Source organism: Streptomyces sp. WG7, from assembly GCF_049975785.1.
Taxonomy (GTDB): domain Bacteria; phylum Actinomycetota; class Actinomycetes; order Streptomycetales; family Streptomycetaceae; genus Streptomyces.
This window is the reverse complement of record NZ_JBNGGE010000036.1, coordinates 1-57,671: the sequence shown is the minus strand read 5'-3', so window position 1 is coordinate 57,671 and position 57,671 is coordinate 1. Positions and strand designations below refer to the sequence as shown.

At 72.1% G+C, this 57,671-nt stretch carries 36 protein-coding genes and 1 tRNA gene (1 of these 37 running past the window's edge); 27 read left to right on the top strand and 10 right to left on the bottom strand.

Annotated elements, in window-relative coordinates:
• On the bottom strand, positions 1-208 hold the 5' end (the start) of the coding sequence (locus tag ACP4J0_RS28415; protein ID WP_426601576.1) for a MarR family winged helix-turn-helix transcriptional regulator. Its footprint begins 287 nt before the window's first position; 208 of the gene's 495 nt are visible here — the first part of the coding sequence; it begins with the start codon at positions 206-208; its stop codon lies off the left edge, out of view.
• Between the two features lie 103 nt (positions 209-311).
• Here ACP4J0_RS28415 and ACP4J0_RS28410 point away from each other — a divergent pair, with 103 nt between their 5' ends.
• Both ACP4J0_RS28410 and ACP4J0_RS28405 read left to right on the top strand, forming a co-directional pair.
• Positions 312-1,412, top strand: coding sequence for a hypothetical protein (locus ACP4J0_RS28410; protein ID WP_426601575.1), 1,101 nt, complete (start codon positions 312-314; stop codon positions 1,410-1,412).
• Between the two features lie 172 nt (positions 1,413-1,584).
• Positions 1,585-2,406, top strand: a complete 822-nt coding sequence (locus tag ACP4J0_RS28405) for a putative protein N(5)-glutamine methyltransferase (RefSeq protein WP_426601574.1) — start codon at positions 1,585-1,587, stop codon at positions 2,404-2,406.
• A gap of 71 nt (positions 2,407-2,477) precedes the next feature.
• On the opposite strand, the gene ACP4J0_RS28400 is transcribed toward ACP4J0_RS28405, so the two are convergent.
• On the bottom strand, positions 2,478-4,586 hold the full coding sequence (locus tag ACP4J0_RS28400) for a SpoIIE family protein phosphatase (RefSeq protein ID WP_426601573.1): 2,109 nt from the start codon (positions 4,584-4,586) through the stop codon (positions 2,478-2,480).
• Between the two features lie 238 nt (positions 4,587-4,824).
• Between ACP4J0_RS28400 and ACP4J0_RS28395 the strand changes: the two genes are divergently transcribed.
• The 4 genes from ACP4J0_RS28395 to ACP4J0_RS28380 all read left to right on the top strand — a co-directional run bounded on the left by ACP4J0_RS28395 (position 4,825) and on the right by ACP4J0_RS28380 (position 9,023).
• The gene (locus tag ACP4J0_RS28395; protein WP_426601572.1) at positions 4,825-5,718 is read left to right on the top strand and encodes a hypothetical protein; all 894 of its coding nucleotides are present in this window, start codon (positions 4,825-4,827) and stop codon (positions 5,716-5,718) included.
• 163 nt (positions 5,719-5,881) lie between these two features.
• Positions 5,882-6,250, top strand: a complete 369-nt coding sequence (locus ACP4J0_RS28390; RefSeq protein WP_426601571.1) for a hypothetical protein — start codon at positions 5,882-5,884, stop codon at positions 6,248-6,250.
• Between the two features lie 116 nt (positions 6,251-6,366).
• The gene (locus ACP4J0_RS28385) at positions 6,367-8,382 is read left to right on the top strand and encodes an FAD-dependent oxidoreductase (protein ID WP_426601570.1); all 2,016 of its coding nucleotides are present in this window, start codon (positions 6,367-6,369) and stop codon (positions 8,380-8,382) included.
• Between the two features lie 89 nt (positions 8,383-8,471).
• A complete protein-coding gene (locus ACP4J0_RS28380; RefSeq protein ID WP_426601569.1) occupies positions 8,472-9,023 on the top strand; it encodes a PadR family transcriptional regulator in 552 nt (183 codons plus the stop codon).
• Positions 9,024-9,043: 20 nt separating this feature from the next.
• Here the strand turns inward: ACP4J0_RS28380 and ACP4J0_RS28375 are convergent, their stop codons facing one another.
• Together ACP4J0_RS28375 and ACP4J0_RS28370 are read right to left on the bottom strand one after the other, a co-directional pair.
• The gene (locus ACP4J0_RS28375; protein ID WP_426601568.1) at positions 9,044-9,595 is read right to left on the bottom strand and encodes a hypothetical protein; all 552 of its coding nucleotides are present in this window, start codon (positions 9,593-9,595) and stop codon (positions 9,044-9,046) included.
• Between the two features lie 169 nt (positions 9,596-9,764).
• Positions 9,765-10,793, bottom strand: a complete 1,029-nt coding sequence (locus tag ACP4J0_RS28370; RefSeq protein WP_426601567.1) for a fibronectin type III domain-containing protein — start codon at positions 10,791-10,793, stop codon at positions 9,765-9,767.
• A 403-nt stretch (positions 10,794-11,196) separates the two neighbouring features.
• Here ACP4J0_RS28370 and ACP4J0_RS28365 point away from each other — a divergent pair, with 403 nt between their 5' ends.
• Both ACP4J0_RS28365 and ACP4J0_RS28360 read left to right on the top strand, forming a co-directional pair.
• Entirely contained in the window at positions 11,197-12,036 is an 840-nt protein-coding gene (locus tag ACP4J0_RS28365) for a glycoside hydrolase family 75 protein (RefSeq protein ID WP_426601566.1), read from the top strand.
• Positions 12,037-13,107: 1,071 nt separating this feature from the next.
• Positions 13,108-13,181, top strand: a tRNA-Pro gene (locus ACP4J0_RS28360).
• Positions 13,182-13,183: 2 nt separating this feature from the next.
• On the opposite strand, the gene ACP4J0_RS28355 is transcribed toward ACP4J0_RS28360, so the two are convergent.
• A complete protein-coding gene (locus ACP4J0_RS28355; protein ID WP_426601565.1) occupies positions 13,184-13,543 on the bottom strand; it encodes a hypothetical protein in 360 nt (119 codons plus the stop codon).
• 302 nt (positions 13,544-13,845) lie between these two features.
• Between ACP4J0_RS28355 and ACP4J0_RS28350 the strand changes: the two genes are divergently transcribed.
• Positions 13,846-14,175, top strand: coding sequence for a trypco2 family protein (locus ACP4J0_RS28350; protein WP_426601564.1), 330 nt, complete (start codon positions 13,846-13,848; stop codon positions 14,173-14,175).
• A gap of 45 nt (positions 14,176-14,220) precedes the next feature.
• On the top strand, positions 14,221-18,906 hold the full coding sequence (locus ACP4J0_RS28345) for a tetratricopeptide repeat protein (RefSeq protein WP_426601563.1): 4,686 nt from the start codon (positions 14,221-14,223) through the stop codon (positions 18,904-18,906).
• A gap of 195 nt (positions 18,907-19,101) precedes the next feature.
• On the opposite strand, the gene ACP4J0_RS28340 is transcribed toward ACP4J0_RS28345, so the two are convergent.
• The 3 genes from ACP4J0_RS28340 to ACP4J0_RS28330 all read right to left on the bottom strand — a co-directional run bounded on the left by ACP4J0_RS28340 (position 19,102) and on the right by ACP4J0_RS28330 (position 22,633).
• On the bottom strand, positions 19,102-20,748 hold the full coding sequence (locus tag ACP4J0_RS28340) for a pyruvate, phosphate dikinase (RefSeq protein ID WP_426601562.1): 1,647 nt from the start codon (positions 20,746-20,748) through the stop codon (positions 19,102-19,104).
• A gap of 77 nt (positions 20,749-20,825) precedes the next feature.
• On the bottom strand, positions 20,826-21,458 hold the full coding sequence (locus ACP4J0_RS28335; RefSeq protein ID WP_426601561.1) for a transcriptional regulator: 633 nt from the start codon (positions 21,456-21,458) through the stop codon (positions 20,826-20,828).
• Complete coding sequence (locus tag ACP4J0_RS28330) at positions 21,455-22,633, bottom strand: TetR family transcriptional regulator (RefSeq protein WP_426601560.1); 1,179 nt, start codon at positions 22,631-22,633, stop codon at positions 21,455-21,457. Before ACP4J0_RS28330 ends, ACP4J0_RS28335 begins: the two co-directional genes overlap by 4 nt.
• A gap of 301 nt (positions 22,634-22,934) precedes the next feature.
• On the opposite strand from ACP4J0_RS28330, the gene ACP4J0_RS28325 reads away from it, so the two are divergent.
• Entirely contained in the window at positions 22,935-23,222 is a 288-nt protein-coding gene (locus ACP4J0_RS28325) for a hypothetical protein (RefSeq protein ID WP_426601559.1), read from the top strand.
• Positions 23,223-23,954: 732 nt separating this feature from the next.
• A complete protein-coding gene (locus ACP4J0_RS28320; protein ID WP_426601558.1) occupies positions 23,955-24,887 on the top strand; it encodes a streptomycin biosynthesis protein in 933 nt (310 codons plus the stop codon).
• A gap of 144 nt (positions 24,888-25,031) precedes the next feature.
• On the opposite strand, the gene ACP4J0_RS28315 is transcribed toward ACP4J0_RS28320, so the two are convergent.
• Positions 25,032-25,835 carry an alpha/beta fold hydrolase gene (locus tag ACP4J0_RS28315; RefSeq protein ID WP_426601557.1) on the bottom strand — a complete coding sequence of 268 codons (804 nt, stop codon included), beginning with the start codon at positions 25,833-25,835 and terminating at the stop codon, positions 25,032-25,034.
• 270 nt (positions 25,836-26,105) lie between these two features.
• On the opposite strand from ACP4J0_RS28315, the gene ACP4J0_RS28310 reads away from it, so the two are divergent.
• From ACP4J0_RS28310 to ACP4J0_RS28250, 13 genes are all read left to right on the top strand, one after another.
• The gene (locus ACP4J0_RS28310; protein ID WP_426601556.1) at positions 26,106-27,173 is read left to right on the top strand and encodes a cytochrome P450; all 1,068 of its coding nucleotides are present in this window, start codon (positions 26,106-26,108) and stop codon (positions 27,171-27,173) included.
• Positions 27,174-27,295: 122 nt separating this feature from the next.
• On the top strand, positions 27,296-41,608 hold the full coding sequence (locus ACP4J0_RS28305) for an SDR family NAD(P)-dependent oxidoreductase (RefSeq protein WP_426601602.1): 14,313 nt from the start codon (positions 27,296-27,298) through the stop codon (positions 41,606-41,608).
• On the top strand, positions 41,598-42,356 hold the full coding sequence (locus ACP4J0_RS28300) for a thioesterase II family protein (RefSeq protein ID WP_426601555.1): 759 nt from the start codon (positions 41,598-41,600) through the stop codon (positions 42,354-42,356). Before ACP4J0_RS28305 ends, ACP4J0_RS28300 begins: the two co-directional genes overlap by 11 nt.
• 52 nt (positions 42,357-42,408) lie before the next feature.
• A complete protein-coding gene (locus ACP4J0_RS28295) occupies positions 42,409-42,645 on the top strand; it encodes an MbtH family protein (RefSeq protein WP_426601554.1) in 237 nt (78 codons plus the stop codon).
• Entirely contained in the window at positions 42,642-43,787 is a 1,146-nt protein-coding gene (locus ACP4J0_RS28290; RefSeq protein ID WP_426601553.1) for a histidinol-phosphate transaminase, read from the top strand. Before ACP4J0_RS28295 ends, ACP4J0_RS28290 begins: the two co-directional genes overlap by 4 nt.
• 133 nt (positions 43,788-43,920) lie before the next feature.
• Positions 43,921-44,406 (top strand): DNA-binding protein, encoded by a 486-nt coding sequence (locus tag ACP4J0_RS28285; protein ID WP_426601552.1) that lies wholly within the window; start codon positions 43,921-43,923, stop codon positions 44,404-44,406.
• Entirely contained in the window at positions 44,396-45,406 is a 1,011-nt protein-coding gene (locus ACP4J0_RS28280; protein ID WP_426601551.1) for an ATP-binding cassette domain-containing protein, read from the top strand. Before ACP4J0_RS28285 ends, ACP4J0_RS28280 begins: the two co-directional genes overlap by 11 nt.
• Positions 45,403-46,236, top strand: coding sequence for an ABC transporter permease (locus ACP4J0_RS28275; RefSeq protein ID WP_426601550.1), 834 nt, complete (start codon positions 45,403-45,405; stop codon positions 46,234-46,236). The genes ACP4J0_RS28280 and ACP4J0_RS28275 overlap by 4 nt, the downstream gene beginning before the upstream one ends.
• A 258-nt stretch (positions 46,237-46,494) precedes the next feature.
• Positions 46,495-47,583, top strand: a complete 1,089-nt coding sequence (locus tag ACP4J0_RS28270) for a cytochrome P450 (protein WP_426601549.1) — start codon at positions 46,495-46,497, stop codon at positions 47,581-47,583.
• Positions 47,584-47,922: 339 nt separating this feature from the next.
• Positions 47,923-49,164, top strand: a complete 1,242-nt coding sequence (locus ACP4J0_RS28265) for a nitric oxide synthase oxygenase (RefSeq protein WP_426601548.1) — start codon at positions 47,923-47,925, stop codon at positions 49,162-49,164.
• Entirely contained in the window at positions 49,142-50,326 is a 1,185-nt protein-coding gene (locus ACP4J0_RS28260) for a cytochrome P450 (RefSeq protein WP_426601547.1), read from the top strand. Before ACP4J0_RS28265 ends, ACP4J0_RS28260 begins: the two co-directional genes overlap by 23 nt.
• A gap of 21 nt (positions 50,327-50,347) precedes the next feature.
• Positions 50,348-51,469, top strand: a complete 1,122-nt coding sequence (locus ACP4J0_RS28255; protein WP_426601546.1) for a tryptophan dimethylallyltransferase family protein — start codon at positions 50,348-50,350, stop codon at positions 51,467-51,469.
• A 192-nt stretch (positions 51,470-51,661) separates the two neighbouring features.
• Entirely contained in the window at positions 51,662-52,036 is a 375-nt protein-coding gene (locus tag ACP4J0_RS28250; protein ID WP_426601545.1) for a hypothetical protein, read from the top strand.
• Positions 52,037-52,092: 56 nt separating this feature from the next.
• Here the strand turns inward: ACP4J0_RS28250 and ACP4J0_RS28245 are convergent, their stop codons facing one another.
• Complete coding sequence (locus tag ACP4J0_RS28245; RefSeq protein WP_426601544.1) at positions 52,093-52,983, bottom strand: TIGR03621 family F420-dependent LLM class oxidoreductase; 891 nt, start codon at positions 52,981-52,983, stop codon at positions 52,093-52,095.
• Positions 52,984-53,164: 181 nt separating this feature from the next.
• Between ACP4J0_RS28245 and ACP4J0_RS28240 the strand changes: the two genes are divergently transcribed.
• Positions 53,165-54,397, top strand: coding sequence for a cytochrome P450 (locus tag ACP4J0_RS28240; RefSeq protein WP_426601543.1), 1,233 nt, complete (start codon positions 53,165-53,167; stop codon positions 54,395-54,397).
• A gap of 110 nt (positions 54,398-54,507) precedes the next feature.
• The coding region (locus tag ACP4J0_RS28235) for an amino acid adenylation domain-containing protein (protein WP_426601542.1) at positions 54,508-57,671 on the top strand (3,164 nt) is incomplete at its 3' end.

Here is a 57,671-nt window from a genome sequence, read left to right as displayed (position 1 = left end):
GGTCGGTGGCCCGGCAGCCGTCCCGCTCCTCCAGATGGCCGAGCAGCGTGTACGACACCAGGGACAGCTCCGGGTGCATGCGGCCCGCCGAGGCGCGGGCGCGGCGGGCGAAGGCCGTCATCTCCCGCTGGATGACCTCCACGGCCGCGTCCGCCGGGCGGTCGCCGGGCGTGACGGTCGTCTCATCGGGTGTCTCCGCTGTCGTCACAGGTCCTCCTCCACATTGCTAGTTGTATAGTACAACTTGAAGAGGGAGTTGTATAAGCCAACTATTCGCTCCTGTCGAACCGAACCATTGGAGGATGTGAGCGATGAGGTCGCCCGCCCTGCGCCACGTGCTCACGCACCTGATCACCCCGCTGCTGATGTGCGTCGGCATGGGGCTCGCGTACATGGGGGCCTTCGTCACCCCCGAGCCGAACCACCTGCCGGTCGCCGTCGTCGGCTCCGGGCCCGACGCGAAGGTGCTCGCCCAGTCCGTCAAGGACAAGGCCGGCGACGACCTCGACGTGCGGACCGTCGCGACCCGCGCCGACGCCGTCGACCTGCTGAAGGCGCGCGACATCACCGGCGCCTACGTGCCGGGCGGCACGGCACCCGAGGTCGTGGTGGCCACGGCCGCCTCCGACATGGGTGCCATGGCCGCGGAGAAGGTCTTCGCGCCCCTCGCCGAGCAGCGGGGCGTTCCGTTGAAGGTGACCGACGTGGTCACCCCGGCCGACGACGACCCCACCGGCCAGGGCCTGTTCTTCCTGCTGATCGCGGTCAGTATCGGTTCCTACGCCTCCGTGGCCGCCCTGGGCGCCGCCGGCGCCGCCCTGCCGATGCGTGTCCGGGCCCTGCTCACCCTCGGCGTCTCCGTCGTCGTCAGCGGTGTCGGCGCCCTGCTCGCCGGGCCGGTGTTCCACCTCGCCCACCACGACCTCGCCGGTGTGTGGGGGATGGCCTGGCTCTACGCCGCGGGAATCCTGTTCATCGGGGTCGGTCTGCACACCTTCCTCAAGCGCTGGACCACGCTCGCCATGATGGTGCTGTTCGTGATGCTCAACTTCACCAGCTCCGGCGGGCTGTTCCGGCCCGAGCTGCAGAACGGCTTCTTCGGCACCCTGCACGCCTTCTGGAACGGCGCCGGGTTCGTGGAGGGCGCCCGCAGCCTGCTGTACTTCGACGGCGACGGACTGGGCCGCAGCGTCTGGACGCTGGCCGCCTGGCTGCTGCTCGGCCTCCTGGTGACGGCCCTCGCCGCCCTCCGGGAGCGGAGCACCACGGCACCCGCTCCGGCCACCGCCCCGAAGCACGCGAGGCCGGACGGGAGGAAGACCGTGTCCGCGGCCGGCGAGGAAGCGGAGGACGCGGAGGAGGAGTCCGAGGAGGAAGCGGAGGAAGAGGCCGAGGAGACCGTCGGCGTCTGATCGTTGGGGTAGTGTGACCGTCGGCCGCGGACAGTCCCGGCCGACGGACGCCTGGGAGGTGAGACCCATTACCGCTGTGTCGGCCCGGGTGCTCTCACCTCACGGCAGTGCGGTCCCCGCCAACGGGTGACCGTGAGAGCGCCCTTCGGTTCTCGAAAGGCTCTCGGCTTCCATGCCCCCACTGTTCTCCGCGTCCCCCTTTCCCGTCCCCTTCTCCGCCTCGTTCCCAACCGGTGACTCCGTCGTGGCAGCGCTCCGCGCCGCGGGCTGCGTCTTCGCGGAGGACGAGGCGGAGTTGCTTCTCGCCGCGGCCCGCACCGCCGAGGAGCTGACCGCCCTGGTGGACCGCCGCGTCGCCGGCCTGCCCCTCGAACTCGTCCTCGGCTGGGCCGAGTTCCGCGGCCTGCGCATCGCCGTCGCCCCCGGCGTCTTCGTCCCCCGCCGCCGTACCGAGTTCCTGGTGACCGAGGCCCTCGCCCACGCGCCGGACGCGGCCGTCGTCGTGGACCTGTGCTGCGGCTCCGGCGCCGTCGCCGCCGCACTGGCCGCCGCGCTGGAGGCGCCCGAGGTGCACGCCGCCGACGTCGATCCGGCCGCGGTGCGCTGCGCCCGCGGGAACCTCGCGGCCGCCGGCGGCCGGGTGTACGCGGGTGACCTGTTCGACGCGCTGCCCGACACGGTGCGCGGCCGGGTGGACATACTCGCTGCCAACGTGCCGTACGTCCCCACCGGCGAGGTCTGCCTGCTGCCCGCCGAGGCCCGTGACCACGAGCCGCTGGTCGCCCTCGACGGCGGCACCGACGGCCTCGACGTGCTGCGCAGGGTCGCCGCCGAGGCGCCCCGCTGGCTCGCGCCCGGCGGCTGCCTGCTGGTCGAGACGAGCGAGCGGCAGGCACCGGCGGCCGTCGACACCTTCACCCGCGCCGGTCTGACCACCCGCCTGGCGGTCTCCGAGGAGCTGTACGCCCATGTGGTGATCGGCGTCAGGGAGTGAGGGCGCCCTCCCGTTCGAAGGCGTCCGGCGTCAGGGAGTGACGGCGCCCTCCCGTTCGAAGATGTCCGGCGTCAGGGAGTGAGGGCCCCCTCCCGCTCGAACGTGTCCGGCGGCGTGGCCCGGGCGATCAGCAGGGCCACGTCGTCGGAGTTCCCCGGCTCGTGCAGGGTGCGCAGGAGCAGGTCGCAGACCTCCTCCAGAGGGCGGTCCGGGCCCTCCAGCGTGGCGAGGAGCGCGTCCAGCCTCTCGTCCAGCGGATGCCGGCGCGTCTCGACGAGCCCGTCCGTGTAGAACACCAGCCGGTCACCCGGCTCCAGGTCGACGGCGGTGGTCGCGAAGGCGACGCCGCCCACCCCGAGCGGCACCCCGGTGGGCAGGTCCAGCAGTTCCGGCGGGCGGCCGGCGCGCAGACGGACCGGCGGCAGGTGCCCGGCGTTGGCGATCAGGCACCGCCGCCGGTGCGGGTCGTGGACCGCGTAGAGGCAGGTGGCGATGGCCTGGTCCAGGCCGGCCGTGGTCCGGTCGAGGTGTTCGAGCAGGAACGCCGGATCGAGGTCGAGGGCGGCCAGGGTGTTCGTCGCGGTGCGCAGCCGCCCCATGGAGGCCGCCGCCGCGATGCCGCTGCCCATCACGTCGCCCACCACGAGCGCGGTCTTGCAGCCCGCCAGCTCGATCACGTCGAACCAGTCGCCGCCGACCTCGCTGGTCGCCTCGGCCGGCTGGTAGCGGGAGGCGACCTCCAGCCCGCCCGTCACCGACGGATGGCTCGGCAGCAGGCTGCGCTGGAGGGTGAGGGCGGCGTCGCGGGCGTTCTGGTACCAGCGGGCGTTGTCGATCTGTACCGCCGCGCGGACGGCCAGCTCCCGGGCCAGCAGCAGATCGTCCTCGTCGAACGGCAGCGGGTTGCCGACCCGTTTGAGGTCCAGGGCGCCGAGCACCTCGCCCCGCGCGATCAGCGGCACCGCCAGACAGGAGTGCGCACCCGCCCGGCGCAGCAACTCGGCCGCCTCCGGTGAACGGGCGATCCGCGGCAGGTCCTCCTCCGTCACCCGCTCCACCAGCACCGGCCGGCCGGTGCGCACGCACTCGGTGACCAGCCGCTCCGGCCCGTACCGGACGACCTCGCCGGGCGGATCGGCCTCCCGCAGCGCCTGAGCGCAGTCCTCCGCCTGGACGGCCAGGGTCCGTAGCATCGCCGGCTCGGCGGGGCCCAGGGTGCTGCGCCGGCCCTTCACCACGGCCTCCAGCAGATCCACCGCCGCGATGTCGGCGAGGTCCGGCACGGCCACGTCGGCCAGCTCGTGCGCGGTACGGTCCAGCTCCAGCGTGGTGCCGATCCGTGCGGAGGCGTCCGCCACAGCGGCCAGCCGGCGCCGGGCGGCCTCGGCCTCGACGCCCGCCCGGTACTGCTCGGTGACGTCCACGACCGAGACCGCGACGCCCAGCACGGCGCCGACGGCGTCCTCCAGCCGGTACAGCGAGACCGACCACGCGTGGTCCTGGTCCGGGTCGGCTGGGGTCCGTCCGGTCGCGGACCGGTCGATGACCGGCTTCCCGGTCTCCAGGACCCGGCGCGCCGCCGCTTCCAGATGGCCGGCGTCCACCTCCGGCAGCACCTCGCGGACCGTCCGGCCGAGGTGGTCCTCGGCGGGGATGCCGTTGATCCGTTCCAGGGACGGGTTGACCGAGACGTAGCGCAGCTCGGTGTCGAGGACGGCCAGCCCGATCGGGGACTGCCGGATCACCCGCGTGGAGAGCGCCACGTCGCGCTCCAGCCGGCGCACGGTCGACCGGTCGGCCGCGAGTCCCAGCGCGTAGACGTCGCCCCGGTCGTCCAGGAGGCGCATGTTGCGGAACTCCACCAGTCGGGTGCTGCCGTCCTTGCGGCGGATGGGGAACGCTCCGGCCCAGCTCCGGCCGGTCCTCATGACGTCGGCGAACAGCTTGACCACCAGGTCGAGATGCCGTTCGTGGACCATGATGCGGGCGGCGTACTGCCCCAGCGCCTCCTGCGCGGAGTATCCGAACAGCTCCTCGGCCTGCGGGCTCCACAGGACGATCCGGCCGTCGGTGTCCAGTACGACGGAGGCCACGTTCAGCACGTCGAGCAGCCCGCTGGGCCGCACCGGTCCGCGCGGCGACGCGTCGCCCCCGAACCCGGCAGACCCGGCTGCACTCATTCCACGCCCCGCCTTCGCCGTTCCACGCGGCACGCCCCTGTGACGCCGGTTCCCCTGCTCTGCCGCGTTCCACCATGCACGGGGCCGTTCGCCCGAGGCCTCTGCCGTCTCCTTCCAGCATCACCCGGTACGGCGGCGACCGCCGCACGGACACGGCCGAGGTTGGTCTGTACATGACTTCCTTGTCGCGTCAGACTGTGCGCCGAGTGCGTACCGCCCCCCACCTAGGAGCCCGACCATGCCCCTGCGTGCCTGGCAACGTTGTCACGCCGTCCTGACCGGACTCGCCGCCCTCGCTCTCGCCCTCCCCCTCGCCCTCGCCCTCGCCGGTCCGGCTGTCGCGGCCGCCCCGGCCGCCGACACGTGGACCGAGGTGGGCTCCGACCGCGCCGATCCGCTGACCGAGAGTCAGGGGCTGGCCTCGGTCGAGGTCCCGGCCGGCAGCCCCAACCGCTACACGGGCATCGGCACCATCCCCCTGAGTCTCAGCAGTCGCGGCTGGAACCACGTCGGTGATCCCGACGCCTCCTACGACGGCCACTACATCGAGCCGTACCAGCGGGACGACGGGAACACGAAGATGTTCCGCGTGCAGGCGCCGGACGGGCGCTGGTCCGAGTACGTGCACACGCTGAGCCCCGGCGAGGCGCTGAACAACTCCTGGTCCGCCGTCTCGCCGGACGGACAGTGGATGCTGGCGGGCGAGTGGGGCACCATGAACCGGCTGCTGGTCTTCCCGACACCCGGCGTCAACGCGAGTACCTCGCCCTCGGCGGATCTCCCGCAGGCGGCCACCGTCCACCTGGACCGCGCGGTGCGCGACGTCCAGGGCTGCGACTTCCTCGACGCGGCCACGCTGCTGTGCTCCTCCGACGACCCCGAGGGGTCCCTCTTCGGCATCACCAAGCCACTGCTGCGCATCGACCTGTCCGCAGCGCCGAACGGCGCCGCGGACGTCACCGGCCACGTCACGGCCCTGCGGCAGCTGCCCCTGCGGAGCTCCTGCTCCGGCGGCTTCGAGGCGGAGGGCATCGACTACGACCGGCGTACCGGCACGCTGCGCGTGATCGTCGTGTCGCCGGGATTCTGTGTGCTGACGGACAGCAAGACGTACCGCTTCACCCGGGGCTGACCGCCCACGGTCACCGGCACGCCCACGGTCACCGGCACGCCCACGGTCACCGGCACGGCACGGCACGGCACGGCACGGCACGGCCACGGCCGGACCGTGCCGGTAGTGCTCCGCCGCAGGTGGTGCTTTTCTGGTGGTACGGGCCACGAGAGGAGCGATCACGATGGACGCTGAGCGACTGCATCCGGAATCCGTCTCGGTGGAGCTGAGCGGGTGCAGCAAGGAGGACGCCCGGACCGTGTTCGACGCCCTGTGCAAGTGCTTCTCGTCCGACCGGCGCCCGGACGAGGTTCCCCGCGACTACGACGAGGTGCGCCCCACCGTGTGGCTCGGCACCTTCGACGTGGCCGAAGCCAGGGGGGAGTGCGCCCCCGCCCGTCTCGCGGCGTCCGTGGAGGCCGACGTGCAGGGTGGCTACTGGGCGATCGAGCGGTTCCGCACCACCCTGGACTCCCTGTTCACCGTGCACGACCTGAGCACGGCCTCCGGGGACCAGGAGCGGGAGCTGCACGTACGGCTGGAGAGCCACTGACCGAGGCCCGCCGACGACGCGGCGGTGTGGTGTGCGCCGCCTTCTTCTGCAACTAGTTGCAAAAGAAGGCGGCGGTCCTCTACAACAGAGGCATCACACCGCGCACGGAGGGCCCGATGAGCCGCTACCCCCACCTGCTGAGCCCGCTCGACCTGGGCTTCACCACGCTCCCCAACCGGGTTCTGATGGGTTCCATGCACGTCGGCCTGGAAGAGGCCGAACGCGGCTTCGAGCGCATGGCCGCCTTCTACGCCGCCCGCGCCCGCGGGGGAGTGGGCCTCATCGTCACCGGCGGCATCGCCCCCAACGACGAGGGCCGGCCGTACGAGGGCGGCGCCAAGCTCACCACCGCGGCGGAGGCGGACCAGCACCGGGTCGTCACGGAGGCAGTGCACCGCGAGGGCGGCCGGATCGCCCTGCAGATCCTGCATTTCGGCCGCTACGCCTACCACGCGGACCTGGTCGCCCCGAGCCCCCTCCAGGCCCCGATCAGCCCCCACGTGCCCCGCGAGCTGACCGACGCCGACATCGAGCGCACCATCGACGACTACGTCCGCACCGCCCGACTCGCCCGCGAGGCCGGGTACGACGGCGTCGAGATCATGGGCTCCGAGGGCTACCTCATCAACGAGTTCATCGCCGCGCGCACCAACCACCGCACCGACCGCTGGGGCGGCTCGTACGAGAACCGCATGCGCCTGCCCGTCGAGATCGTCCGACGGGTGCGCGAGGCGGTCGGCGAGGACTTCATCGTCGTCTACCGCCTGTCCATGCTCGACCTGGTCCCCGGCGGCTCCACCCTCGACGAGGTGATCACCCTCGCCAAGGCCGTCGAGGCCGCCGGAGCCACCATCATCAACACCGGCATCGGCTGGCACGAGGCCCGCATCCCCACCATCGCCACCTCCGTGCCGCGCGGCGCCTACACCTGGGTGACCAGGCGCCTCATGGGTGAGGTGTCGGTGCCGCTGGTCACCACCAACCGCATCAACACCCCCGAGGTGGCCGAGCGGCTGCTCGCCGAGGGCACCGCCGACATGGTCTCGATGGCCCGCCCGATGCTCGCCGACCCCGACTTCGTCGCCAAGGCCGCGGCCGGCCGCCCCGAGGCCATCAACACCTGCATCGGCTGCAACCAGGCCTGCCTCGACCACACCTTCAGCGGGAAGATCACCTCCTGCCTGGTCAACCCGCGCGCCTGCCACGAGACCGAGCTGGTCCTCACCCCGACCCGGCGGCGCAAGCGCGTCGCGGTCGTCGGCGCCGGACCCGCCGGGCTGGCCTGTGCGGTGAGCGCGGCCGAACGCGGCCACGAGGTCACCCTGTTCGACGCCGCGAGCGAGACCGGCGGCCAGCTCAACGTCGCCCGCAAGGTCCCCGGCAAGCAGGAGTTCGACGAGACACTGCGCTACTTCCGTACCCAACTGGCGGCGCACGGCGTCGACGTACGCCTGAACACCCGGGTCGCGGCCGACGACCTGGCCGGCCACGACGAGGTCGTCGTCGCCACCGGCGTCACCCCGCGCACCCCGGACATCCCGGGCGTCGACCACCCGAGCGTCGTCGGCTACCTCGACGTGCTCCGCGACGGCGCCCCCGTCGGAGACCGCGTCGCCGTCCTCGGTGCCGGCGGCATCGGCTTCGACGTCGCCGAGTACCTCACCGACGGCGGCGACAAGGCGCACGAGGACCCGGAGGCGTACTTCCGCCTCTGGGGCGTCGACACGGACTACCGGACCGCCGGGGGCCTCGCCGCCCCCGAGCGTCCCGCGCCGCCGCGCACCGTCCACCTGCTCCAGCGCAAGACCACCAAGGTCGGCGCCGGCCTCGGCAAGACCACCGGCTGGATCCACCGCACCGAGCTCAGGCACCGCGGCGTCACCATGGTCCCGGGAGTGCGCTACGACCGGATCGACGACGCCGGTCTCCACATCACCGTCGGCGACGAGTCCACGGTCCTGGAGGTCGACACGGTCGTCCTGTGCACGGGCCAGGAACCGAGCCGCGGCCTGTACGACGACCTGGTCGCCGCCGGGCGCAGCGCGCACCTCATCGGCGGCGCCGACGTGGCCGCCGAGCTGGACGCCAAGCGCGCCATCAAGCAGGGCACCGAGCTGGCGGCGGCGCTGTAGAAGGTGCGGCGGGCGCTGCACGGGGTGCGGCTGCGCTGCAGAGGACGCGCGGACCGGAAGGCGCGGGGGGCCGTCCCTAGGATGAGCGCATGTCACTCCCGCACGCGATCCTCACCGCCCTGGTCGAAAAGCCGTCGTCCGGGCTGGAGCTGACCCGCCGGTTCGACAGGTCGATCGGCTACTTCTGGTCGGCGACACACCAGCAGATCTATCGCGAACTGGGAAAACTGGAGGCGGCGGGCCTGATCCGCACGCTTCCCGGACAGCAGCCGGCCCGCGGGCAGAAGAAGTCCTACGAGGTCCTGCCCGCGGGCCGGGACGAACTGGCCCGCTGGGCCGCCGCCGCACAGGACCCCAAGCCCCTGCGGGACACGATGCTGCTGCGGCTGCGTGCCGCCGCGGTGGTCGGCACCACCGGTATCGAGGCGGACCTGCGACGCCATCTGGAGCTTCACGAGCGGCAGTTGAGCGAGTACGAGGAGATCGAGAGGCGGGACTTCCCGCCCGGGAAGGACAGCGCCGAGGACCGGCTGCGGCACCTGGTGCTGCGCGCCGGCATCGACCTGGAGACCTTCTGGACCCAGTGGCTCAGGCACGCCCTGGCGGAGTTCGCCGAGCTGCCGGATGACGAGCCGGCCTGACGGAGGCCGGGGCGGGCCGGTCAGAACCGGTACGGCCTGCGGCGGCGGCGCAGGAACCACGCCGCGGCGATGACGCCCGTGCCGGCCAGCGCGCCGCCCGCCACGAGGGTGGCCGTGCCGTAGTCCTCGACGGCTCCGCCGAGACCGCCCGTGACACCGCGTGGTGACGCGGAGGGAGAGGGGGACGGGGAACGGCTGGGCGAAGGTGTGGGCGCCGCGGAGACGATGACGGTCTGGGCGCCGGCGGTGCTGTTGTTGGAGCACATGACGATGACCGTGTAGGTGCCCGGGCTGATGCCGGACCAGCCGGCGGACTGTCCGGAGCTCGTTCCGGACAGCGCCACCTGGCGCCCCTGGGCGAAGTCCCCCTGGCTGCCGGTGATCAGCGACGCGGTGCCCCAGCTGCCGCCCAGCTGGGCGCAGGCGGTGGTCGTGACCGACACGTTGGTCCCGGTGGTGCTCACGGAGATGCCCGGGCCCGCGGAAGCCGCCCCGGCAGCCAGGGCGACGGGCAGCACGGCAGCCGCTGCCACGGTCAGGCCGGAGCGGAGAAGTGGCGATGAGATGCGCATGTGGACTGCCCTCCGGCAGCACGGTCGGCGGTACATCCCTTGCGCCGCCGAGATCGGGAACGGCCCGTGCTGTCCCAGGGGCAGCCAACAGGGCGGCGACCGCGCCCGCATGCCGAGCGCGACCGCCCAGGTGACACGCCGGCCGGCCCAGCGCGCCACTGCCGGGACGTCACCCGCCGCCCGTGGTCACCTTCCGCTCGTCCGAGAGGCCGCCCCAGGTGCCGTCGGAGAGCCGGGCCCGGACCCGCACCCGGTGTGTGACACCGGCCTGGCGCCCCGCGTAGAAGCTGTACTCGGCCCGCTCGCGCGGCGCGTCGCCGCCGTAGACGAGTGAGGTCGCCGGACGGCCGTCCAGGTGGATCTGGTACTCGGTGACCACGCCGTCCGTGCGCGGCGGGACCCAGGAGAGGTCGATGTAGTACGCCCCGTCGGCGTGGTGGGAGGTGGCGCGCAGGGCGGTGGGCGCGGTGGCGCCCCCGTCGTCGGTGCCCGGGGTGGTGAGCCGGACGGTGGCGCTCGCGGGGGAGACGTTGTCGGCGGCGTCCCGAGCCCGGACCGTGAAGGAGTAGCGGGTGCCCGCGCGCAGCCCCGTGACGACGGCCGCCGTCTGCCCGCCGCCGACGCTGTGCACCTTGGTGTCTCCCTGGTGGATGTCGTACGACACCACACCGCGGTCGTCGGTCGCGGCCGACCAGGTGAGCTGCACCGACCGGCTGCCCGCCGCGCGGCCGTGGGCATCCTGCGGGCGTGTCGGGGCGGCGTCGTCGGCGACCGCCGCGGGGGTCGTCGCCCGCACCTCCCGGCTGCGGGGGCCGAGTCGCCCGTCCGCGTCGCGTGCCCGCACGGTGAAGGCGTAGGCCTTCGAGGGGTGCAGCCGGGTGACGTCCACCATGCGTTCGGAAGCCGGCAGCCGCTTCACCAACGTGCCGTCGCGATAGACCTCGTACGTCTTGACCTCGTCGACCGCGTTCCACATCACGTGCACGGTCGTGGCGCTGCCCGCCTCCGCGGTCACACCCGTCGGCGCCCCGGGCAGCCCGCCCCCGTCGCTGCCGTCGTCGCCCACGGCCCAGCCGCAGGACGTGACCAGGGCGAGTGCTCCGCAGGCCAGGACGCAGCGGCGCACGACGGAGGCAAGGGAGGCGAGGGAGGGAACGGTGGGAGCGGCGGGGGCGGCGGGGGCGGGAACGTGTCGCACGGCGCTGCCTCCGGGGCGGCTCGGATGTGACGGGAATGGTCCGGACCAATATGACGCTGGTGACGCGATCACATCAAGAGGGTGGTCGTTGGTGACCACCCGGGAGCGTTACGTATGCTGACTGCCCTCACGGCCGAATCCCCGGAGGCGCCGGGGAGTTCGAGCCGGTGGCGCGGACCGCTGTCGTCGCTGAAGCCGCGCCGGCGTGGGCGGCCGGGCGGGCCGGAGCCGGTACAGGCCCGGCCCGCCCGCCCCCGGTCGCGGTGACCGGACGCGCACCGCCCGCACCGCGCCGGACGCCATCCGGGCGTGCACCGTCTGGCCCACAAAAGGTGGCCGCGGGAGCGATTCGGGGACAGATGAGGCCGAGTGACCGTCCATGTCCCCCAGGAGAGGCCACAACGTGCGTGTCCAGTCGCTGACACTGGTCGCGGCCAGCGCCGCCCTGCTCGCCCCCACGACCTTCCCCGGCGCCTCGCCCCAGCCCCGCCCCGGCTCCCAGGCCCAGCTCCGGTCCGGCCCCCAGCCCCAGCCCCAGCCCGACCCGGTCCGGGCGGGCAGGTCCGGTCACCGGATCGGACCGGTTCCGCGGTCCCAGGCCGGTCCCGTACCGCCGGACCGGACCGGGCCCGGGACCCGGCAGCGGGAGAGCGGGCGTGAGGGGCCCGTCCGCGCCGAGGAGCTGCTGGCCAAGGTGCGGGGCTGCGAACCCGTCTCGCACGGGCGCTACCGCACCGACGCCGGAGCGCCGGCGGACATCCCGGTCTGCGGTACGGACGACGCCGTGTACTGGAAGGCCGACCTGGACGTCGACTGCGACGGCCGGCCCGGCGACCGCTGCAACAGCGGCACCGACCCGCACTTCACCCCCGCCACCGCCTACGCCGGATCGGACGGCCGCCCACTGGACGCCGAACGCCTGCCCTACGTGGTCCTGCCCCAGCCCAGCGGCATCTGGGACCACCGCGAGCACGACGTCCACGGCGGATCGGTCGCGGCCGTCGTCCACGGGGACCGGGTGCGGTACGCGGTCGTCGGCGACATCGGCCCCCGCGACCTCATCGGCGAGGCCTCCTACGCCGCCGCGCAGTCGCTCGGCATCCCGGCCGACCCGCACGGCGGCGGTGCCGCATCCGGCGTGACGTACATCGTCTTCAAGGACAGTGAGGTGGAGCCCATCGAGGACGGGGAGGCCGCCGAGGAGACGGGGGAGCGGCTGGCGCGGGAGTTCGTGGGCGACTGAACCACTGCCGCGCCGTGCGCGGCGAGCACCTCGGGCAGCCGCCCTGACCGTGGAACACGAGGCCGCGCCCGGCGCCGAGGCGATCCGGACAGCCGACAAAACTGCTGAAACCGCACATCGGCAGCGTGAATGCCTTCTGAGGGACCGTCCGTGCGGAAACGCCCGGCCGGCTCCCCGGCCGGGCGTTCCTGTGGAACGGACGACGCGCGACATCCCCGGCGCAGGTCAGGACAGTCGGGCGGGTGAGAACAGAGTCAGGTCTCTCCCGGCCTCCTGGTGCCTCAGGTCCGGCGACCTCAGAAACGGCTGCGCCAACGGATCTCGCGCAAAGGCACGGTCGGGGATGGGCGGCAGTCTGTCCCCTTCGTACAGCACTGCCGAGTCCCAGTCCTCGGGGTCGGCGGGGCCCCCGACTTGTCGCGGTCCGCCCCACGCCCAAGGTCCTGGCCCGTCGTCCGCGACCGTGACGGTCCTGGCGGGCTGCTTCGGGAGCCGGCAGGACCCGGACAAGGCCACCGCCGGAATGCCGGGACGATTGGAGAGGCTTTCCGGAGAGCTGGGTGCCGCGCTCTCGAGACACCCGGCGTGGGCGATCACGCCGCTGCCGCTGGGCGGCACCGAGGGCTCCGGCATGTCACTCGACTTCGAGCTGCTGACCAGCGTGCTCGCCGGCGCTCACGTCTTCTCCGCCGTCCACCCCGGCGCCCCATCCGGTCGCAAGCGCCGCACCGCCCGAACACCCTGCTCATCGCTGTCGACCCCGCCTTCCGGGCAGCACGGAGGATTTCACGGAGGCCGTGGACGAGACCCTCGGCACCCCGAAGCGGCTGCCCGTCCCGGACGTCACCGACGGAGTGTCCCGCCCCGGTGCGAACGGTACCTGTGGCGCCGGACGTGTGGCGGGAACTCGCGGAGCGGGCGGCCGAGTTCGGGACCACGCCGCTCGAGCCCGCGGAGGACGCCACGGGTACGTCACCGGTCGCCGCGGGAGGAGACGGCCGGCGACTCCGCCCCACCGCGCGGATGAGGTAAGGTTGACCTGCGCGATCGCACGGAACGTGGGACGCGCACCGGGACGTGGCGCAGCTTGGTAGCGCACTTGACTGGGGGTCAAGGGGTCGCAGGTTCAAATCCTGTCGTCCCGACTTTACGAAGTCGCAGGTCCAGGGCCGCCTTCGGAGGTATCCGAAGGCGGCCCTGGATCATTTTTGGGGACCAGTGGGTCACCGACGCCGCAGCCCGTGCTCGCGGCCTCCGGGTCGACGCCGACGAAGCCCGGCGCCGAGCGGTCGAGGCTTCCCGGCGCGAACGCGCGCCGAACACCGAGGACGCCCTCGAAGCCGCCCATGCCGGGGTCACCAACCAGCGCGAGCGCGTCGCCGCACCACTGGGCCAGATCGCTGAGCTGCAACAGGACGGGACGACGGACGCCGACGCCGTGCGCATCACCACCGCCAACGGTGCCCTGCGCCGTGACGTCGCCGTGCTCACGAACACCAGCGAACACCAACGAACGCCTCAACGAACGCCTCACGGCCGCCCGAGGCAACGCTCGCTCCGCCGACCGGCGTATCGCCGCACGGGAAGCCAGTATCTCCGAGCAGCTCACCGCCCCGCCCGCCGAGTGAGGCCCGGCCCGGCCGGGGTGAAGGGAACGCCTGTCGCTCGCCTCGGCGGGTGACGCCCGGGATTGCGATGCGATGCGGGCGGTACTCGACGAATCCACCACCACGCCGTACCGGCCATCTGTACTGTGCGATGAACAGACGCGCACTGTGGCGCGGTGGGGGGAGGACACCGGTGGGGTCCGTGGAGATTGAGCTGGCGGACGCGGTCGCGGCCTTGCGCGATGAACTCTTGGCGGCTGCCGCTCGCGGGACCGGGACTGATGTCGCGTTCCAGGTGGGGCCGATCGAGATGGAGTTCGCGGTTGAGCTGCGGTACGACGCCAAGGCCAAGGGCGGCTTCAAGGCATGGGTGGTCACCGCCGACGGGGAGGCCAGTGCCGGGCGGACCCGCACGCACCGGATCTCGGTGACGCTCAACCCGCGGAGGGCGGACGGCGAGGACCTCTTGATCCATGGCGACCGCGACCGGCCTGAAGGGCCGGGCGACGTGTCCGGGCGCATCAGGAACTGACAGCACTGCCCGGACGGGCGAACACGGTGGACTCGGGGGTAGAGCGTGGACGACGGCCGTGTGGTGGGGGTGGACGGGCCGCGGGGCCCCGGGTCAGGCTTTGTGATCAGCCGCAGCCTTGTGCTGACCTCGGCCCACGTCGTACCGCACGTAGGCGGGAAGGTGACTTTCTTCCACCCCGGGGAGAAGGAGCGGTACACCGCCACGGTCGTCTGGCGCGGCACACCGAAGGGCAGGGACGACGCGGCTCTTCTCCGGGCCGAGAACGCCTACCGAGGACCGGGCGGGGCCGCGTCGTCCTGGAGACCGGTCCGCTGGGGCCGGCTGGTCACGCACCGACCCGCAGTCGAGTGCCAGACCGTGGGGCTGCCGAACATCGTCCAGCGCGAGCCGCAGGCGGCCGACCTGTACCGCGTGAGGGGCACGGTCAACCGTACGGACCGCTCCGCCAACAACCGCCACCTGATGCGGGTCGAGGAGCGCCTCGACGGCGGCGGCACTCCGGACCGTACGCGCTCCCCCTGGGGCGGCCTGTCCGGAGCCGCGGTCTTCTGCGACGACGTACTCGTCGGTGTCGTGGCCGTCGACTTCGCCGGATTCGGTCACACCCGGCTGGAGATCTCACCCGCATACGTCCTGCTGAACGATCCGGCGTTCCAGGACGTTCTGGCCGAGGACCGTCTGCCGACACGGATGGAGCCGGCGGAGTGGCAGCGGCTGTACGACCCGCCCGCGCCGCCGCTCCCCGGCGGTCTGCTCACCTCCCCCGCGGCGCTGCTGGACGCCCACAGGGCGGTGGTGCCCTTCCGTGGCCGGGCCCGACTGCTGCACGAACTGGGCAGCTGGTGCGAGCAACCCGGTCTCGGGGTGCGCCTGGTGCACGCGCCCGGAGGGCAGGGCAAGACGCGATTGGCTCTGGAGCTGGCCGATCGGCTGGAAGCGAAACGCTGGACCGTCGTGTGGCCCACCGACCATGCCGACGACGCCACCGTGCAGGAGCTGGCGGACGCGGCCGTGCCGCTCCTGGTGATCCTGGACCACGCCGAGACCCGCCTCGGCCGGCTCACCGTTCTGCTGCGGGCCCTCGCCGCACACCGAGCGGGCACGCCGTTCAAAATGCTCCTGCTCGCCCGTACTCGCGGAGACTGGTGGAGCGCCGCCCGTCGCGCGCATCCTCCGGTCCAGAACGTGGTCGAGGCGGCGCCTGTGACCGCCCTGCCCCCGCTGCAGCCGCACGACATCGACATCCGCAAGGCGTACTGCCAGGCCGTGGACAGCCTCTCCCGCGCCCTGCACGGAGTGGACGGCCGGCAGGACGACGACTGGTCCACCATCGCCAGAGATCTCAAGAAGTCCTGCCGGGAGCGCCTCCGTTCCGCCGAGGACCTTCAGGGGGCGCTCACCCTGCACATGACGGCGCTCGTCGATCTGCTGGACGCCGCGAGGCCGGACCCGGCCCAAGACGCCGACGACCCCGGCCCAGTGCTGGACGAGCGGCTGCTGGACCACGAGATCGCCTACTGGGAGAGCGCCGCCGATCGCTCGGGAACGGGGCTGAGACGGGAGGACCTCCCGCAGCCGCTGGCCGCGGCGTTCCTGTGCGGCGCGGACGACCGCCGGCAGGCGGACACCCTGCTGCGGGGGATACCGGTGCTGTCCGACCTCAGCACCAGGCACCGTTACGCGGTCAGGGACTGGATCAGCGCTCTCTACCCGCCCCGGGGCAGCGCAGCCTGGGCGGAGCTCCGGCCGGACCGGTTGGCCGAGTACTTCGTCGGCCGGCAGTTGCTCGACGATCCGGGCTTCGTGGACGATCTGCTCGCCGACAGCGGACTGACCACGACACAGACCACTCGTCTGCTCACCGTCTACGCCCGCGCCGCCGCTCACCCCGCCCACCGCGGACTGCTCGACGCCGAGCTCACCGCCTTGTGCGTACGCCGCAAGGACATCCTGCTCCCGGTGGCCGTGGACGTCGCCACGCGGGTGGAGCGCCCGGAACCGCTCGTGCGCGCCCTGACGGAGCTGGCCGAGCGCGCGGACGCGACTCCTCAGGACCTCGCGGACCTCGCCGACCGCCTGCCACGGCCCACCCACAGCCTGGGGCCGCTGGCCGTCCAGGTGACGCAACGGCTCGCGGCCGTCCACCGCGAGCAGGCCGAGGCGGACCCGGCCCACCTGGCGAACCTCGCCACCTCGATGCGGCGGCTCACCGGCCGCCTCGGCGACCTGGGACGGCACAGAGAAGCCCTGGCGTCCGCGCAGGAAAGCAGCGCACTGGCCGCGCGACTCGCCGCCAGGGACGGCCGTACCTACCTTCCTCACTACGCGGCCAGTCTCATCAACGTGTCGGTCATGCTCAGCCGCCTCGGGAAACGGGAGGAAGCACTCCGCCGCGCCCGCGAAGCGGTGCGCGCGTACGAGCAGCTCACCGAGGAGACGGACGCGCCCCCCTCCGCCGTCCACATGAGCGAACTGTCCCACGCACTCAGCGCCGTCTCCACCGCCGAAGGCGAACTGGGGCACTTCCAGGAAGCACTCGAGAACATCGGCAAGGCCGTCGGCCTCCGCCGCGACCTGCTGGAGCAGCACGGCGAGACCTACAAGCCCGCCCTCGCCGACGCGCTGAACAACCAGGCCATCTGGTTGAAGGACGCGGGACGCCCCGAGAAAGCCGTCCGGAGGAGCCAAGAGGCCGTGGCGCTGTACGAGGCGCTGGCCGAAGAGCGCCCGGACGCCTTCCGCCCCAGGCTCGCCATGACTCTGGGAACACACGCCAACTGCCTCTCGGCCACCGGCCGGTACACCGAAGCCCTCGCGGCGAACGAGGAAGCGGTACGCATCCGCCGCCGCCTGGCCGACGAAAACCCCGATGCCCACCTCGCCGACCTCGCACTCAGCCTCAACTCCCTGGCGATCAATCTGGACGACGAAGGACAGCACGACGACGCTCTTCCGGCGGCCGCCGAGACCGTGGACCTCTACCAGCAACTGGCGGACAGGGAACCGTCGGTGTACACCCCTGAGCTGGCGGCGAGCCTGAACACGTACGCCAACCAGCTCAACACCGCGGGAAGGACCCGGGAAGCATGCGAAGCCGCCGGAAAGGCGGTCGACCACTACCGGTCCCTGGCCCGGAAGGAACCGGGTGTCTTCACGGCGGATCTCGCCATGAGCCTGACTACGCTGTCCAGCCAGCAGGAGGCCACCGGGCAGCACGAGCAGGCCCTCGCAAGCGCCCGGAAGGCGGTTGCCCTTCACCGCAGGCTGGACGAGCGGCGATCCGACGCCTTCCGCCCGGGCCTGGGGACGAGCCTCAGCAACCTCTCCCTCCGTTGGAAGGCCATGGGCAGGCTCGACAAGGCCCTCGTGCTCATCGATGAGGCGATCGGCATCCAACGTCGCCTCATCGCGGCCGGCCGGACGGGCCCAGCCCACACAGCGCTGGCCATGGCCCTGGCGAACAAGGCCACTTGTCTCCTCGCCATGGGGCAGACGGACGCGGCCGTCCAACCGGCGACAGAAGCGGTGAAGCTGTTCCGCCGCCGCCTGTCGCGGAGCAACCCGGACACGTACAAGCCGCAGCTCGCCACCGACTTGTCCATCCTCGCGTCCCTGCTCACCGTCGCCGGGCACAGAGCCGAGGCGCTGGACAGCTGGGAGGCGCTGGTCAAGGTCCGGAAGACCCTCGCGGCGCGCGACAGCGCAGCCCATGGGCCCCACTACGTCAACGGACTGCTCATGGTGGGCACCCTTCGCTCCGCGTCAGGCCGTCACGACGCCGCGGTGGCCGCTCTGAGGCAAGCCGTGGCCACCTGCCGCAAGCTCGCCCACCCCGACCCGGCCCAGCACCGCTCCCAGCTGGCCGCGTCCATGGCCGTCCTCACCGCCGTCATGACACAGGCAGGCCGGCGCCGGGAAGCGCTGCCGACGGCCGAAGAAGCGGTCACGCTGCTGCGCGATCTCCACCGGGAAGATCCGGCGCAGCGGCCGGTGTTCGCCGACGCGCTGCTCCTCCTCGGTGTGCTCAGACACTGCGTGGGACATGCGGAGGCACGCCATGCCCTCCAGCAGGCCGTCGACACGGCACAGTCCCTCGCCCCTGCCGTCCAGGGCCCCGTCCTCACCCGAGCCCTTCTGGGTCTGGGCACCTGGGCCGGGGAACAAGGGCAGACCGCCGAGGCCATGTCCCACCTCGCGCAGGCGGTCGCTGCCGCCCGGTCCACCCCCGAGGATCCCGCCCAGAAAGCCGCCCTCGCGTCCGCCCTCTGGAGTCTCGGCCGCTACGCCCCCCGGGACGAGGAGGGCAGTCGTGCAGCGCTCGGCGCGACCGCGGAGGCGGTGGGGATCTGTGACAGCCTGGTGCGGGCGGACGCCACCGCGCACGAACCCCTGCTCGCCGACGCGCTGGCCGTCCACGGCCTTCGCTCGGCCGTAGCGGGACGGTATGCCGAGGCTCTTCGCATCACTACGGAGGCCGTTGACCTCAGCCGCCGCCTGGCCGACGGGGACCCCACTGCCCACCACATCCGCCTCGCCGACGCGCTCTCCGCGCATGCCGAGGCCCGGCTCCTGGCGGACGTTCACCACGACGAGGCCCGCGAGACCGTGGCGGAGGCTCTCACCCTGTGGCGCGGCGTCTCTCAGCACGAACCCGGACTCGCCGCCCCACGCCTCTCCCATGTACGGGACACCTGCACACGGCTACGCGGCGAAGACCGGACTGGCTAGCCGGTCGGCGCGGCAACCGGCGATGCCTGCCGTGGCGCACAACGGAACTCCACGGACTCCCGATCGAGTGGAAACAGCACCCGACTGAAGAAAACCGTCATGTACCTGTCCACTCTGTTCGAACCCAGGTCACTGGCCACAGACAGCCTTCTCCGGCCGGAAGACGTCGCGGACCTCCAACGGGAGCCCGCGGGGTCAGCTGGGCGTCCCACGGCCGGCAGCACGCAGGACGGCCTGCGCCGAGGACAGGCGTTCCATCTCGTCACGGTCGCCGTCGGCGCCGCTCGCGACGTCGTCCGCCCAGCCGAGCAGCTGGTGGAGGTGGGGGTCGGTCGCGCCCGCGACGATGCGAGGCTCACCCACGACGACTTCGCCGCCCGTTCCGTCGACGGCGATGAGCGTGCCCTCGGGCAGGGTGCGCCCACCCGCCCGGACGCAGCCGTCGGCGGCGTCGACGGTGAGGCCCGTGGCTCCCACGACGGCGGGCTTTCCCATCGCCCGCGCCACCACGGCCGCGTGGCTGGTCGGCCCGCCGCGTGCGGTGACGACCCCGGTCGCGGCGGCCAGGCCGTGCATGTCGAGCGGAGAGGTCTCCGGGCGCAGCAGGACGACCGGTCCGCCCGCCGCCAGCCGTGCCGCGCTGTCGGCGGTGGTCGCCACCCGGCCGACGGCGACTCCCGGAGAGGCTCCGAGCCCTCGGGTGAAGACGTCCCGGGAGTCGATCGCCGTGATCCGCGGCGTCCGCACCTGGGCGAGGTGCTGCGGTGAGACGCGCAACAGCGCCTCGTCACGCCCGATCGCTCCCGCCTCGGCGAGGTCGACCGCGACCCGTACCGCGGCACGCCCGACGAACCGCCCGGGACGCACCTGGAGGATCCACAACTCGCCTGCCTCGAAGGTGAATTCGACATAGCAGGCGTCGCGGTAGTGCGCCTCCAGCTGGTCCAGGGCGGTCAACAGACGGGCCCATACGGCGGGTTCCCGGTCGGCCAGCTCGCGCAGGGGGCCGGTCAACGAGGTGCCGGAGACGACGTCCTCGCCCTGGCGGCCGAACAGGACCTCACCGAACGGTACTTGCTCACCGGTATTGGGGTCGCGGCTGAAGGCGACACCCGTACCGCTGTGCTCATCGCGGTTGCCGAACACCATCGCCTGGACGGTCACGGCCGTGCCGAGGTCGCCGGGGATGTCGTGCAGGGCCCGGTAGGTCTTGGCGCGCGGAGTGTCCCAGGACGAGAACACCGCCTCGACGGCGAGCTCCAACTGCCGGGCCGCGTCGTCGGGAACGGGCTCGCCGCTGTGCTCGCGGACGAGCCGCTCGACCTCGCGGATCGCCGTCTCGAAGGCGCTCGGGTCACCGTCGCGCCCGGCGATCGCCCGGTCCACGACGGCCAGGCTCTCCTGGCCCACGCCGACGACCTGGGAGGCGAAGCTGGTCAGGAACCGCAGCCGCGAGTCCAGCGCGAAACGCGGGTCGCCCATCTCCTCGGCCAGCGCGGCCGTCGCCCCGGAGGTGAGCCCGAGGTTGAGGACGGTGCTCATCATGCCGGGCATCGACACCTTGCCGCCGGAGCGGACCGACACCGCCAGCGGACGCTCCGCGCCGCCGAGCTCGCGGTGCGTGGCGGCCTCCAACTCGGCCACGGCGGCCGCGAGTTCGGCGACGAGACCGTGGGGCAGCCGCCCGGTACGGAGGTAGGCCCGGCATGCCTCCGTACCGATGACGAACCCCGGTGGCACGGGCAGCCCCAGACGTCGGAGCACGATGAGCCCGTGCGCCTTTCCGCCGAGGACGTCCACTGTCTCCTCGACCTCTGCCGAGAGCGGGTGAATAAAGGTCATCGCGTTGTCATCTCTGCGTCGCCTCTGCTGCTTCGGCTGCGGGGGAGAGGGGGTGCCACCGGCGGCGGCCGGTGGGTTCAGTGGCGTGGGATGCCGAGCGTGGCCAGCAGGTCCTCGTGCAGCTGGAACCACACGGTGTGGTACGAGGCGGTGCTGTCCGTCACGTACTCCAGCGCGCCGGACCTCGCGCGGGCGAGCGCGTCCGCGAGCCGGACCGGATAGCGCCGGAACCGGAGCAGGGCCGCGGACAGCTCCGCGCACAGGGGCTCGGCACGCTGGTGGAACTCCGTGAACCGGTCGAGGACACGGGCGTCGTAGGAGGAGTCGCTGTGGTCGTTCATCGTCATGGCGCCGTTGACGGTGCGGGTCTGCCATGCCGTGCAGAGGTCGAGGAGTTCGGGGTTGAGGACGAGGAACCGGTCGAAGGCCGCGGTCAGAGCGGGTCGTACACCGGCCGTCGCCACCTCGTCGGCGATCCGCTCGGCGTCCGCGGCGCGGCCCGCGTCCGTGAGACCCCAGCCGCCGAAGTCGCCCGCGGTGCGCGTGACGAGTCCGGCGACGGCGAGGTCGATCAGTTCCGACTCGACGTCGGACTCGGGCAGTCCTGTCGCCCCGGCCACTGCGGACAGGCCCGAGAAGCCGATGCAGCGAAGGGCGTGGAGCACCAGCAGATCGGTGCTGGTGGCGTGGGACGAAACGGGTTGGGTCATGGTGCGGCCCCATCGGGTGTGGTGTGGGAAACGTCTGCGGTGGTGAGGTCGTGGGTCGCCGCGGCATGCGCGGCACCTGGTCCTTGGGCTCGGGTGACGATCGTGTCGTGCCGTACGCGGACCGCGTACTCGGTGGTGTCGTCGGCGTCCGGTACGCCGACGGCCGACGCCAGCAGGCCGCGCTCGTCGAGGACGAGGCGCAGGCGCGGCCGGCTGTCGGGGTCGAACGCGCGCCACAGGCAGCGGGCGAAGTCGCCGATCCTCAGTTGGACGAGGCGTCCGATCTCGGCGGGAGCGGCCGTGGTGACGGCCACGGTGATCAGATCACCGGCCCGTGCGCTGCGGACGGCCTCTTCCGCGGCTTCGAGACGGTGGGTGCCGAGGACCGTGATCACACCGCCCTCGGTGAATCCGACCATGCGCCGGCTGAGCAGGTCCGGCAGCTCACACGGCGGCTCCCAGCGGTCCCGGCAGGCTCGCGCGGGCGGGACGTAGGGCAGGTGCGGGGGGTCCCAGGTGTCGGCGAGGGCGAGCCCGTCCAGGTGTGCGCAGGCCTGTGCGATGTCGAAGGGGTCGCCGAATCCGAGGGCCGGGTCCGCCGAGGCGCCCGGACCGTCCAGCAGCCGCAGGACCAGCTGAGCCCGCCGTACCTGTCGCGCGGGCGGCGTCTCGGTACAGGCGCGTGAGTCCAGTGACTCCAGCGCGAGCGCCAGCAACAGCGCCTCCAGGCGGGTCACTTGGCCGAACGCGGCACGGATCGGTTCCTCGTCGAGCACCTCGGTCAGTGAACCCAGGTGCGCCCGGCCGGCGGAGGGGCTTCGGTCGGCCAGCGGCAGCCGTTCGAGCCAGATGCGGGCGAAGGTCCCCAGGGCCTCGGCGGTGGAGGTCCGTGCGTGCGGCCGCCCGCCCGCCCGTGACGCCGCCGAAGGACGGATCCCGCCGACGGTGCCGTCCTCCGTGGCGGCGCGCTCGACCATGTCGATCAGCACGGCCAGATAGAGGGCGCGTTTGCTCGGGAAGTTCGAGTACACCGCGCCACGCGTCAGTTCGGCCCGCTCGGCGATGCGGTCCACCTTCGCCGTGGCGTATCCGCGCTCGGTGAACTCGGCCTTCGCCGCGGTCAGCACGGCGGCGCGGGTGCGTTCCTGCTGTTGAGCCCGTGTCAACCGGACCATCCGCAACCCCTTCCGTTCGTACGTTGCCGTCGTGTGCGCCGTCGGTTCGGCTGTCAAGCGTCTCCGCTCACGACAGAAGATACACCGAACATCCCGATGATGAGACCATCCGAGTGCCGGATGGTGCGGCGCGGGCCGACGGGCGAAGTCGACAGAGCGACCCCGGGACACCCCGGGACCCGGCCGGAAAATCGGATGTTTATTTCTCGGTCACTGGTTTCCGTGGCTCGCGGAGCGGCCGCCCGCCGAATGGTTCTGATGAATTCTTGCCCGATTTCTCGCGGGTTGGGATGCTCGAGCGATGGGTGAACGAGCATCTTATGAATGCCTCAGCCGCGACGACATCGAGGACATTGCCCGCTGCGCCGTCCTCGGCGCGTACAGACCGCACCCCCGTTACGTTTTCGGGCTCTCGTTCATGGCGGTCGTGCCCGGAATTACCCTGCTGGTGTGCGCAATGGCATTCCGGCTGGCGCGTCGGCGTTTGCTGCGCCGCCTCCGGCGGTCCCACGGCGGCGCCCGCTTCGACTGGCCGGATCTGCTCGCCGAGGTGCGCCGCCGAGATCGGAACATCAGCTTCCGTACGTGATGACCGTATGTTTCGCCGTCCCGGACCATCGGGACGACGCGTCCGGTTCACTCCCCGTCGACGCCGCTCCATCCGTGCGGTATCAGGCTTCCGAGGCATCTGCGCCGGTTCAAACCATCAGTCTGCGAGGGGCCTGCCGAATGCTCTGTACAGACGCTTCGTCTTGACAGGCATCGGCCGAAAGCGATCAAATTTGCGCAGCGTCACGGTGCTCCCTGATCGAAGGGTGAACAAGGAATCCGATGGACGGGGATATTCTGCAACGGGGGGGCGGTGTTCGTATGCGAAGGCTCTGCGGACTGCGATTTATTTCTACCGTCACGAGATGACCCCAGTCTTCTTCCTGTATGAGCAGTTATCGCGGCGAAATGACGCCGAAACGGCCTGAGGGAAAATGAAGCGGTGCGCCTTCACGGCGCCCCGGCCCGCCGCCGAACCGTGAACGCTCTATCGACTTATCGCCTCCGCCCGCTCGGCATGACGCGCCGCTGAGCCACACCGGAAGCACCCGTCACAGCAGAAGCGGCCCTACCAGGCTGCCCATTTCCACCGACGCACGATCGCCTTCCGGCCCCCAACCACGCACCCCGAGGTGATTAATCAATGATCGGTAGGTTAAAAGCCCATGCCGTTCGGACGGCGGAGGTGACCGGTGTTGACGTCCAGGGACGGGGCGGCGGGAGGGGCACGGCTTCGGCCGCCGGGAGCGCACCGCCACCGGCCGGCGAGAGCGTGCCCGTCGAAGCCCTGCAGACGTCGGGCGGTCCCCGCACCGGCGGGGAGGACGCGGAGCACGTCCGCCTGCTGGCGGCGCTGCACACACCGCTCCCGCCCATCGTGGTGCATCGCCCTACGATGCGCGTCATCGACGGCGCCCACCGACTGCGCGCCGCACTCCTGCGCGGCGACGACCACATCATGGTCCGCTACTTCGACGGCGCGGAGGCCGACGCCTTCGTCCTCGCGGTCCAGCTCAACAGCGAACACGGACTGCCGCTTTCGCTCTCCGACCGCAAGGCCGCCGCGGCCCGGATCGTCGCCTCGCACCCCCAGTGGTCCGACCGCAGGATCGCCGAGGTCGTCGGGCTGGCCGCGAACACGGTGGGGGCCGTACGGCAGCGTTCGACTGCGCAAAATGAGCAGCCGAACGCCAGCATCGGCCGGGACGGACGGGTGCGCCCCCGCAACGGAGCCGAGGGACGGCTGCGCGCGGGGGAGTTGATGAGAGCCAACCCGGAGGCCTCGCTGCGCGAGATAGCCAGGCTCGCGGGGATCTCCGCGGCCACCGCCAGCGATGTCCGGGCCCGGCTCAACCGGGGGGAGCCGCTGGTCACGCCGCAACAACGGCAGGCCGTGGCACGGGAGAACCCTTCGGGAGCGATGCCCCGGCGCTCCTTCCGGCCCGACGGCCCGGCCAGCGACGTCCTGTTGGTGAGCCTCAGCAAAGACCCCTCTTTGCGGCTCACCATGGCCGGCAAGATCCTGCTGCGCGCGCTGCGGGTCTGCTCGGTCGACGCGGACGGATGGGCCCGCATCGTGGAGGCGGTGCCGCCCCACCGCCAGGAGGTGGTGGCCCGCCTCGCCCGGGAGTGCGCCACCGCGTGGCAGTGCCTCGCGGACCGGCTGTCGGAACGGACGGCCGAGACGTCGACCGAGGCGGGGTGAACCGTTTCCCCGGGTCCCTGTCCGAGAACCGGACGGCGAGTGGGGAGTGGCGCCGGGGCACGGCCGCGCGGTGCGGCCGTGCCCCGGCGTGCGTACGGGTCGTGCATACGGCTTGTGCGTACGGCTCGTAGGTGGTCGCCGCGCTCAGGACGCGTCGAGGAACGCGCGGACGTCGCGGGCGAACTCCGGCGTCCCCAGGACGTTGTGACCACGGCGGGGGTACCGCACCAGCTGGGCGCCCGGTATCCCCGCCGCGGTCTCGTCGAACATCTCCTGAGGCCACAAGTAGTCGCGTCCACCGCACAGCACAAGGGTGGGCGCACCGACCTCGGCCAGCCGGTCCCGGACATCGAAGCCGTCCTCGGCCAGCAGTGTCGCCCTCATGTCCGAGGGGTCGCGTGGCGGCGGATTCAAGCGTCCCGCCAGCCACAGCGGCACCATCAGCAGGCGTTGCAGCACCGGGTTGCGGGTGAGGGCGGGGGCCGCTCGATGCATGCCGGAGCGGCCCCGTTCGGCCGCCGCGATCAGATCCCGGTGAAAGCGCCTGCCGACCGGCCCCAGGGTGTACGCGGCGCAGGCCAGGACCAGCCGGTCGACCACGTCGGGGTGGTCGACCGCCAGTTGCAGGGCGATCGAGCCGCCGGTCCCGTGTCCGAGTACGGGCACGGGGCCGGGGAACCGCGCGCGCAGTGCCTCGGCGTGTTCGGTGGCCAGCTCACTGATCGTCGTGCCGACCGGCATGCCGGGGCGACGGTTGGTCCAGAAGACCTCGTACCCGGCGGCGACGAATGGCGCCACCAGTCGGGCCGCTCGGCGCCGCTGCGCACCGGGCGGCGGCACCGTATGCGTCATCGTGAATCCGGACAGGCACACCAGCGGCTTTCCGGAACCGAAGGCGAGATGGGGCAGGCCGGTGCTGAACGTGCCCTGCTTGGTCGCGATATCCATGGGTCACCTCTCGTACTCGTCGTACTCGATCAGGATGTGCGTGAGTTCGTGGTCACATCGCGTGTGCGCGGCTACGCTGACGTCCGGACCGGGGCCACCAAATATCGCACGGAACAGGCGGGTTGGTCGCCGAGCCGGTCTCGGAAGAAGAGGCGAGGTGTCATATTGTCCGCCGTACTGCGTCCACAACACCTGGGTCCGTTACCGGAATTCATGACCGGTGCCGACATCGTTCCGGTAAAGCGAATACGAACGCCGCCCGGTGACGAGATGTGGTTGGTGAGCGACTACGCCCTGGGACGCCGGGTGCTGTCCGACCGGCGGTTCAGCAGGGCCGCCGCGGTGGCACCGGGCGCCCCACGGCTGAACTCGGCGGCGCCGTCCCCCACATCGATGATGAGCCTGGACGGTACCGACCACGCCCGGCTGCGCAGGATCGTCGCGGCCGCCTTCACCACGGGCAAGATGACCGGCATGGCCCCGCTGGTGCGGCGGACGGCAGCCGATCTGCTGGCCGGCATGAGCCGCCTCGACAGCCCCGCCGACCTGGTGTCCTCCTTCGCCGAACCACTGCCGGTGGCCGTGTTGGGCACCCTGCTCGGAGTGCCCGTCGAGGACCGGGAGATCTTCGGTTCCTGGGTGGAGGTGCTCTTCGACATCACCGCCAGCAGCGATCTGGAGAAGAGCCGGCAGCGGCTCCGGCTGGTCGACTACATGTCCACCCTGATCGACCGCAAGCGGCTGCGGGACGACGGCGACCTCCTCACCGACCTCATCCGGGCCCACGACGGCGATGCCCTCTCCCAGGCCGAACTCGTCAGCCTCGGCCTCGCGCTGCTCACCGCCGGTTATGAGACGACGGTCGGGCAGATCGGCCTCGCCGCACTCGCCGTGCTCCAGGAGGATATTCCCCGGGAATTCGTCAAGGACGATGCGCGGGCGGACGCACTGGTCGAAGAATTGCTCCGTGTCACCCCGTCGACAGCGATCAGTTTCCCGCGAGTGGCTCTCGAGGACATCGAACTCGGTGATATCCGGGTACGCGCGGGTGAAGCGGTGGTCGTCTCCTTGCTGCACGGAAATCGCGACGACAAGGTATTCACCGAACCGGAACTCCTGCGGGACGACAGGCCATCGACCCATCTCACCTTCGGACACGGAATACACCGCTGTCTCGGAGCGCCCCTGGCGCGGCTCCAGGTGCGGACGGCGCTCCTTGAACTGTTCGATTTCTTTCCCGCACTGCGGCTGGCCGAGGACGGGCCCGCGGCGCCCGCCGTCGTGTGGAAGGACGGACTGATCACCCGGGGCCTCAGCTCGCTGCGGGTGACGTGGTGAGCCGTCGCCGGCACCCGTAGGACACGGAGCCACAAAGACCGACAGAACCAGAAGTACCGGCGGAAACCAGTGGGATCAGAAGGGGCAGGGAACCGACAGTGGCTGCACACGTGGCGGACGGCATGGCGGAGCCGGAGACGGCGCAGGACGAGCCGATCGCGATCATCGGCATGGCATGCCGCTTCCCCGAGGCCCCCGCGCCGGGCGACTACTGGCACCTGCTGCACGACGGCCGCTCGGCCATCAGCCGCTCGTCCGAGACCGGCAGGTACGAGGGGAGACTGCCCGACCGGGACCGGTTCGACGCCGGCTTCTTCGGCATATCGCCGCGTGAGGCGAATGCCATGGACCCGCAGCAGCGGCTGGCGCTGGAACTGAGCTGGGAGGCCCTTGAGTCGACGGGACTGCTCCCCGCCGAGCTGCGCGGCGGCGACACCGGCATCTTCCTCGGCGTCTCGGCCAACGACTACGCCGGTGTCGTCCGGCGCGACGGAGCGGCGCCGCTCTCGCACCACGCCATGGCGGGCATCCACCGCAGCGTCATCGCCAACCGCGTCTCGTACGTACTGGATCTGCACGGTCCGAGCCTCACCGTCGACGCGGGCCAGGCCTCGTCCCTGGTGGCCGTGCACCTGGCCTGCGCCAGTCTGCGGGGCAACGAGTCGTCCCTGGCCCTGGCCGGCGGTGTGCAGCTGAACCTCACCGAGGACGGCGCGGAACTGGCGGAGGCCTTCGGCGGGCTGTCTCCGGACGGCAGCAGCCGTGCCTTCGACGCGCGCGCCAACGGGTTCGTACGGGGTGAGGGCGCCGGCCTCGTCGTGCTCAAGCCGCTGGCCCGGGCGCTGGCCGACGGCGACCGCGTCCACGCGGTGATCAGGGGCAGCGCCGTCAACCACGACGGCAGCGGCGCGGGACTGACCGTGCCCAGCGCGGCGGCGCAGGCCGACGCCTTGCGCGCGGCCCACCGCCAGGCCCGGATCGCCCCCGAAGACGTGCAGTACGTCGAACTCCACGGCACCGGCACGAAGGTGGGCGACCCGATCGAGGCGGACGCCCTCGGCACGGTGTTCGGCGCACGACGAAGCGGCCGCGATCCGCTCCGGGTGGGCTCGGTCAAGACCAACATCGGCCATCTGGAGGCGGCGGCGGGCATCGCCGGCCTGCTGAAGGTCACCCTGGCCCTGGCCCACGGCGTCATCCCCGCGAGCCTCAACTTCGAGTCGGCCAACCCCGGGATCGACCTCGACGCGCTCGGCCTGTGCGTGCAGACGCGGGCCGAGCAGTGGCCCGCGCACGAGGGCGCGGAGCGGGTGGCCGGGGTCTCCTCCTTCAGCATGGGAGGCACCAACTGCCATGTCGTCGTGTCGGCGGTGCCCGACGTGTCCCCCGCTCCGACCGCTCCGGACCGACCGGCCGACGACGCCGTCGCGCAGCTCCCGGCGTCCATGCCGTGGGTGCTCTCGGGACGCAGCGCACAGGCCCTGCGGGACCAGGCCCGGAAGCTGCGGGACCACGTGACGGCGAACCCCGCCGGCCGGATCGAGGACCTCGGTTACTCACTGGCCACCACCCGAACCGCCTTCACCCACCGGGCAGTTGTCGTCGCGGCGTCCCGTGAGGATTTCGTGGCGGCTCTCGATGCCCTGGCCCTCGGCACGGCAGCGGACGCGGTCACCACCGGCAGGGTCACGGAGTCGGGGGAGCCGCTGACCCTCGTGTTCCCGGGTACGGCCGACGCGTGCCTTGACGCCGGGCGTGCACTGCTGCCCCGCTCGGCCGAGTTCGAGGCGGCCCTTGCCGCGTACGACGAGGAGTTCGCGCCCTACGGGCTGCCGTCCGCCACCGACGTACTGCGCGGCACTGAGGCCGACGCGCCCGGGCCGGAGGCCTCCGCGGCGTGCGTGTTCGCGGTCACGCTCGCACTCGCGGCGGTCTGGCGCGCGTACGGGGTCCGGCCGGACGCGGTGAGTGTCCCGGCGGGGCCGGGCACGGTGGCCGCAGCGGTCGTCCGGGGCCTGCTGACGCCCAAGGAGGGCGCTCGCCTCGTCGCCGCGGGCCAAGCGGCCCCCGAATGCGTCGAGTTCGCCGGCCCTGCCGCCGCCGACGCCCTGTGGCTGGACGCTACGGGACGGCTCGGCGTGCGTACGCCGGACACGGGATCCTGGAGTACCCCGAACGGTTCGCCGTCCGAGCCGGACTTCGTCGCGTCCCTCGGGCAGTTGTACGTGCGGGGCGTGCGGGTCGACTGGAGCCCCGCTTTCGCCGGCACACGGCCCACGGTCGTCGAACTGCCCTCATACGCCTTCCAGCGGGAGTCGTACTGGTGGCCCGAGGCCGGCACGGAAGCGGTCGACGGCCCGGTGTCCGGACCCACGCCCCGCTCGGGGATCGCTGCCGAGGAGACCGTCTTCTCGGTGGTCCGCGACGTGCTGGGCGGCGGCGCGTTCGACGGCGGAGCGGCGTTCAGGGACGCGGGCTTCGATTCAATGATGCTGGCCGAACTGCGGGACCGGCTGTCCGAGGTGACCGGCCTGGACATCCCGTCGACAGCGGTGTTCGACCACCCGACCCCACTGGCCCTCAGCGATTTCCTGGCCACTCTTCGGGAGGATTCCGCCGAACCCGCTCCCGTGCGGGCCTTCGAAACGACGTCACGCGCATCCACCTCCGGTGATCCTGTGGTGATTGTGGGGATGGCTTGTCGTTTTCCTGGTGGGGTGGTTTCGCCGGAGGGTTTGTGGGATGTGGTGGTGTCGGGTGGGGATGTGGTGTCTGGTTTTCCGGTGGATCGGGGGTGGGGTGCTGGGGTGTTGTCGGGTGAGGTGTGTGGGGTGCGTGAGGGGGGTTTTGTTGAGGGTGTGGGTTTGTTTGATGCGGGGTTTTTTGGTGTGTCGCCTCGGGAGGCGGCGGGGATGGATCCTGCGCAGCGGTTGTTGTTGGAGGTGTCGTGGGAGGTGTTGGAGCGGGCTGGGGTGGCGCCGGGTTCGTTGCGTGGGCGTGGTGGGGTGGGGGTTTTTGTGGGGGGGATGGGTTATGAGTATGGGCCGCGTTTGTGGGAGGGGGGTGGGGGGTCGGCTGGTTATTTGTTGACGGGTTCTGCTGGGGGGATGTTGTCGGGGCGTTTGGCGTATGTGTTGGGGGTGGAGGGTCCTGCGTTGACGGTGGATACGGCGTGTTCGTCGTCGTTGGTTGCTTTGCATTTGGCTGTGGGTTCTTTGCGGTCGGGTGAGTGTGATGTGGCGTTGGTGGGTGGGGCGACGGTGATGGGGACGCCGGGTGCTTTTGTGGAGTTTTCTCGGCAGGGTGGGTTGTCGGGGGATGGGCGGTGTCGTTCGTTTTCTTCGGATGCTTCGGGGACGGGGTGGTCGGAGGGTGTGGGGATGTTGTTGGTGGAGCGGTTGTCGGTGGCGCGGCGGTTGGGGCATCGGGTGTTGGCGGTGGTGGCGGGGAGTGGGGTGAATTCGGATGGTGCGTCGAATGGGTTGACGGCGCCGTCGGGTGTGGCGCAGCAGCGGGTGATTCGTCGGGCGTTGGCGGATGCGGGGGTGTCGGCGTCGGAGGTGGATGTGGTGGAGGGGCATGGGACGGGGACGGTGTTGGGGGATCCGGTGGAGGCGGGGGCGTTGGTGGGTGTGTTCGGTGGGGGGCGGCCGGTGGGGCGGCCGTTGTGGTTGGGGTCGTTGAAGTCGAATATCGGGCATGCGCAGGCGGCTGCGGGTGTGGGTGGTGTGATCAAGATGGTGGAGGCGTTGCGGCATGGGGTGTTGCCGCGGACGTTGCATGTGGCGGAGCCGGTGGGTGGGGTGGAGTGGGGTTCGGTGCGGTTGTTGACGCGGGAGGTGGCGTGGGAGGCGGTGGAGGGCAGGCCGCGGCGGGCGGGGGTGTCCTCGTTCGGGATCTCGGGGACCAACGCGCACGTCATCCTCGAAGAACCCCCTGAGTTCAGCGACTCCGGGACGGGGCCCGGGGGAGTGGACGGGACCGCCGGGCACCCGGCGCCGATCCTGCGGGACCCGCAGGCCACCGCCGGCCTCCCGGGCTCCCGGCCCGACGCCGCCGGCGCCGACCGGAGCAGCGCTGCCGATGAGGCCACCGGGCCCGTGGCGCTGCCGCTGGTGCTGTCCGCGAAGACACCGACGGCCCTGCGCGCCCAGGCCCGCCGCCTCCGTGACTTCCTCTCCGGCGGCGCTGAGCACCGGCCCGCGCACGACGGCCCTGTCGACCCGTCCGCCGTCGCGTACACCGCCGCCTGCGTCCAGTCCGGGTTCGACCACCGCGCCGCCGTGCAGCCCGGTGCGGACGGCGACTACCGAGGGGCACTGGACGCTCTGGCCGCCGGGCGGTCGGACGCCCTGGTGTCGACCGGGAGTGTGAGCGGGCGCGCCCGGGCCGTGTTCGTCTTCGGTGCCGGTGCCGGTGCGGCCGGTGGTGGCCCGGACTTCACGGCCGCAGCGAGGGAGTTGCTGGCCGCGTCCCCCGCGTTCGCCGAGCACGTGCACGAGTGCGCCGCCGCCCTGGCGGTCCATCTCGGCCGTCATGTGGGCGAGCTGGCCCCTGCCGACCCGCCGGAGGCCGTGGCGTTCGTGGTGGGAGCCGGTCTCGCGCGGCTGTGGGAGCAGTGCGGTGTGCGGCCCGACGCGGCACTCGGGCAAGGGGTGGGAGAGATCGTCGCGGCCCATGTCACCGGGGCGCTGACGTTGGACGAGGCGGCACGCCTCTGCGCGGCCCGCGTGCGCGCGGGCTCCGACGAGGAACTGCGAGCGGTCATGGCCGGAGTGACCCCGCGCCGCACGAAGACCGACTTCTGCTCGCCGCGAACCGGCATGCCGCTCGACACCGAACGGGAGCTGACCGCCGAGTACTGGCTGCGCGCCGTACGGGAACCCGCCGACCTCGACGCGGCGCTGCGCCACCTGGCGGACCGCGGCCGCCGCACCCTCGTGGCGATGCCGGCCGCCTCTTCGCTCGTGTCGACACCGCACGGCCGGGGCGCCGGTCGCCCGGACACGGCCGACCACACGGATGCGCCCGACCATCCGCGGGTACCCGGCCACCCGGGTGCGCCCGGCCATGCCGAGGCAGTCGACCCCCCGAACGCAACCGACGACCTGTGGCTGCTGGACGCGCTCCGCCCCGGCGGCGACGGAGCCGGCGGGCTCCTGCCGGCGCTGGCCGCCGCCTACACGCGCGGCCTGCCGGTGGACTGGCAGGCCGTCATTCCCAGGCGGCCCCTGGCCGTCCTGCCGACCTACCCGTTCGAGCGGCGCCGGTACTGGCTGAACGCCGACGCGCCGCGGCCGCCGCACAGCGGGGAGCATGCGCTGCTCGACACCGCCGTCACCCTCGCGGACCGCGACGCGCGGGCGCTCACCGGCACCCTGTCCACCCTCACGCACCCCTGGCTGGCCGACCACAGGATCGACGGGCACACCGTGCTGCCGGGAACAGCCCTGGTCGAACTGGCCGCGCACATCGCCGCCCTCGACGGCGCCGCGACGGTCACCGAACTGACCCAGGAGGCACCGGTCCGCCTCCCCGACGACGGCAGGACGGTCGAGGTCCAGTTCGTCGTCGGCGCGGCCGGCGAGACAGGGGAACGGCCCTTCACCGTGTACGCGCGTCCCCGCCGGGCCCAGGAGTCGGCGCGGGCCGCCGAGGAGAGCCGGGCCGCCGACTGGACCCGTCACGCCACCGGGATCCTCGCGGCGCGAGCTCCCCGGACACCGGCGGACTTCGACCAGGCGGCCTGGCCGCCGCAAGGCGCCGAACCCGTGGAACTGAGCGGCATGTACGAGGAGCTGGCCGAGGCCGGATACGCGTACGGCCCCACCTTCCGTGGCCTTGAGGCCGCCTGGCGGCTGGGCGAGGACATGTGCCTCGACGTACGGCTGCCCGCCGGAACCGACACGTCCGGGTACGGCCTGCACCCGGCGCTGCTGGACGCGACGCTGCACGCGACCGTATGGCAGGGCGCGGCCGACGGCCGCGTACGGCTGCCCTTCTCGTGGAGCGGTGTGCGGGTGTACGGCGGTGACGCGACGGAGCTGCGCGTACGGGTGTCACCGGTCGGCCCGGACGCGGTGGCGCTGCGGATCACGGACCGGCACGGCACGCCGATGGCCGCCGTGGACTCGCTGGTGCTGCGGGCGGCTTCGGACGGTCCCGCGGACGATGGACTCTTCCACGTGACGTGGGGCCCACGGGCCGACGACACCCTGTCGGAACCGGCCTTCGACGCCGCCGCGTGCTGGGTGCTCGGGTCCGACTCGCGTGCGGGCCTCACCGCCGTTCTCGACATGGCGGAGGCGGGTGCGCGTCTCGACGCCGGCGCCCCGCCGCCCGCCGCCGTGCTGGTGCCCTGCCCGCCGTCGGCCGTCGCGGGCGGGGAAGCCCGCGTGCCCGACGGCGTGCGCCGCGCGGCCCGCGCCACGCTGACGCTGCTCCAGAGCTGGCTGGACGACAGCCGATTCGCCGGCACCCGGCTGGTGTTCGTGACCCGGGGGGCGGTACGCACGGGCGCGGGACCCGACGAGGCACCGGTGGATCTGGTCCACGCACCGCTGTGGGGGCTGGTCCGCACCGCGCGATCGGAGCATCCGGGCCGCTTCGTCCTCCTCGACCTCGACGGGGACTTCGACGAGACCCGTCTGACGCGCGAGGTGCTGACCGCCGTGGCGGCCGGAGAAGCGCCCGAACTCGCCCTGCGCGACGGTGCGCTGCTCGTACCCCGGCTGTCGTCCGTACCCCGGCCGACGCCCGAGTCCCGGCCGGCCGGGACGCCGGACCCCGTCGAGGCCGCCGCCTCACCGGTGCGTCCGCACGGCACCGTCCTGGTGACCGGCGGCACGGGTGCGCTCGGCGCGCGCATCGCCCGGCACCTGGTGGCCCACCATGGCGTACGGCACCTGCTGCTGACCAGCCGCAGCGGAACCCGTGCCGCGGGAGCGGACGCCCTGGCACGGGAGCTGCGGGGCATGGGCGCCCAGGTGCGGATCGCCGCCTGTGACTGCGCCGACCGGGAGGCGCTCGCCGCGGTGCTCGAAGCCGTCCCCGCCGACCACCCGCTGACCGGCATCGTCCACGCCGCGGGCGTCGTCCAGGACGCGACCATCCGTGCGCTGACCTTCGAGCAACTCGACGCCGTGCTCGGTCCGAAGGCCGAGGCCGCCTGGAACCTGCACGAGCTGACCCGCTCCGCCCCGCTCGCCTTCTTCGACCTCTTCTCCTCCGCCACCGGCGCGCTCGGCGCCGCCGGACAGGGGAACTACGCCCTGGCCAACACCTTCCTCGACGCCCTCGCCCAGCACCGCGCCGGCCTCGGGCTCCCGGCGCGCTCGCTGGCGTGGGGCCTGTGGGACCTTCCGGACGGGATGGCGGGACGGCTGACGGCGCACGACGTCGAACGCCTCGGACGCCGCACCGGGCTGCGGCCGCTCGACGCGGCCCGCGGTCTGCGCATGTACGACGCCGCCCGCGCCCTGGACCTGCCGACCGTGGTGGCGGCGGCACTCGACCCGGAGTCCGTCCGGGCGTTCGTCCCGGCCGCGGCTCCCGCCATCGCCCCTTCTGCCCCCGCCGCCGCTGATCGGACGGGAACCCCGTGGTCACGACGGCTGGCCGAACTGCCGGAGGGCGAACGGACGACGGAGAGCCGTCGCTTCGTCATGTCGATCGCGGGCGAGGTGCTGGGCGGGAGCGGCATCGACGGCGGGCTCGCGTTCCGGGACGCCGGTTTCGATTCGCTGCTGGCGGTGGAACTGCGCAACCGGCTCTGCGAAGTGACGGGACTGAGGCTGCCGCCGACCGTGGTGTTCGACCATCCGACACCGCTCGCCCTGGGCACGTTCCTGGGTTCTCTGCTCGCGGATCCGCCTTCCGAGACCCCGTCGGTTGAGAAAACGGTTCCGGCTGTTTCACCGGAGCGCCCGACAACCGGAAATTCGGCTTCCTCCGGTGATCCTGTGGTGATTGTGGGGATGGCTTGTCGTTTTCCTGGTGGGGTGGTTTCGCCGGAGGGTTTGTGGGATGTGGTGGTGTCGGGTGGGGATGTGGTGTCTGGTTTTCCGGTGGATCGGGGGTGGGGTGCTGGGGTGTTGTCGGGTGAGGTGTGTGGGGTGCGTGAGGGGGGTTTTGTTGAGGGTGTGGGTTTGTTTGATGCGGGGTTTTTTGGTGTGTCGCCTCGGGAGGCGGCGGGGATGGATCCTGCGCAGCGGTTGTTGTTGGAGGTGTCGTGGGAGGTGTTGGAGCGGGCTGGGGTGGCGCCGGGTTCGTTGCGTGGGCGTGGTGGGGTGGGGGTTTTTGTGGGGGGGATGGGTTATGAGTATGGGCCGCGTTTGTGGGAGGGGGGTGGGGGGTCGGCTGGTTATTTGTTGACGGGTTCTGCTGGGGGGATGTTGTCGGGGCGTTTGGCGTATGTGTTGGGGGTGGAGGGTCCTGCGTTGACGGTGGATACGGCGTGTTCGTCGTCGTTGGTTGCTTTGCATTTGGCTGTGGGTTCTTTGCGGTCGGGTGAGTGTGATGTGGCGTTGGTGGGTGGGGCGACGGTGATGGGGACGCCGGGTGCTTTTGTGGAGTTTTCTCGGCAGGGTGGGTTGTCGGGGGATGGGCGGTGTCGTTCGTTTTCTTCGGATGCTTCGGGGACGGGGTGGTCGGAGGGTGTGGGGATGTTGTTGGTGGAGCGGTTGTCGGTGGCGCGGCGGTTGGGGCATCGGGTGTTGGCGGTGGTGGCGGGGAGTGGGGTGAATTCGGATGGTGCGTCGAATGGGTTGACGGCGCCGTCGGGTGTGGCGCAGCAGCGGGTGATTCGTCGGGCGTTGGCGGATGCGGGGGTGTCGGCGTCGGAGGTGGATGTGGTGGAGGGGCATGGGACGGGGACGGTGTTGGGGGATCCGGTGGAGGCGGGGGCGTTGGTGGGTGTGTTCGGTGGGGGGCGGCCGGTGGGGCGGCCGTTGTGGTTGGGGTCGTTGAAGTCGAATATCGGGCATGCGCAGGCGGCTGCGGGTGTGGGTGGTGTGATCAAGATGGTGGAGGCGTTGCGGCATGGGGTGTTGCCGCGGACGTTGCATGTGGCGGAGCCGGTGGGTGGGGTGGAGTGGGGTTCGGTGCGGTTGTTGACGCGGGAGGTGGCGTGGGAGGCGGTGGAGGGCAGGCCGCGGCGGGCGGGGGTGTCCTCGTTCGGGATCTCGGGGACCAACGCGCACGTCATCCTCGAAGAACCCCCTGCCGATACGTCGGCTCCCGTGGGCACGGACGTACGGAATGCTCCCGCGGGCACGGACGTACGTGACCACTCCTCAGCCGGCCACCGAGGTGACGCGCTGCCGCTGGTGCTGTCCGCGAAGACACCGACGGCCCTGCGCGCCCAGGCCCGCCGCCTCCACGACCTGCTGAGCGGGCCGTCCGGGTCGCATCACCTGCCGGACGACACCCCGGCCGTCCCCGATCTCGCCGCGGTCACCTACACCACCGCCCGCGTCCAGTCCGGCTTCGACCACCGCGCGGCGATCGTCCACGAGGACGGGCGCGCTCTCCTCGACGGCCTCGCCGCACTGGCCGAGGACCGCCCGGCAGCCCCTGTGTCACGAGGCGTGGCAGGCCCCGCAGACGGACGCCGGGTCCTCATGTTCGCCGGTCAGGGCACCCAGCGGCCCGGCATGGGCAAGCAGCTGCACCAGCGGTTCCCGGCGTACGCGGAGGCCTTCGACGAGGCGTGTGCCGCCTTCGACCCGCACCTGGAACGGCCGCTGGCCTCCGTCGTCTTCGCGGAGCACGCGACCGTCGAGGCGGCGGCACTGCACCGGACCGCCTTCACCCAGCCCGCGCTCTTCGCCACCGAGTACGCACTGTCCGAGCTGCTGCGGTCCTGGGGCGTGCGGCCGGACATCGTGCTGGGACACTCCGTCGGTGAACTGGTCGCCGCGCACGTCGCGGGCGTCCTTTCCCTGGCGGACGCCGCCGAACTCGTCGCGGCGCGCGGCCGGCTGATGCAGTCGCTGCCGCCGGGCGGCGCGATGGTCGCGGTACGGGCGGGCCTCGCGGACGTCGAACCGCTGCTCGCCGGCCTGGAGGACGCGGTGGGAATCGCCGCCGTCAACGGCCGCCGGGCGGTCGTGGTCTCCGGCGCGAGCGACGCGGTGTCGACCGTGGTCACCCAGTTGAAGGCCGCCGGGCACCGGACCACGGCGCTCACGGTCAGCCACGCCTTCCACTCACCTCTCATGACGCCGATCCTCGCCGAGTTCCGGGAGATCGCGGCGAGGCTGACGTACCGGCGGCCGGTCCTGCCGCTCGTCTCGAACGTGACCGGCCGGATGGCGAAAGCGGCGGAGCTCATGTCGCCCGACTACTGGGCGGACCACATACGGCGCCCGGTCCGCTTCGCCGACGGGATCGCCACCGCCCGTGCGGAAGGCGGGCGGCACTTCGTGGACATCGGCCCCGACGGCACACTGTCGTCGATGGCGTCGGCGATCCTCACCGGCCTCGCCGAGGATCCCGAGCGGGACGAGGCGCACGGCCGTGCCGTCGTGGTGCCGCTGCTGCGCGGTGCCCGCAACGAGGCGCGGACGGCGGCGGACGGACTCGCGGCCGGTTTCACCTCCGGCCTCGACGTGGACTGGCCGGCCGTGGCCGCCGCCTGGGGCGGCGAACTGACCACGCTGCCGACCTACCCCTTCGAACGCCGGCGGTACTGGCTCAACCCGACGGAGCCGGCGGGAGCGGGCGCTCCGCGCGCCACGGACCACCCCGTGCTGGACCGGCCGCTGGACCTGCCGGACAGCCGTGAACTGGTGTGGTCCGGGCGGCTGGACCCGGCCGAACTCCCCTGGCTGGCCGATCATTCGGTGGCCGGCCGGGCCCTGGTGCCGGGCGCCGTGCTCGCCGAACTGGCCTGCCGGGTGGCGCGCGAGGCGGGGTGCGCCCGGGTGGAGGAACTGGTCCTCGCCAGCCCCCTCGTCGTGCCCGACCGGGCGGCGCTCGAACTCCGCGTGGTGGCACGTGCCGCGGACGGCTCCGGACGTCGGCCCTTCACCGTCCACGCGCGCACGTCCGCCGACCCCGACCCCGAATGGCGGCCCACGGCCACCGGAGTGCTGGCCGGCGCCCCGGACGGCTCCGCCGCCCCGGTCCCGTCGGTGACCTGGCCGCCGCCCGACGCCGAACCCCTGCCGCTGCACCAGGAGGGCGACTACGCCCGCCTCGCCGCCCGAGGCCTCGCGTACGGGCCGGCCTTCCGGGGACTGCGCGCCCTGTGGCGCACGGCCGACGGCATCTGCGCAGAACTCGCGCCGCCGGTGCCCATCGCCTCGCAGACCACGCTCTTCGGCCTGCACCCCGCTCTGCTGGACGCCGCCCTGCACCCGATCGAACTCTTCGGCCTCGCGGACGAGACCTCCGCGTCCGGCGTCCGCGCTCCCGGTGTCCGCGTCCCCTTCACCTGGCGCGACCTGACCCACCACGCACGCCCGAGCACCCCTGGCGTGAGGGTTCGGCTGACGGCCGTGCGCCGGGACGAGGTCGCGTTGGAGCTGTCCGACATGGACGGGAACCCGGTCCTGTCGGTCGGAGGCCTGTCCCTGCGCCCGCCGTCGACGGCGGACGACAGCCGGCTGCGACGCCTGAGCTGGACGACGGCCCACCGACGCGCCGGGGACGAAACCGGGGAACGGGCCGACGGCTCCGCGCGGCCCGACCGGCTCGCGCTGATCGTTCCCGGCGGCGCCACCATCCGTAAGCCGCACGACGCCTTGTCCACCCTGGACGCCGAGCGCTGTGCCGACGTCGCCGAACTGGTCCGACGGGCACCCGGAGGAGTACCCGGCACGGTGGTGATCCCCTGCCCGGCGGGCACGATGGACGAGGTCCGCGAAGTGACCGCCGGTGTGCTGGCCGTCGTACAGGAGGTACTGGCCGAACCGGCGCTCGCCCGGTGGGGGATCGCCCTGGTGACGAGCGGAGCGGTCGGCACCGCCGACGACGACCCGGCGACGGACGCCGTGGCCGCCGCCGTATGGGGGCTCGGCCGGTGTGCGCAGCAGGAGGAGCCGGGACGGATCCAGCTGGTGGACGTCGACGCCGGCGAGGAGTCGGCGGAGTCGCTCGCCCGGGCCCTCCGGTCCGGCCTCCCCCAGGTCGCCCTCAGGAAGGGCGAGTGGCTCACCCCGGAGCTGACCCCCACCACCGGCCGGCTGCTCGACGCGCCGTCCGGCGACGGAAGCTGGCGGCTGGACTTCGTCGGACGCGGGACCCCCGACGACCTGGCCCTCGTGGAGTGGCCGGACGCCGACGCGCCCCTCGGCGAGGGCCAGGTGCGCGTGGCGCTGCACGCGGCCGGGGTCAACTTCCGCGACGTGCTGCTCACGCTGGGCGTCGTCGAGCCGGGGGCCGGCGTGCCCGAGGGCGAGGGGCGGCAGAGCGTGGAGGGCGCGGGCGTGGTCGTCGAGGTCGGCCCCGGAGCGGGCCGACTGCGTCCGGGGGACCGGGTGATGGGCCTCTTCGACGGGATCGGACCGGTCTCGGTCACCGACGAGCGGCTGCTCGCGCCCGTCCCGGCGCACTGGTCGTTCGCCGAGGCGGCCGCCGTGCCGGTGGCGTTCCTCACCGCGTACTACGGCCTCGTCGAGCTCGGCCGGCTCCGCGGCGGAGAACGCGTGCTCATCCACACGGCGACCGGTGCGGTCGGCTTCGCGGCCCGCCAACTCGCCCTGCACGCGGGGGCGGAGATCTTCGCCACCGCGAGCCCGGCGAAGTGGCCCGTACTGCGGGACGCGGGCATCGGCTCCGACCACATCGCCTCCTCCCGCGACGACGCCTTCGAGGCGTCCTTCCGTGCCGCGTCCGACGGGGCGGGCATGGACGTGGTGCTCAACTCGCTCGCCGGACCGCTCACCGACGCGTCCCTGCGGCTCCTCGCGCCGGGCGGCCGGTTCCTGGAGATGGGCAAGACGGACCCGCGCGACCCCGAGGAGGTGGCCGCCGCGTACGACGGCGCCGCGTACACCGTCTTCGACATCCGGCAGACGGGGCCCGACGGCATCCAGCGGATGCTGGCCGACCTCCTGCCGCTCTTCGAGGACGGCACGCTGACGCCTCCACCGCTCACCCTGCGCCACGTGCGCGACGCCCCGGCCGCTTACCGGTACGTCGCGGAAGCACGGCACGTGGGCAAAGTGGTCCTCACCGTCCGGGACTTCGACACCGACCGCGCGGTGCTGATCACCGGCGGTCTCGGCACACTGGGCGCGCTCGTCGCCCGGCATCTCGTGACGCGGCACGCGGTACGGGACCTCGTACTGATCGGCCGACGCGGCGAGGCGACCCCCGGCAGCGCCGAACTGGCCGAAGAGCTGCGCGGATCGGGGGCCCGCGTCACCGTCGCCGCGTGCGACGCCGGTGACCGGGAAGCCCTGGCGGCGCTCCTGGGCGAGCTGTCCGGGCGAGGCGTCCGCATCGGATCGGTGGTGCACGCGGCGGGCACGACGCGGGACGCGGCGATCGGCTCGCTGACCGAGGACGCGATGGCCCAAGTACTCCGGGCCAAGGCGGTCGCCGCCCTGAACCTGCACGAGCTGACCGCGTCCCTCGGCCTCTCGTCCTTCGTCCTGTTCTCCTCGGTGGCCGGAGTGACCGGCTCGGCCGGACAGGGCAACTACGCCGCGGCCAACGCCTTCCTGGACGCCCTGGCCGAGCACCGCCGCGCCCGGTCACTGCCCGCGCTGTCCATCGCCTGGGGGCTGTGGGAGCCGGCGAGCGGCATCACCGGGCGGCTGCGCGCCGAGGACCACGACCGGCTCGCCCGTCACGGCATCCGCGCACTGTCCGCGGACCGGGGGCTGGCCCTCTTCGACGAGGCCGTCGCCACCGCGGCACCGGTCGCGGTCGCGGCCCGCCTCACCACGCCCCCGCCCGCCGCCCGGCCGGACACCGCCGCGCCGGCGGACGGGAGCACCACCGCGGCGACGAACGGCGCCGGGCCCGCCGGGCCGCCCGAGGCCGTCCGCCGCAGGTCGCTGCTCGAACTGGTGCGGGCGGAAGCCGCCTCGGTACTCGGACACGACTCACCGGAGGCCGTCGCGCCCGAAGCGCTCTTCCCCCAGCTCGGCTTCGACTCGCTCGGAGCGATCGAACTGCGCAACCGCATCGTCGCCGCGACCGGCGTCCCGCTGCTGTCCACCCTCATCTACGATTTCCCGTCCCCGAAGGCATTGGCGGGCCATCTGCGGGAGGAATGCCCGGACTGGCCCGACGGCGACCGCCCCCCTCACGGAAAGGGAAGCGCGAACGGAATGGAGAACCGCAAGGGAACGGAAAGCGACAGGGGTGCGGGAATCGACGACGGCCAGGGAGTCGACGACGGCCAGGGAGTCGACGACGAAAAGGGAGTCGACGACGAAAAAGGAATCGACGACATGCGGGGGCCGGGCCATGAGCACTGACGCGGGCGGCTGGACGATGTCCTTCAATCCGGGCCGGGACGCACGGTTCCGCCTGGTCTGCTTTCCGCACGCGGGCGGCTCCGCCGGCGCCTTCTTTCCGCTGGCGCGCGCCGCGCCGCCCGGCCTGGAGGTGGTCGGCGTCCAGTACCCGGGACGACAGTGGCGCCGTACGGAACCGGCCGTCACCGACATCCGCGGCCTGGCACGCGGCGCGGCGGACGCGCTGCTGGCCGAGCGGGATCTGCCGACGGCCGTCCTCGGCCACAGCATGGGCGCGCTGGTCGCCTTCGAGACGGTACGGCTGTTGCAGCGGGAGCGGCCGGGCGCCGTCGGGCACCTCTTCGCCTCCGGCAGTCGCGCGCCGTCCCGCCCCCGCGAGGAGGATCAGCGGGCGCGGTGGACCGACGAGCGGATCATCGCCGAGCTGGGCGTCCTGGGCGGCACCGGCGACCGGCTGATCTCCGACGAGGAGGCGCTGCGGCAGGCCCTGCCGGCCCTGCGCGACGACTACCGCGCGCTGGCCGCCTACCGGCCCGCTCCCGGCGCGCGCGTCAGGGTGCCGCTCACCGTGCTCGTGGGGCGCGAGGACCCGAAAGCGGGGCCGGAGCACGCCGCGGACTGGCAGCCGCACACCGGCGCGGCCTTCGAATTCAGGGTCTTTCCCGGCGGTCACTTCTTTCTCGATGAGAACGTCGCGGAACTGCTGGACCTCGTGCAGTGCAGCCTTGTTATGCCACAGCACCCGTGAGAGTCTTTCGGGCGCCATCCAAAAGAAAAGAACGAAGAGAATCGGAGAGGCGATGTCGAATCCGTTCGAGGACGAAAACGCCGCGTACGTCGTACTGATCAACGACGAACTTCAGTATTCGCTGTGGCCGGTGATCGTCGACATTCCCGACGGCTGGCACACGGTGTTCGGTGAGGCCCCGAGGACCGAGTGCCTGGACTACATAGACCAGCACTGGACGGACATGCGTCCCAAGAGCCTGGTGGACGCGATGAGCGCGGCGGCCGGTGCCGAGGACCGCACCGAATGACCGCCCCGTCCGGCCCGGACCGTCCGCCCGCGGCCCGGCCGCGGGTCCGAACGGATCTGGACGGCCTGCCGCTCTTCCGGGGAAGGACCGCCGAACCCGGAACGATCGGCCTGGACTGCAACGAATCGCCGTTCGAGCCGCCCGCCGCCGTGCAGGCCGCGCTGTCCGGCGCGGTCCACGGGCTGAACCGCTACCCCGACAACTCGTCCGCCGACCTCACCGCCCGGCTTGCCGAGCGCCATGGAGTGCCGCCCGCCACCCTCTGCCTGGGGCCGGGGTCGGTGGGCCTGTGCGCGCAGTTGGTCCAGATCACCTGTGCGGCGGGCGACGAAGTGATCGTCCCCTGGCGCTCGTTCGAGGTCTATCCGGCCATCGCCGGGACGGCGGGCGCGGTGGTGCGCCGGGTCCCGCTGACCGCGGGGCACGCCCTCGACCTGCCGGCGATGGCCGCGGCGATCTCCGACCGCACACGGCTGGTCTTCGTGTGCTCGCCCAACAACCCGACCGGGACGTCCGTGTCCCGGTCGGCCGTGGAGCGCTTCCTCGCCGAGGTGCCGCCGGACGTCCTGGTGGTCCTCGACGAGGCGTACACGGAGTTCACCGAGCAGGAGGCCGACCCGCTCGACGGGTTCGGCCTGGTGCGCGACCTGTTGCGGCAGGGGCGTACCAACGTGGTCGCGCTACGTACCTTCTCCAAAGCCTACGGGCTGGCCGGGTTGCGGATCGGCTACTGCCTGTCCGCCCCGCCGGTGGCCGAACTGCTGGGCCGGGTCGCGGTCCCGTACGCGGTCGGCACCCTCGCCCAGCGAGCCGCGGTCGCCGCGCTGGACTGCGAGCGGGAAGTGCGGGAGCGCTGCCGGCACCTCACCGAGGAGCGGGAGCGGGTCCGGGCCGCTCTGCTCGACGCGGGCTGGGACGTGCCGGTCAGCGGCGCGAACTTCCTGTGGCTGCCCGCCGGTCCGGCCGCGGAGACCTTCGCCGCGCACTGCCGCGAGCAGCGGATCCTGGTCAAGGCCTTCCCCGGCGAGGGGGTACGGGTGACGGTCGGCACGGCCACCGAGAACGACGCCTTCCTGGCCGCGGCGGCACGGTTCGCCCCCGTCGACGCGGGCGGCGCCGTCCGGCCGACGCCGCTCGGTTGAGGAGGCACGCTGCGGATCCGAGGGACGAAGCCGTCCGGCCCCATGCGGTACGTGTCCTCCGTTCCGGTGACTTCACCCGCCGGTTTTCAACTTCTGGTTGACAACCGCTGGTTGAAATTGCCAGGCTCCTTCCATGACCGATCATGCGGAGGGGCAGAACGCCCTGGACCGTGCCGAAGATCCCGACCATGCCCGTGCCCGCCGGGAGCATGTGGCGCTGCGGCACGTGGTCGAGCGCCTGGCCGACGCCGAGCGGCCGGGGCCGACCGACCCGCCGGCCCGTCTCACCGCTCAGGAGGCCGTCCATCTCATCGCCTCCCGGGCCGCCGGCGGCGGGCGTTCCGCCGACGCGCCCGAGGTGGACAGGACCGACATCATGGCGGCCCTGACGTTGCTCCCGCGCGCCCGCGCCGACTTGGACGTACTGGAGGCGAGCCTGCTGTTCGTCGCCAGGGACATCGGCCTGACCTGGCAGGACATCGCCTACGGCCTCGGCCTCCGGTCCCCCCAGGCGGCGCAGAAGCGGGCCGGACGCGGCACCCAGAGCCCGGGCCCGACCCCACCGTCACGGCCCCAGACCCCAGCCGCAAGCGACCCCAAGGGTGAATGTGAGCACTGAACTCGCGGTCGAGACCGTCGGCATGGTGAAGTCCTTCGGGACCACCAAGGCCGTCGACGGCCTCGACCTGTCCGTCCCGGCCGGCGCCGTCTACGGAGTCCTCGGACCCAACGGCGCGGGCAAGACCACGACCCTGCGCATCCTGGCGACACTGCTCGCGCCCGACGCGGGCAGCGCCCGGGTCTTCGGTCACGACGTCGTCCGCGAAGCGAACCGCGTACGGGAACGAGTCAGCCTCACCGGCCAGTTCGCCAGCGTCGACAACGACCTCACGGGCATGGAGAACCTGCTGCTGCTCGCCCGGCTGCACGGATACCGCTCCACGGCCGCCCGGGAGCGCGCACGCGACCTGCTGGAGGCATTCGACCTGGTCGAAGCCGCCGACCGCCCGGCCCGCGGCTACTCCGGCGGAATGCGCCGCCGGCTGGACGTGGCCGCCGGGCTCATCGTCCGGCCTCAGCTGATGTTCCTCGACGAGCCGACCACGGGACTCGACCCCCGCAGCCGCAACGAGGTCTGGGCCATCATCCGGGCGACCGTCGAGCGAGGCACGACCGTCCTGCTCACCACCCAGTACCTGGAAGAGGCCGACCAGCTCGCGCAGCGCGTCGCGGTCATCGACCACGGCAAGCTGGTCGCCGAGGGCACCCCCGGTGAGCTGAAGTCCTCGGTGGGCCGCGGCTCACTGCGCGTCGAACTGACGGATCCCGACGATCTGCCGGAGGCGAGCCGCATCCTCGTCGGCGCCCTGGGTGTCCCCGCCGAGACCACCGGCCCGGCCCAGCTCACCGCGCGGGGCACCGATCCCCGAAGCGTGGCGCGCGCCCTGGGCGAACTCACCCGCACCGTCGAGGTCGACGACTTCGCCATGGACCGCCCGAGCCTCGACGAGGTGTTCCTCGCGCTGACCGGGCGGCCCCCCACCTCCGAGGTGCCCGCCGCCCGCAAGCCGGGCCGCAAGTCCGGCCGCAAGCCCGCCACGAACGAGGAGAGCCGATGACGACCGCCGCGCGCCCGATCGAGGCGGAGGAGAGGCTGCTGCGGGTCCTCGGCGAGGACACCCGCCCCCAGCAGCGCCCCGGGGCGCTGTCCACGTCGCTCACGATGGGCTGGCGGGCGCTGGTGAAGATCAAGCGCTCACCGGGACAGCTGTTCAACGCGACCATCACCCCGGTGATGTTCACGCTGATCTTCACCTACCTCTTCGGCGGCGCGATCTCCGGCAGCAGCCGCGAGTACCTCCAGTTCCTGCTGCCCGGCATCCTCGTGCAGGGCGTGCTGTTCATCTCCACACAGACCGGTGTGGCCCTCACCAGCGACCTCCAACAGGGCATCTTCGACCGCTTCAAGTCGATGCCGATCTGGCGGCCGTCCCCGCTGACCGGCGCCCTGATCGGCGACGTGGTGCGCTATCTGATCTCGTCGGCCGTCGTGGTCGCCGTCGGGCTCGCACTGGGCTTCCGGCCCGACGGCGGACTGCTCGGCGTCATCGGCGGCGTGCTCCTCGCCGTCCTCTTCGGCTTCTGCGTCTCATGGATCTGGACGTTCCTCGGCCTGGTGCTGCGCACCCCGCAGGCTGTCTCCGCGCTCGGCATGCTGCTGCTGTCGCTCCTGACCTTCGCCAGCAACATCTTCGCCGAGCCGACCACCATGCCCGGCTGGCTGGAGGCGTTCGTCGACATCAACCCCATCGGGTACGTGGTCACCGCGAGCCGCTCCCTCATGAACGGTGACGGCACGGCCGACCTCACTCCCGCCCTCATCTCCTGCGCGGTGCTGCTGATCGTGTTCGTACCGCTCAGCCTGCTGCGCTACAACAAGAGCGAATAAAGGGAGCGGGCTTCGATTCGGCCCGTCAAAACGGCGTTCCCCTCGTAATTTTTGAACGTTTGCCGCCGGTGGAGACCGTGGATAGCATCGTCCCCACCGCACCGGAAATCGTCCGAATTTTATTGGGGGAGCGCCGTGCTCAACAGTGAGAATTCCCGGGTCGACGTCCCCGAGATCGCGATGGTCGACCCCGAGGTACTCAGCGATCCGATTTCCGCCTATGGGAGGGCAAGGGAACAGACCCCCATAGTGCGCCTCATGGCGCCGGGATTCGGATCGATATGGGCGGTCACCCGCCACAGCGACGCCAAGGCCATGCTGAGCGACCCGCGCCTCGCCATGACCGCCGACAGCTGGAACCAGCGGATCCCGGACGACGTACGTCCCTACATGCTGACCATGTCGCACATGGACGGCGTCGACCACGGCCGGCTGCGCAAGCTCGCCGTACGGGCCTTCACCGCCCGTCGCGCGGCCGCCCGCCGCGACATGATCCGGCAGAGCGCCGACCGGCTGCTCGACACCCTGCCCGGCCTCGCCGAAGAGGGCACCGTCGACCTCCTGAAACACTTCGCCCAGCCGCTGCCCACCTTCGTGGTCGGCGACGTCATGGGCATCCCCGAGGCGGACCGGTCCCTGTGGCGCGCCTACGTCGCCCGGATCAGCTCCGGAGGCCAGACGTACGACGAGGCCCTGCGCGATGCCATCGAGGGCGCCAAACGGGTCATCGGACTACGACGTGAAGAGCCCGGCGACGACCTGGTCTCCGACCTTCTGCGGGCCCAGGCCGAGGACGCGGACCGGATCAGCGACACCGAGCTGGTCACCATGGTGTGGCATACCGTCTTCGCAGGTCAGGACAATCTCGCGAACTTCATCGCCAACTCCGTGGTGGCCCTCCTCTCACATCCGGAACAGCTCGCCGCCCTGCGCGCCGACCCGTCCCTGATGCCCCGGGCCGTGGAGGAGCTGATGCGGTGGCGGCCCCCGCTGCTGCTGACCGCCATCCGCTACGTCCTGGAGGACTTCGAGCTGTGCGGCGCGCAGCTGCGCGCCGGGGACTCCGTGGTGGCGGTGATCGCCTCCGCCAACCGCGACCCCCGCGTCTTCGACGATCCCGACACGCTCGACATCACCCGGCCCGCCGGCGCCGCGGTCCAGTTCGGCTTCGGCCACGGCGCGCACTACTGCATCGGCGCCTCCCTGGCCGCCGTCGAGGCGGAGGTGGCGCTCGAGGCCCTGCTGAGCCGCTTCCCCGACCTCGCGCTCGCCGTCCCGCCCAAGGAGGTGCCGCGGCTGCCCAACCCCGGCAGCTGGCACCTCACCGCGCTCCCGGTCACCCTCTGAGCCCTCCGCCTCCGAGTCCTCCGCGGAAATCGGCTTGCGAAATCACTCGACGAAGCATTTGGCCCATGACGCATTGCCCGGGTGTTCAAGTGCTTTGTTGACGGCAGTCGGGCCGAACCATAGATTGACGACTGCCCGAATTTCCCGCCTCCCGAAAAGCAATTGATTGCAGCACTCCCGAGATATTCGAGAGTGCGGGGAGGTGCCGTGGAAAAGCGGACCATGCGGGGAGGTGAACCGATATGCGTTACCTGCACTGAAAGCAGAGATGAGAACGTACGGCCGTAGCCCGGCATGGTCAGACCTGCCGGGCTACGGCTCCGTTGACGGGGGTTGCGCATGGCAAGGCCCGCAGACACCGACACAGCAGATCTCGACATGCCGGGCTTGATCGCACGCGCCGATGAGTTCATCCGGCTGTACAGCTCGGAGAACGCCGTCGACCGCCCGCCGGCCGACCGCATGGCCGAGATCCGCCGCGAGATCCGCCAGAGCGGCACCTACGTGCACACCGCCGGCGAACTGGCCTTCGGCGCCAAGATCGCCTGGCGCAACAGCAGGCGCTGCATCGGCCGCCTGTACTGGCCCGGCCTCGTCGTACGCGACCTGCGACACCTGCGGACGGCCGAGGACATCCACCGCGAGTGCGTCGCACACCTGCGACTGGCCTTCAACGGCGGCCGGATCCGCCCCACGATCAGCGTCTTCGCGGCCGACGGACCCGACGGCACGGGACCGCGCATCCACAACCCCCAGCTCATCCGCTACGCCGGCTACCGCGGCCCCGGCGGCCGCGTCACCGGCGACCCCGCGTCCGCCGACCTCACCGACCGCGTCCGCGCCCTCGGCTGGCCCGGCGGCCCGGGCACCCGCTTCGACGTCCTGCCGCTGCTCGTCGAGGAGCCGGGCAAAGCGGCCCGGCTCTTCGACCTCCCGCCCGACGCCGTGCGGGAGGTCCCGCTGCGCCACCCCGACCACGACTGGTTCGCCGACCTCGATCTGCGCTGGCACGCGCTGCCCGTCATCTCCGACATGGTGCTGGAGATCGGCGGCGTACGGTACGGCGCCGCCCCCTTCAACGGCTGGTACATGGGCACGGAGATCGGCGCCCGCAACCTCGTCGACACCCAGCGCTACGACCTGCTGCCCGAGATCGCCGACCGGCTGGGCCTGGACCGCACCAGTGACAGGACCCTGTGGAAGGACCGGGCGCTGGTCGAGCTGAACGTGGCGGTGCTCTGGTCGTTCGAGCGGGACGGCATCACCATCACCGACCACCACACCGAGTCGGAGCGGTTCCTGCGCCACCTGCGCCGCGAGGAGAAGGCCGGCCGCAGCGTGCCCGCCGACTGGTCCTGGATCGTGCCCCCGCTCTCGGGCGGAGTGACCCCCGTCTTCCACCGCTACTACGACGACCACGAGTCGTCGCCCGCGTTCCTGCAAGCACCGGCCCCCGGCCGCTGCCCGGTCACCGGACACGCTCCGACGACCGCCGGCGAGGCCCACGGACCGGACCCACAGCCGCCCGTCAGCGTCGGCGCCGACACCGGAGACAGCCGTGACCGTATCGTCCGCCCCTGAGGCCACCGACCCCCTGTTCAGCCCCCTCGACCCCGCGGTGCTCGCCGACCCCTACCCGGTCTACCGGCGGCTGCGCGAAGCCCAGCCGGTCTACTGGCACGCGGGCATCGACTCCTGGCTGATGACCCGGCACGCCGACTGCACGGCGATCCTGCGCGACTCCGCTCGGTTCAGCACCGACTTCCGGAAGATCGGCATCCCGACCCCGCCGACCCTGCTCAGCCTGCAGACCCTCGACCCGCCCGACCAGACCCCGCTGCGCCACCTCGCCCTCGACGCGGTCCGCGCACAGGACCTCGACGCGCTGCGCAAGGAACTCGGCGCGTTCGCCGACCAGCTGCTCGACGAGCTGGCAGGCCGGCCGTCCTTCGACTTCATCCACGACTACGCGGACGTGTTCACCCTGCGGGCCATCACCCGGTTCATCGGCGTCGAACCGCCCGAGACCGACGAGGCGTTCGCCCGCTTCAACGACGACCTCGACCACAGCATGGACGCGCAGCTCGACCCCGACGCGGAGGAACCCGGACTGCGCGCCCGCGCCCACTTCAACGACCTGGTCCGCACCTGGCTCGCCGACCCCGGCCCGCACGGTGTCCTGCCCGAGGTGGTGCGCCGCCTGCCCGGTTCCGGCGTCGAGGCCGACGACGTACTGGTCAATTCCGTACGCGCCTTCTTCCACGCGGGGTTCGAGGTACCCAGCCGCTTCCTCGGCAACGCCCTGGCGGCCCTGCTGGCCACGCCCGGCGCGTGGGAGTCCCTGGTACGCGGTGACGTGGGCCTCGACACCGCCGTCGAGGAACTGATCCGGTACGTCGGTCCGGTGCAGGCACTGGCCCGCGCCTGCACCGAGGACACCGAGCTGGGCGGGGTCACCGTGAGGAGCGGCCAGGTGGTGACCGCGCTGATCGGCGCGGCCAACCGGGACCCCGCGCAGTTCCCCGACCCGGACACGCTGAGGCTGGACCGCAAGCCCAACAACCACCTGGGCTTCGGCCGAGGCGCGCATTCCTGTCTCGGCCTCAACCTCGCCCGGATCGAGGCGCATGTGACGCTCGGGGCCCTGCTGCGGCACCCCGGTGTCCACGCGGCGGGCGAACCGGTGGTGCGGCCGAACGGCACGCTGCGCGGCCTCTCCCGGCTACCGCTCGCACTCGGCTGACCCGAAGGAGTATCGGCGGCGATGGAGATGGTGAGCGGGAGCAGCGGGGCGGACACCCGGCCGGCCCCCTCGGCCAGGGCCGCGGGCGAGGCACGCCTGGCCCGACTGGCGTCCGGCCTCGGCCTCGGTGACCGAAGCGGTGTGTGCGTGGAGGCCTTCGGCGCGATGACGGGCTCCTGGGGCGCGGCCACGGCCGCGCAACTGGCCGAGTCCGACGTGTCGTCCGACGGGTCGCCGATGGAGTTCGCGATCGGCCTCGACGACGACCCCGCGCTGCAGTTCGCGGTGGAGGCCCTGCGCCCCGGGGACTGCCCGGTGGACCGGGTCGTCTCCGCCCGCGCCACGATGGCCGGCCTGGTCCGCCGGTACGGAACGGACGAGCGGCGGTGGGCGCAGGTCGCCGACCTGTATCTGCCCGAGAAGCCGGCCACCGAGCACGTCGCGATGTTCGGCGCAGAGGTGCGACGGCAGGGGGACGCCCAGTTCAAGGTCTGGTTCTACCCGGCCGTCGGCGGGCCTGAGCGGGCCGCGGAGCTGTGCGAACGGGGTCTTGCCGCCGTCGGGCTCGGCGCGGCCTGGCCCGCGGTGACCGCGCACATGGCGCGGGGCGAGCGTCTTGACCGGCCGGTGATGTTCTCGCTCGACCTCTCGGCGGACCCCGCGGCGCGGGTCAAGCTGTACTTCCGGCACTACGCCACCGATGCCGACGGCCTGGCCGAACTGATGGCGCCGTACCCGGGTTTCGCGGCCGCCCCCGTGCGGCGGTTCTGCGAGACGATGCTGCCCGAGGCGGCCGCCGACCTCTCCGCCCAGCCCCCGGTCACCTGCCTGTCGTTCACCGGGGCGCGCCCCGCCACGGTCGGCGGGGCGACCGTCTACCTCCCCATGTGGACCTACGCCCCGGACGACGAGGCGGTGCGCCGCCGGATGAAGGCGGCGCTGGCCGCCTGCGACCGGTCCTCCGGCCTCTACGAACGGGCGCTGCGCGAGGTGGCGTCCCGCCCGCCCGCCGCGGGCCGGGGCATCCACAATTACGTGGCCTGGCGGCCGGGTCCCGGCCGCCCCCGGCTCAAGGCGTACTTCTCGCCCGAACTGCGGCACACGGACCCGACGGCGCGGTACGCCCTCGACGGGCGGGAATGACCGCCGAAAGGACTGCCGCCCGTCGCTGACAGCGTGCCATAATCGGGCCTCGTGTATGAGCCTGTGGTCGACGCGTGGAAGCGGTATTCGGGAATGGTGGACAGGCCGGGCACCCCCTGGCGTGTTCCGTCGGGGGTGCTGGCGGAAATCCATACCCGTTTCGGGCAGCTTGACATGCTGATGGAATCCATCGTGACGGTTCTGGATCCGTCGTGGACATCGGCGGACGAACGGCAGACCGCCGCCGACGAACGTCAGGATTTCCTTCGGCGATGGGACTGGGCGTCGGTGTACACCGACGCCTTCTACTTCTTCGGCTGGCGTACCGTCGACCTGCTGAACGGCACCGTCGGCGGCCCTCTGCCATGTCTCGAACCGGTCCGGCCGGCCGGTCTCCTCGCCGTCCGCGACGTCCTCCACGAGCACCCGGAGAGCCAGGGCGCCTACTACCGGCACGGCCTCGAGCTCCGCGACGAGGCCCTGGAGAAGATCAGCCGCGCCGCGGACGCGCTCGCGGCGGGCGGCGACGGCACGGAGCCGGATGGTACGGAGCCGGACGGGCGGTGAAGCACGGCCGGCCGGGCGGGCGGTGAGACCGCCCGCCCGGCACCTGGACCGAACCGTCACTTCAGCATCTCCACGACCGGTGCGAACGCCTCCAACCACGGTTCCAGGACCACGATGTAGCTGAGGCCGAACCGCTCCCGGTACTCCGTCAGCCGATCGGCGATCTCCCGCTGCGACCCGATCAGCCAGGCCGGCGTCGCGAGCAGCTGCTCGGGGGTGAAGTGGGCCAGCGGATGCCGCGCCCACTCCTCGGCGGTGCCCCGCGGATCGTCCGTGACGATCACCTGCTGCACCAGCAGGTTCAGTTCCACCTCCGCGACCCGGGCGCCCAACTGCTCGCGGACCAGGGCCACCCGCTCGCCCAGCTCTTCCGGGCTCGCCAGCTGCGGGAAGTCCCCGCGCCCCGCGAAGATCCCGGTGAAGCCGATGATGTCGGCGTGCTCGGCGGCCAGCCGCAGCACCCGGTCGCCGTTACCGGCCACCAGCAGCGGCGGGCCGCCGGGCCGCACCGGGCGCGGTGTGTGATCGGGGTTCACCATCAGCCCGCGCAACTCCTTGACCGTGCGTTCCAGTTGGCTGACGCGCTCACCGGCGGACGGGAAGGGCACCCCGTCGGAACCGGTACCCTGCCGGATGGAGCCGGCCGCCAGCCCCACCTCCAGGCGGCCGTCGGTCAGCAGGTCGGCCGTGGCCGCCTCCCGGGCCAGCAGCACCGGGTTGTGGAACGCGGCGTTGAGGACGAAGGTGGTCACCCGGATCCGCTCGGTGGCCTCGGCCGCCGCCACCAGGGCGGGGAACGGGGCGGGCGCGCCCAGGTGGTCCGGCACGCCCAGCACATCGAATCCCAGGTCCTCGACCTTGCGGGACTTTTCTGCCCATTCACGCCGCGGCGCGGGCGTGACGAGATTGACGCCGAAACGGAACGGCCGATTCTCGGGAAGAGTCATGGGGCGACGTTAGCAGCGGAGCCGGAATCCGAAAACGAACGCGCTTTTACGTCCACGACCGGTATTCCGGCGGCAGCTGTTCAAATTCTGCAATCTTGACACCGGTGAGGCCCGTGATCGAGTCTCGGGACGAATGTCACTTGCCTTGTTTCCTTCATCGTGCCGGGAGAAGGAGTCTTTCGTGCGCCCAGAGCAAGCAAACGCCGAAACCACCGTGGGGAATGCGACACCTGCCCCGCCCTATTCCGAGGACGACGGAAAAGCGCTCCAGGACTGGTTCCGCGCCATGCGGGACGAGCATCCCGTCCACCAGGACCCCGCGACCGGCGCCTGGATGGTGCTCCGGTACGCCGACGTCGTCACCGCCAGCCTGGACCACGCCACGTACTCCTCCGAACTGTGGCGGGCCTACCCGGCCGAGTGGGGCAAGGGAGATGCCTGGGGCCAGGGCCGGCTCACCGAGATGGACCCGCCGAGGCACCGGCTGCTGCGAGCACTGATCGGCAAGGCGTTCAACCAACGGACGGTCGCCGGCCTCGCCCCGGAGATCGAGGCCACCGTGGAACGCCTGCTGGACGCCGTGGACGGCAACCCCGAGATCGACGTGGCCCGCGATCTGGCCGACCCCCTGCCGGTCATGGTGATCGCCGAACTGATCGGGCTTCCCTTCGAGGACCGGGAGTTGCTGCGGGGCTGGGCGGACCGGCTGCTCTCCTTCGAGGCGGGCGACCTGGCCGGCGAGGAACTCGTCAAGGCGATCGACGCGGCGGGTGCCGAACTGCTCGCCTACCTGCGCGAGCACTACCGGCTACGGCGCGGAGCCCCCGAGGACGACCTCTTCAGCAGGCTCGCGCAGGCCGAGGTGGACGGCGAACGGCTCACCGAGGAGGAGGTGGTCAACATCGGCAAACTGCTGCTCATCGGCGGGCACGTCACCACCGCCTGCTCACTCGCCAGCCTCGTCTTCGAGCTGCTGCGCCACCCCGACGCGCTGACCGCCGTACGACAGGACGCGGGCCTGATACCGGCCGCCGTCGAGGAGTCGGTCCGCTACCGCCCCGCGGTGCCGAACAGCCTGCGACTGACCACACGTGACACCGAACTCGGCGGAGTCGCCATCCCCGCCGGGCAGTTCGTGTCGCTCTCCGCACTGTCGGCCAACCACGACGAGCGGCAGTTCGAGGACCCCGAGCGCTTCGACATCCACCGGCAGCACAACCAGCACGTCGGCTTCGGACAAGGCGTCCACTACTGCCTGGGCGCGCCCCTGGCCCGCACCGAGATCCGGATCGCGCTGACGGCGCTGCTGCGGCGGTTCCCCGTCCTGGAGAGGACCGACGGCCCCCTCCAGTACTACCGGAACCCGAGCATCGCCGGTCTCAGGTCCTTCCCCGTCGCCGTCGCGCGAGGCTGACGGCCACCGCCGCCGACGCCTCCCACATCCCCGCCCGCCGCCACCTCCACAGCCACCACAACTCCGCCGCGTCGCGCACCACTCGGACCCCAGGGGCAGAAGAATTCATCATGCGATACGTTGACGAGCCGAACACGAGCGGACGGTCCACGGACGGAAGCGGGCACCAGGGGACGGCACCCGGCCCCACCACGCTGCCGGACATCTTCGGGACCCGCGCGGCGCTGACCCCGCGGGCCCTGGCCGTCAGCGCGGGCACGACCACCTGGACGTACGCCGAACTCGACGCGCGCGCCAACCGCATCGCCTGGTGGCTCATCGGCCAGGGCCTGGGACCCGACGACCGGGTCGCCGTCGCCCTGCCGCGCGGCGCCGAACACATCGCCGCTCTCCTCGGCATCACGAAGGCCGGCGCCGCCTACCTCCCGCTGGACCCTGAGCAGCCCACCGAACGCCTCGCCCGCCTCCTGCGGGACAGCGGACCCGAAGCCGTCCTGCTCCACGCCGACCTCGCCCGCCGCCTGCCGCCCGGTGACGCCCGGCCGCTCCTGCTCGACGCCCCCGCCACCGGCGCCGCGCTCGCCGCCTGTCCCGCCACCACGCCCCACGACGGCGACCGGACCCGGCCACTGCTCCCGACGGACCTCGCCTACGTCATCCACACCTCGGGCTCCACCGGCACCCCGAAACCGGTCGGCGTCCCGCACACGGGCTTCGCCGCCCTCGTCGCCACGGCCGCCCGGCACCAGACCACCGACACCGGCTCCCGCGTGCTCCAACTGGCGCCCCCCACCTTCGACGTGGCGATCTGGGAGCTGCTCACCACCTTCGCCCAGGGCGGCACCCTCGTCGTCCCCGAACACAGCCGTCTCCTCGGCGAGGAACTCGCCGACGTGCTGGCCGACGAACAGATCACCCACGTCACCCTGCCGGTCCCGGTGCTCGCCACCCTCCCCGTCGGCACCGAGTCCACGCTGCCCGACCTGCGCCGGGTGCACATCGGCGGCGAGAGCTGCCCGCCCGACCTCGTGCGCCGGTGGTCCGCCGACCACGAGCTGGTCAACGGCTACGGCACCACCGAGTGCTCGGTCGCCACCACCCTGACCGAACCGCTCACCGCCCTCGACGACGGCCCCGCACAGGTCCCGATCGGGACACCGGTGGCGGAGGTCCGGGTGTTCGTCCTGGACGACGTGCTGGCCCCGGTGCCCGCCGGCACGGCAGGGGAGCTGTACGTGACCGGCCCCGGCCTCGCACGCGGATACGTGGAGCTGCCGGGCCTCACGGCGGAGCGGTTCGTGGCGTGCCCGTTCGACGCGCCGGGCGGCCGGATGTACCGCACCGGCGACGTCGTCCGCTGGAACACGGACGGTCAACTCGAGTTCCTGCACCGCGTGGACGACCAGGTGAAGATCCGCGGGTTCCGGGTGGAACCGGGCGAGGCGGAGGAAGCGCTGCGGCGGCACCCCGCGGTGGCACAGGCCGTCGTGCTGCCCCTCACGCACACCACGGGCGATACGCGGCTCGTCGCCTACGCCGTCCCCGCCCCCGGCGCCGAGGTGACCCCCGCGTCACTGCGCGCCGACCTCCAGGGGGTGCTCCCCGACCACCTCGTGCCGTCCGCCGCCGTCATGCTGGACACGCTGCCGCTGACACCGAACGGAAAGATCGACCGCACCGCGCTCCCCGCCCCCGAGTACGACGGCACCGGCGTGTCCCGCGCACCCCGCACCGAGACCGAAGCCGTGCTGTGCGGTCTGTTCGGGGACATCCTGGGGGTGCCGTCGGTCGGGGTGGACGACAGCTTCTTCGACCTGGGTGGTCACTCGCTGCTGGCGACGCGTCTGGTGAGCAGGATCCGTCGCGTCATGGGCGTCGAACTGCCGCTGAGGGTGCTGTTCGAGGCGCCGACCGTCGCGAGGCTGGTACGTCATCTGGATTCGGGACAGGTGCGTCCGGCGCTGGAGGCGCGTCCGCGTCCGGAGTCGCTGCCGTTGTCGTACGCCCAGCAGCGGCTGTGGTTCCTGCACAAACTCGAAGGCCCCTCGGCGACCTACAACATGCCGCTCGCCCTCCGCCTCACCGGCGACGTCGACCACGACGCGCTGGAGGCCGCCATCAACGATCTGGTCGTACGGCACGAACCGCTGCGCACCGTCTTCTCCGAAACCACCGACCGGCCCGTCCAGCGCGTCCTGCCCGCGGACCGGGCACACCTGACGCTGCGCACCGTCACCGTCGACCAGGACCGCCTCGAAGCGGAGATCCGCGCCGCGGCCCGTCACCCCTTCGACCTCGCGGCCGACATCCCGGCCCAGGTGTGGCTCTTCCGGACCGAGGACGACCCGAACGCCGCCGTCCTGCTTCTCGTGCTCCATCACATCGCGGGGGACGGGTGGTCGGCGGGCCCGCTGGCACGGGACCTGGTGGCGGCGTACGCGGCCCGCTCGGGAGGCGAGGCCCCGGCATGGCCGGCGCTGCCGGTGCAGTACGGGGACTACACCGTGTGGCAGCACGAGGTACTGGGGGACGTGGACGACCCGAGCAGCGAGATGGCCCGTCAGTTCGCCTACTGGGCAGGCCAGTTGGAAGGCGCGCCGGAGGAGGTGACGGTGCCGGGGGACCGGCCGCGTCCCGCTTCGGCGTCGTACGAAGGCGGAGTGGTCTCCCTGGAGCTCGGTGCCGACCTGCATGCCGGGCTGCGAGGTCTGGCCCGGTCGGCGGACGTGACACCGTTCATGGTGTTGCAGGCCGCGCTGGCGGCATTGCTCTCGCGGCTGGGTGCGGGATCGGACATCGTCGTCGGTTCGCCGGTCGCGGGACGGATGGACGAGGGGCTGGACGACCTGGTCGGCCTGTTCGTCAACACGTTGGTGGTGCGGACGGATGTGTCGGGTGATCCGTCGTTCGGTGAGTTGTTGGGGCGGGTGCGTGAGGGGTGTCTGGAGGCGTTCGCGCATCAGGATGTGCCGTTCGAGCTGGTGGTGGAGCGGTTGAATCCGGCGCGTTCGGGTGGCCGGCATCCGTTGTTCCAGGTGGCGTTGGTGCTGCAGAACAATGAGGAGGGCCGGTTCGAGCTGCCGGGGCTCGGTGTGCGGACGGAGTCGGTGGGCACGGGTACGGCGAAGTTCGACGTGACCGTGAGTCTGTCGGAAACCTTCGACGAGAACGGCCGCCCGGCGGGGATGTCCGGGTTCATCGAGTACGCGACGGACCTGTATGACGCGGGCACGGTGGAGTTGTTCGGGGCGCGGTTGGTGCGCGTGTTGAGTGG

Excerpts from the sequence above, each read along its gene's own strand:
- ACP4J0_RS28410 (WP_426601575.1), top strand. The coding sequence starts at position 312 with ATGAGGTCGCCCGCCCTGCGCCACGTGCTCACGCACCTGATCACCCCG.
- ACP4J0_RS28405 (WP_426601574.1), top strand. The coding sequence starts at position 1,585 with ATGCCCCCACTGTTCTCCGCGTCCCCCTTTCCCGTCCCCTTCTCCGCC.
- ACP4J0_RS28400 (WP_426601573.1), bottom strand. The coding sequence starts at position 4,586 with ATGAGTGCAGCCGGGTCTGCCGGGTTCGGGGGCGACGCGTCGCCGCGC.
- ACP4J0_RS28395 (WP_426601572.1), top strand. The coding sequence starts at position 4,825 with ATGCCCCTGCGTGCCTGGCAACGTTGTCACGCCGTCCTGACCGGACTC.
- ACP4J0_RS28390 (WP_426601571.1), top strand. The coding sequence starts at position 5,882 with ATGGACGCTGAGCGACTGCATCCGGAATCCGTCTCGGTGGAGCTGAGC.
- ACP4J0_RS28385 (WP_426601570.1), top strand. The coding sequence starts at position 6,367 with ATGAGCCGCTACCCCCACCTGCTGAGCCCGCTCGACCTGGGCTTCACC.
- ACP4J0_RS28380 (WP_426601569.1), top strand. The coding sequence starts at position 8,472 with ATGTCACTCCCGCACGCGATCCTCACCGCCCTGGTCGAAAAGCCGTCG.
- ACP4J0_RS28375 (WP_426601568.1), bottom strand. The coding sequence starts at position 9,595 with ATGCGCATCTCATCGCCACTTCTCCGCTCCGGCCTGACCGTGGCAGCG.
- ACP4J0_RS28340 (WP_426601562.1), bottom strand. The coding sequence starts at position 20,748 with ATGACCTTTATTCACCCGCTCTCGGCAGAGGTCGAGGAGACAGTGGAC.
- ACP4J0_RS28335 (WP_426601561.1), bottom strand. The coding sequence starts at position 21,458 with ATGACCCAACCCGTTTCGTCCCACGCCACCAGCACCGATCTGCTGGTG.
- ACP4J0_RS28330 (WP_426601560.1), bottom strand. The coding sequence starts at position 22,633 with ATGGTCCGGTTGACACGGGCTCAACAGCAGGAACGCACCCGCGCCGCC.
- ACP4J0_RS28325 (WP_426601559.1), top strand. The coding sequence starts at position 22,935 with ATGGGTGAACGAGCATCTTATGAATGCCTCAGCCGCGACGACATCGAG.
- ACP4J0_RS28315 (WP_426601557.1), bottom strand. The coding sequence starts at position 25,835 with ATGGATATCGCGACCAAGCAGGGCACGTTCAGCACCGGCCTGCCCCAT.
- ACP4J0_RS28310 (WP_426601556.1), top strand. The coding sequence starts at position 26,106 with ATGTGGTTGGTGAGCGACTACGCCCTGGGACGCCGGGTGCTGTCCGAC.
- ACP4J0_RS28305 (WP_426601602.1), top strand. The coding sequence starts at position 27,296 with ATGGCGGAGCCGGAGACGGCGCAGGACGAGCCGATCGCGATCATCGGC.
- ACP4J0_RS28300 (WP_426601555.1), top strand. The coding sequence starts at position 41,598 with ATGAGCACTGACGCGGGCGGCTGGACGATGTCCTTCAATCCGGGCCGG.
- ACP4J0_RS28295 (WP_426601554.1), top strand. The coding sequence starts at position 42,409 with ATGTCGAATCCGTTCGAGGACGAAAACGCCGCGTACGTCGTACTGATC.
- ACP4J0_RS28290 (WP_426601553.1), top strand. The coding sequence starts at position 42,642 with ATGACCGCCCCGTCCGGCCCGGACCGTCCGCCCGCGGCCCGGCCGCGG.
- ACP4J0_RS28285 (WP_426601552.1), top strand. The coding sequence starts at position 43,921 with ATGACCGATCATGCGGAGGGGCAGAACGCCCTGGACCGTGCCGAAGAT.
- ACP4J0_RS28275 (WP_426601550.1), top strand. The coding sequence starts at position 45,403 with ATGACGACCGCCGCGCGCCCGATCGAGGCGGAGGAGAGGCTGCTGCGG.
- ACP4J0_RS28270 (WP_426601549.1), top strand. The coding sequence starts at position 46,495 with ATGGCGCCGGGATTCGGATCGATATGGGCGGTCACCCGCCACAGCGAC.
- ACP4J0_RS28265 (WP_426601548.1), top strand. The coding sequence starts at position 47,923 with ATGGCAAGGCCCGCAGACACCGACACAGCAGATCTCGACATGCCGGGC.
- ACP4J0_RS28255 (WP_426601546.1), top strand. The coding sequence starts at position 50,348 with ATGGAGATGGTGAGCGGGAGCAGCGGGGCGGACACCCGGCCGGCCCCC.
- ACP4J0_RS28245 (WP_426601544.1), bottom strand. The coding sequence starts at position 52,983 with ATGACTCTTCCCGAGAATCGGCCGTTCCGTTTCGGCGTCAATCTCGTC.